Origin of the sequence: Modestobacter muralis (assembly GCF_010682105.1) — a bacterium.
In the GTDB taxonomy this organism is placed as follows: Bacteria; Actinomycetota; Actinomycetes; order Mycobacteriales; family Geodermatophilaceae; genus Modestobacter; species Modestobacter muralis.
In genome coordinates, this window is record NZ_JAAGWH010000016.1 from 1 (window position 1) to 51,911 (window position 51,911).

At 74.8% G+C, this 51,911-nt stretch carries 57 protein-coding genes and 1 other RNA gene; 17 read left to right on the forward strand and 41 right to left on the reverse strand.

The window, feature by feature from the left end; genetic code table 11:
- Nucleotides 1-63: 63 nt before the first annotated feature.
- Entirely contained in the window at nucleotides 64-246 is a 183-nt protein-coding gene (locus tag GCU67_RS07975; RefSeq protein WP_163610575.1) for a hypothetical protein, read from the reverse strand.
- A gap of 140 nt (nucleotides 247-386) precedes the next feature.
- Between GCU67_RS07975 and GCU67_RS07980 the strand changes: the two genes are divergently transcribed.
- Both GCU67_RS07980 and GCU67_RS07985 read left to right on the forward strand, forming a co-directional pair.
- On the forward strand, nucleotides 387-1,559 hold the full coding sequence (locus tag GCU67_RS07980) for a GGDEF domain-containing protein (protein WP_163610576.1): 1,173 nt from the start codon (nucleotides 387-389) through the stop codon (nucleotides 1,557-1,559).
- A 46-nt stretch (nucleotides 1,560-1,605) separates the two neighbouring features.
- Nucleotides 1,606-2,943 carry a M24 family metallopeptidase gene (locus tag GCU67_RS07985; protein WP_163610577.1) on the forward strand — a complete coding sequence of 446 codons (1,338 nt, stop codon included), beginning with the start codon at nucleotides 1,606-1,608 and terminating at the stop codon, nucleotides 2,941-2,943.
- On the opposite strand, the gene GCU67_RS07990 is transcribed toward GCU67_RS07985, so the two are convergent.
- The 3 genes from GCU67_RS07990 to GCU67_RS21290 form a co-directional block, all read right to left on the reverse strand.
- Nucleotides 2,927-3,718, reverse strand: coding sequence for an ion channel (locus GCU67_RS07990; RefSeq protein WP_163610578.1), 792 nt, complete (start codon nucleotides 3,716-3,718; stop codon nucleotides 2,927-2,929). The two genes, GCU67_RS07985 and GCU67_RS07990, sit on opposite strands and share 17 nt — an antisense overlap.
- An 18-nt stretch (nucleotides 3,719-3,736) precedes the next feature.
- On the reverse strand, nucleotides 3,737-4,168 hold the full coding sequence (locus GCU67_RS07995) for a ChaB family protein (protein ID WP_163610579.1): 432 nt from the start codon (nucleotides 4,166-4,168) through the stop codon (nucleotides 3,737-3,739).
- Between the two features lie 267 nt (nucleotides 4,169-4,435).
- The gene (locus GCU67_RS21290; RefSeq protein ID WP_211661008.1) at nucleotides 4,436-4,966 is read right to left on the reverse strand and encodes a polysaccharide deacetylase family protein; all 531 of its coding nucleotides are present in this window, start codon (nucleotides 4,964-4,966) and stop codon (nucleotides 4,436-4,438) included.
- Between the two features lie 253 nt (nucleotides 4,967-5,219).
- Between GCU67_RS21290 and GCU67_RS08005 the strand changes: the two genes are divergently transcribed.
- The gene (locus GCU67_RS08005) at nucleotides 5,220-6,239 is read left to right on the forward strand and encodes a substrate-binding domain-containing protein (protein ID WP_163610580.1); all 1,020 of its coding nucleotides are present in this window, start codon (nucleotides 5,220-5,222) and stop codon (nucleotides 6,237-6,239) included.
- A 10-nt stretch (nucleotides 6,240-6,249) separates the two neighbouring features.
- Here GCU67_RS08005 and GCU67_RS08010 read toward each other — a convergent pair whose 3' ends face one another.
- The 3 genes from GCU67_RS08010 to GCU67_RS08020 form a co-directional block, all read right to left on the reverse strand.
- Nucleotides 6,250-6,480: a hypothetical protein gene (locus tag GCU67_RS08010; RefSeq protein ID WP_163610581.1), complete on the reverse strand. Its 231-nt coding sequence runs from the start codon at nucleotides 6,478-6,480 to the stop codon at nucleotides 6,250-6,252.
- A 206-nt stretch (nucleotides 6,481-6,686) separates the two neighbouring features.
- Nucleotides 6,687-6,944, reverse strand: a complete 258-nt coding sequence (locus GCU67_RS08015; protein ID WP_163610582.1) for a DUF2795 domain-containing protein — start codon at nucleotides 6,942-6,944, stop codon at nucleotides 6,687-6,689.
- Nucleotides 6,945-7,002: 58 nt separating this feature from the next.
- Nucleotides 7,003-8,130 (reverse strand): baeRF2 domain-containing protein, encoded by a 1,128-nt coding sequence (locus tag GCU67_RS08020; protein WP_163610583.1) that lies wholly within the window; start codon nucleotides 8,128-8,130, stop codon nucleotides 7,003-7,005.
- Between the two features lie 207 nt (nucleotides 8,131-8,337).
- Between GCU67_RS08020 and GCU67_RS08025 the strand changes: the two genes are divergently transcribed.
- Nucleotides 8,338-8,673, forward strand: coding sequence for a DUF8129 domain-containing protein (locus GCU67_RS08025; RefSeq protein WP_163610584.1), 336 nt, complete (start codon nucleotides 8,338-8,340; stop codon nucleotides 8,671-8,673).
- Between the two features lie 36 nt (nucleotides 8,674-8,709).
- Here GCU67_RS08025 and GCU67_RS08030 read toward each other — a convergent pair whose 3' ends face one another.
- The 9 genes from GCU67_RS08030 to GCU67_RS08070 form a co-directional block, all read right to left on the reverse strand.
- Nucleotides 8,710-9,600 (reverse strand): type II secretion system F family protein, encoded by an 891-nt coding sequence (locus GCU67_RS08030; protein WP_163610585.1) that lies wholly within the window; start codon nucleotides 9,598-9,600, stop codon nucleotides 8,710-8,712.
- Nucleotides 9,600-10,538, reverse strand: coding sequence for a type II secretion system F family protein (locus GCU67_RS08035; RefSeq protein WP_163610586.1), 939 nt, complete (start codon nucleotides 10,536-10,538; stop codon nucleotides 9,600-9,602). The genes GCU67_RS08030 and GCU67_RS08035 overlap by 1 nt, the downstream gene beginning before the upstream one ends.
- The gene (locus GCU67_RS08040) at nucleotides 10,538-11,944 is read right to left on the reverse strand and encodes a TadA family conjugal transfer-associated ATPase (RefSeq protein ID WP_163610587.1); all 1,407 of its coding nucleotides are present in this window, start codon (nucleotides 11,942-11,944) and stop codon (nucleotides 10,538-10,540) included. Before GCU67_RS08040 ends, GCU67_RS08035 begins: the two co-directional genes overlap by 1 nt.
- Nucleotides 11,944-13,134 (reverse strand): CpaE/TadZ family protein, encoded by a 1,191-nt coding sequence (locus tag GCU67_RS08045; protein WP_163610588.1) that lies wholly within the window; start codon nucleotides 13,132-13,134, stop codon nucleotides 11,944-11,946. Before GCU67_RS08045 ends, GCU67_RS08040 begins: the two co-directional genes overlap by 1 nt.
- A complete protein-coding gene (gene cpaB, locus GCU67_RS08050; protein ID WP_163610589.1) occupies nucleotides 13,131-13,874 on the reverse strand; it encodes an RcpC/CpaB family pilus assembly protein in 744 nt (247 codons plus the stop codon). Before cpaB ends, GCU67_RS08045 begins: the two co-directional genes overlap by 4 nt.
- An 11-nt stretch (nucleotides 13,875-13,885) precedes the next feature.
- Nucleotides 13,886-14,851: a pilus assembly protein TadG-related protein gene (locus GCU67_RS08055; RefSeq protein WP_338104868.1), complete on the reverse strand. Its 966-nt coding sequence runs from the start codon at nucleotides 14,849-14,851 to the stop codon at nucleotides 13,886-13,888.
- Complete coding sequence (locus GCU67_RS08060) at nucleotides 14,839-15,234, reverse strand: TadE/TadG family type IV pilus assembly protein (protein ID WP_163610590.1); 396 nt, start codon at nucleotides 15,232-15,234, stop codon at nucleotides 14,839-14,841. The genes GCU67_RS08055 and GCU67_RS08060 overlap by 13 nt, the downstream gene beginning before the upstream one ends.
- 121 nt (nucleotides 15,235-15,355) lie before the next feature.
- Nucleotides 15,356-15,574 carry a Flp family type IVb pilin gene (locus GCU67_RS08065; RefSeq protein ID WP_338104869.1) on the reverse strand — a complete coding sequence of 73 codons (219 nt, stop codon included), beginning with the start codon at nucleotides 15,572-15,574 and terminating at the stop codon, nucleotides 15,356-15,358.
- Nucleotides 15,575-15,769: 195 nt separating this feature from the next.
- The gene (locus GCU67_RS08070) at nucleotides 15,770-16,435 is read right to left on the reverse strand and encodes a prepilin peptidase (RefSeq protein ID WP_338104870.1); all 666 of its coding nucleotides are present in this window, start codon (nucleotides 16,433-16,435) and stop codon (nucleotides 15,770-15,772) included.
- A 142-nt stretch (nucleotides 16,436-16,577) separates the two neighbouring features.
- Between GCU67_RS08070 and GCU67_RS08075 the strand changes: the two genes are divergently transcribed.
- The 4 genes from GCU67_RS08075 (at nucleotide 16,578) to GCU67_RS08090 (ending at nucleotide 20,647) form a co-directional block, all read left to right on the forward strand.
- Nucleotides 16,578-18,851, forward strand: a complete 2,274-nt coding sequence (locus GCU67_RS08075; protein ID WP_163610592.1) for a putative bifunctional diguanylate cyclase/phosphodiesterase — start codon at nucleotides 16,578-16,580, stop codon at nucleotides 18,849-18,851.
- A gap of 102 nt (nucleotides 18,852-18,953) precedes the next feature.
- A complete protein-coding gene (locus tag GCU67_RS08080) occupies nucleotides 18,954-19,172 on the forward strand; it encodes a hypothetical protein (RefSeq protein WP_163610593.1) in 219 nt (72 codons plus the stop codon).
- 178 nt (nucleotides 19,173-19,350) lie between these two features.
- The gene (locus GCU67_RS08085; RefSeq protein WP_163610594.1) at nucleotides 19,351-19,629 is read left to right on the forward strand and encodes a hypothetical protein; all 279 of its coding nucleotides are present in this window, start codon (nucleotides 19,351-19,353) and stop codon (nucleotides 19,627-19,629) included.
- 316 nt (nucleotides 19,630-19,945) lie between these two features.
- Complete coding sequence (locus GCU67_RS08090) at nucleotides 19,946-20,647, forward strand: TIGR02391 family protein (RefSeq protein ID WP_163610595.1); 702 nt, start codon at nucleotides 19,946-19,948, stop codon at nucleotides 20,645-20,647.
- Between the two features lie 129 nt (nucleotides 20,648-20,776).
- On the opposite strand, the gene GCU67_RS08095 is transcribed toward GCU67_RS08090, so the two are convergent.
- From GCU67_RS08095 to GCU67_RS08150, 12 genes are all read right to left on the reverse strand, one after another.
- Entirely contained in the window at nucleotides 20,777-21,481 is a 705-nt protein-coding gene (locus tag GCU67_RS08095) for a hypothetical protein (RefSeq protein ID WP_163610596.1), read from the reverse strand.
- A gap of 39 nt (nucleotides 21,482-21,520) precedes the next feature.
- Entirely contained in the window at nucleotides 21,521-21,697 is a 177-nt protein-coding gene (locus GCU67_RS08100; protein ID WP_163610597.1) for a hypothetical protein, read from the reverse strand.
- 211 nt (nucleotides 21,698-21,908) lie between these two features.
- Nucleotides 21,909-22,574: an E3 binding domain-containing protein gene (locus GCU67_RS08105; RefSeq protein WP_163610598.1), complete on the reverse strand. Its 666-nt coding sequence runs from the start codon at nucleotides 22,572-22,574 to the stop codon at nucleotides 21,909-21,911.
- Nucleotides 22,571-22,849, reverse strand: a complete 279-nt coding sequence (locus GCU67_RS08110; protein WP_163610599.1) for a hypothetical protein — start codon at nucleotides 22,847-22,849, stop codon at nucleotides 22,571-22,573. The genes GCU67_RS08105 and GCU67_RS08110 overlap by 4 nt, the downstream gene beginning before the upstream one ends.
- Nucleotides 22,846-23,337, reverse strand: a complete 492-nt coding sequence (locus tag GCU67_RS08115) for a MerR family transcriptional regulator (protein ID WP_163610600.1) — start codon at nucleotides 23,335-23,337, stop codon at nucleotides 22,846-22,848. The genes GCU67_RS08110 and GCU67_RS08115 overlap by 4 nt, the downstream gene beginning before the upstream one ends.
- Nucleotides 23,334-23,747 (reverse strand): WhiB family transcriptional regulator, encoded by a 414-nt coding sequence (locus GCU67_RS23000; protein ID WP_163610601.1) that lies wholly within the window; start codon nucleotides 23,745-23,747, stop codon nucleotides 23,334-23,336. The genes GCU67_RS08115 and GCU67_RS23000 overlap by 4 nt, the downstream gene beginning before the upstream one ends.
- Nucleotides 23,747-23,932, reverse strand: a complete 186-nt coding sequence (locus tag GCU67_RS08125; RefSeq protein ID WP_163610602.1) for a hypothetical protein — start codon at nucleotides 23,930-23,932, stop codon at nucleotides 23,747-23,749. Before GCU67_RS08125 ends, GCU67_RS23000 begins: the two co-directional genes overlap by 1 nt.
- A 1,965-nt stretch (nucleotides 23,933-25,897) precedes the next feature.
- Complete coding sequence (locus tag GCU67_RS08130) at nucleotides 25,898-26,707, reverse strand: hypothetical protein (protein WP_163610603.1); 810 nt, start codon at nucleotides 26,705-26,707, stop codon at nucleotides 25,898-25,900.
- Nucleotides 26,707-26,976, reverse strand: coding sequence for a hypothetical protein (locus GCU67_RS08135; protein ID WP_163610604.1), 270 nt, complete (start codon nucleotides 26,974-26,976; stop codon nucleotides 26,707-26,709). Before GCU67_RS08135 ends, GCU67_RS08130 begins: the two co-directional genes overlap by 1 nt.
- A 131-nt stretch (nucleotides 26,977-27,107) precedes the next feature.
- Nucleotides 27,108-27,311, reverse strand: a complete 204-nt coding sequence (locus GCU67_RS08140; RefSeq protein WP_163610605.1) for a hypothetical protein — start codon at nucleotides 27,309-27,311, stop codon at nucleotides 27,108-27,110.
- Between the two features lie 32 nt (nucleotides 27,312-27,343).
- On the reverse strand, nucleotides 27,344-27,574 hold the full coding sequence (locus GCU67_RS08145; RefSeq protein ID WP_163610606.1) for a hypothetical protein: 231 nt from the start codon (nucleotides 27,572-27,574) through the stop codon (nucleotides 27,344-27,346).
- Between the two features lie 359 nt (nucleotides 27,575-27,933).
- Nucleotides 27,934-28,215, reverse strand: a complete 282-nt coding sequence (locus GCU67_RS08150) for a helix-turn-helix transcriptional regulator (RefSeq protein WP_163610608.1) — start codon at nucleotides 28,213-28,215, stop codon at nucleotides 27,934-27,936.
- 186 nt (nucleotides 28,216-28,401) lie between these two features.
- Between GCU67_RS08150 and GCU67_RS08155 the strand changes: the two genes are divergently transcribed.
- Together GCU67_RS08155 and GCU67_RS08160 are read left to right on the forward strand one after the other, a co-directional pair.
- Nucleotides 28,402-28,887 (forward strand): helix-turn-helix domain-containing protein, encoded by a 486-nt coding sequence (locus GCU67_RS08155; RefSeq protein WP_163610609.1) that lies wholly within the window; start codon nucleotides 28,402-28,404, stop codon nucleotides 28,885-28,887.
- Between the two features lie 3 nt (nucleotides 28,888-28,890).
- Complete coding sequence (locus GCU67_RS08160) at nucleotides 28,891-30,048, forward strand: tyrosine-type recombinase/integrase (RefSeq protein WP_163610610.1); 1,158 nt, start codon at nucleotides 28,891-28,893, stop codon at nucleotides 30,046-30,048.
- 165 nt (nucleotides 30,049-30,213) lie between these two features.
- Here the strand turns inward: GCU67_RS08160 and rnpB are convergent.
- Nucleotides 30,214-30,613, reverse strand: an RNA gene (gene rnpB / locus GCU67_RS08165) — RNase P RNA component class A.
- Nucleotides 30,614-30,647: 34 nt separating this feature from the next.
- Nucleotides 30,648-31,370, reverse strand: a complete 723-nt coding sequence (locus GCU67_RS08170) for a PIG-L deacetylase family protein (RefSeq protein WP_163610611.1) — start codon at nucleotides 31,368-31,370, stop codon at nucleotides 30,648-30,650.
- Between the two features lie 132 nt (nucleotides 31,371-31,502).
- On the opposite strand from GCU67_RS08170, the gene GCU67_RS08175 reads away from it, so the two are divergent.
- Nucleotides 31,503-32,501 (forward strand): Lrp/AsnC family transcriptional regulator, encoded by a 999-nt coding sequence (locus GCU67_RS08175; protein ID WP_211661010.1) that lies wholly within the window; start codon nucleotides 31,503-31,505, stop codon nucleotides 32,499-32,501.
- A gap of 123 nt (nucleotides 32,502-32,624) precedes the next feature.
- Here GCU67_RS08175 and GCU67_RS08180 read toward each other — a convergent pair whose 3' ends face one another.
- Nucleotides 32,625-32,993, reverse strand: coding sequence for a DoxX family protein (locus tag GCU67_RS08180; RefSeq protein WP_246214803.1), 369 nt, complete (start codon nucleotides 32,991-32,993; stop codon nucleotides 32,625-32,627).
- Between the two features lie 26 nt (nucleotides 32,994-33,019).
- On the opposite strand from GCU67_RS08180, the gene GCU67_RS08185 reads away from it, so the two are divergent.
- Both GCU67_RS08185 and GCU67_RS08190 read left to right on the forward strand, forming a co-directional pair.
- On the forward strand, nucleotides 33,020-33,775 hold the full coding sequence (locus GCU67_RS08185) for a TSUP family transporter (protein ID WP_163610612.1): 756 nt from the start codon (nucleotides 33,020-33,022) through the stop codon (nucleotides 33,773-33,775).
- 8 nt (nucleotides 33,776-33,783) lie between these two features.
- Nucleotides 33,784-35,022: an SLC13 family permease gene (locus GCU67_RS08190; RefSeq protein WP_163610613.1), complete on the forward strand. Its 1,239-nt coding sequence runs from the start codon at nucleotides 33,784-33,786 to the stop codon at nucleotides 35,020-35,022.
- 88 nt (nucleotides 35,023-35,110) lie between these two features.
- On the opposite strand, the gene nadA is transcribed toward GCU67_RS08190, so the two are convergent.
- The 8 genes from nadA to GCU67_RS08230 all read right to left on the reverse strand — a co-directional run bounded on the left by nadA (nucleotide 35,111) and on the right by GCU67_RS08230 (nucleotide 46,469).
- Nucleotides 35,111-36,136 (reverse strand): quinolinate synthase NadA, encoded by a 1,026-nt coding sequence (gene nadA / locus GCU67_RS08195; protein WP_211661011.1) that lies wholly within the window; start codon nucleotides 36,134-36,136, stop codon nucleotides 35,111-35,113.
- A gap of 73 nt (nucleotides 36,137-36,209) precedes the next feature.
- A complete protein-coding gene (locus GCU67_RS08200; protein WP_163610614.1) occupies nucleotides 36,210-37,304 on the reverse strand; it encodes a bifunctional RNase H/acid phosphatase in 1,095 nt (364 codons plus the stop codon).
- On the reverse strand, nucleotides 37,301-38,041 hold the full coding sequence (locus GCU67_RS08205; protein ID WP_163610615.1) for a CT398-like coiled coil hairpin domain-containing protein: 741 nt from the start codon (nucleotides 38,039-38,041) through the stop codon (nucleotides 37,301-37,303). The genes GCU67_RS08200 and GCU67_RS08205 overlap by 4 nt, the downstream gene beginning before the upstream one ends.
- Nucleotides 38,042-38,240: 199 nt before the next feature.
- Nucleotides 38,241-39,872 carry a monocarboxylate uptake permease MctP gene (gene mctP, locus GCU67_RS08210; RefSeq protein WP_338104871.1) on the reverse strand — a complete coding sequence of 544 codons (1,632 nt, stop codon included), beginning with the start codon at nucleotides 39,870-39,872 and terminating at the stop codon, nucleotides 38,241-38,243.
- Nucleotides 39,873-39,883: 11 nt separating this feature from the next.
- Complete coding sequence (locus tag GCU67_RS08215) at nucleotides 39,884-40,171, reverse strand: DUF3311 domain-containing protein (RefSeq protein WP_211661012.1); 288 nt, start codon at nucleotides 40,169-40,171, stop codon at nucleotides 39,884-39,886.
- A gap of 402 nt (nucleotides 40,172-40,573) precedes the next feature.
- The gene (locus tag GCU67_RS08220) at nucleotides 40,574-41,692 is read right to left on the reverse strand and encodes an L-dopachrome tautomerase-related protein (protein WP_163610618.1); all 1,119 of its coding nucleotides are present in this window, start codon (nucleotides 41,690-41,692) and stop codon (nucleotides 40,574-40,576) included.
- Between the two features lie 24 nt (nucleotides 41,693-41,716).
- Nucleotides 41,717-42,211, reverse strand: coding sequence for a GNAT family N-acetyltransferase (locus tag GCU67_RS08225; RefSeq protein ID WP_163610619.1), 495 nt, complete (start codon nucleotides 42,209-42,211; stop codon nucleotides 41,717-41,719).
- 523 nt (nucleotides 42,212-42,734) lie between these two features.
- Nucleotides 42,735-46,469, reverse strand: coding sequence for an ABC transporter transmembrane domain-containing protein (locus tag GCU67_RS08230; protein ID WP_163610620.1), 3,735 nt, complete (start codon nucleotides 46,467-46,469; stop codon nucleotides 42,735-42,737).
- A gap of 83 nt (nucleotides 46,470-46,552) precedes the next feature.
- Between GCU67_RS08230 and GCU67_RS08235 the strand changes: the two genes are divergently transcribed.
- Complete coding sequence (locus GCU67_RS08235) at nucleotides 46,553-48,511, forward strand: FUSC family protein (protein ID WP_163610621.1); 1,959 nt, start codon at nucleotides 46,553-46,555, stop codon at nucleotides 48,509-48,511.
- A 4-nt stretch (nucleotides 48,512-48,515) separates the two neighbouring features.
- Here GCU67_RS08235 and GCU67_RS08240 read toward each other — a convergent pair whose 3' ends face one another.
- Entirely contained in the window at nucleotides 48,516-48,911 is a 396-nt protein-coding gene (locus GCU67_RS08240; RefSeq protein WP_163610622.1) for a rhodanese-like domain-containing protein, read from the reverse strand.
- Between the two features lie 70 nt (nucleotides 48,912-48,981).
- Between GCU67_RS08240 and GCU67_RS08245 the strand changes: the two genes are divergently transcribed.
- From GCU67_RS08245 to GCU67_RS08255, 3 genes are all read left to right on the forward strand, one after another.
- Nucleotides 48,982-50,025, forward strand: coding sequence for a DUF695 domain-containing protein (locus GCU67_RS08245; RefSeq protein WP_163610623.1), 1,044 nt, complete (start codon nucleotides 48,982-48,984; stop codon nucleotides 50,023-50,025).
- A 270-nt stretch (nucleotides 50,026-50,295) separates the two neighbouring features.
- Nucleotides 50,296-50,976, forward strand: a complete 681-nt coding sequence (locus GCU67_RS08250) for an SPFH domain-containing protein (RefSeq protein ID WP_163610624.1) — start codon at nucleotides 50,296-50,298, stop codon at nucleotides 50,974-50,976.
- A 205-nt stretch (nucleotides 50,977-51,181) separates the two neighbouring features.
- Entirely contained in the window at nucleotides 51,182-51,475 is a 294-nt protein-coding gene (locus GCU67_RS08255) for a hypothetical protein (RefSeq protein WP_211661013.1), read from the forward strand.
- A gap of 115 nt (nucleotides 51,476-51,590) precedes the next feature.
- Here GCU67_RS08255 and GCU67_RS08260 read toward each other — a convergent pair.
- The coding region (locus tag GCU67_RS08260; RefSeq protein ID WP_211661014.1) for a hypothetical protein at nucleotides 51,591-51,911 on the reverse strand (321 nt) is incomplete at its 5' end.

Sequence of the window (51,911 nt, forward strand, 5' to 3'; positions counted from 1 at the left end):
CGCCCCGGCCGGGCGCGCCCTGCGGTCGATCATGCCCCGCGGGGCGGTGCCGGGCGCGGTGGGTCAGTCCTCCCGCCAGGCGCGGTCGGCGGCGTCCTCCTGCTCGTTCCGCTCGGCGACCTTCTGCAGGGCGTGCTCGGCCTCGGCGCGGGTCTCGTAGGGGCCGAGGCGGTGCCGCTCGGCGCAGCCGTCCCGGGTCTCGACGGTGTGGTGCTTGAGGCAGAAGTACCAGGGCCCGGTGTCCATCGTCGTCCTCTCTCGGGGTGCGCTGTCTGCCCCAGCCTCGCACCGCGGCGACGGAGTCGCCCCAGGTCCGGTCCTGGTCCGCGGAGACGGCGCGCCCGCGGCGGTGTCCCGGACGGGGCTGCTGCGGCATGCTGCACGCCATGGCAGGGGCGCACACGCCCGGACGGGGGCACCGGCACGGGGCGTCGCCTGCCCCGGAGGCCGGCGTGCCGCCGGCCGGCCGGGGCCACGACCGGCGGCTGGTCGCCTGGTGCCTGGCTGCGCTGCTGGTGACGGGCTCAGCGCTGGGCTCGGTCAACCTGCTCATCGACGGCGCCCTGCGCGAGGGGGCCAGCCGGCCGGTGTACGTCGGCACCCTCTGCGTCGGTGTGCTGCTGGCCCTGGCCCTGGCGGTCCGGCAGCGGGTGGGCGAGCGGGCGACGGTGGCGCTGGTGCTGGTCGGCGACGTCTCCTACGTGGTGCTGGCCTGGGCGACCACCGACCCGCTGCGCTATGCCCCACCGCTAATGCTGCTGTCCACCTGCTTCGTGGCGGCCTGGTTCCTCGGCGCCCGGGGGCTCGCGGTGCACATGACGGCGGTGCTGGTCGCCTGCGCGTTCGTGCTCTGCGACAGCTACCCCTCACTGGGCGCGCTGGTGGTCCCGGTGCTCGCCAGCGCCGGCATGCTCGACGTGGTCACGTTCGGGGTCTTCGTGCTGCGGCGGCGGGTGCAGCGGCTGCTGGCCTCGACCCAGGAGCTGTCCTCGACCGATCCGCTGACCGGGTTGGCCAACCGCCGGTCACTGGTCGACCAGTCCCCCCGCGTGTGGCGGCAGGCCCGCCGCGACGGCCAGCGGGTCGCCGCGCTGGTGCTCGACCTGGACCACTTCAAACAGCTCAACGACGACTTCGGGCACGCCGTGGGCGACGAGGTGCTGCGCGGGGTGTCCTGCGCGCTGGCCGCCAGCGTGCGGCCCCCGGACGTGCTGGCCCGTACCGGCGGCGAGGAGCTCGTCGTGCTGGGGCTGGTCTCCGACCCCGATGAGGCGCGGCGGCTGGCCGAGCGGCTGCGCCGGGCGGTGGCCGGCACCGGGGCAGGCCAGGACTGGCGGGTCACGGCCTCGATCGGGGTGGCGCTGGCCCACCCGGCCGACGGGGAGGACCCCGTCGACGCGCTCTGGCGGCTGGTCGACCGCGCCGACGCGGCCATGTACGCCGCCAAGGACGGCGGCCGGGACCAGGTGCAGGTCGCCGGCGGCGACGTCCTGCCGCTGCCGCGGGCCACCGACGGCGGACGGCGCCGCCCCGACCCGGCCGCAGGAGGCACCGCCTGACCTGGCCCGCCCGGCGCCCCGACGTCCGCTCTGCTTTCCTGCCTGCATGACCGCGACCACCGGCCACCCCGTCCTGGGAGCCGTCAGCCCCGACCCGACGCGCACGGTGCCGCTCCCGCTGCGCGAGCAGGCCGACGTGCGCGACCGCTGGCTGACCCAGCGGCTCCTGGACCTGCTGCCCGGCCTCATGGACCACGCCGGCATCGACCTGTGGGTCGTGCTCGGCCGGGAGTACAACGAGGACCCGGTGCTCGCCACCCTGCTGCCGGCGACCTGGCTGTCGGCCCGGCGGCGGACGATCCTGCTGTTCCACCGCAGCGACGACGGGGTGACCGCGGCCGCCGTCTCCCGCTACCCGGTGGGGCAGTTCCAGCCCGCGTGGGAGGCCGACGAGCAGCCCGGGCTGTCCGCCGCGGAGTCGCAGTGGGCCGCCGTCCGCCGGTTCGTCGACCAGGCCTCCCCGGCCCGGATCGGCGTCGACGTCTCCGCCGACTTCGCGCACGCCGACGGCCTCTCCCACACCGAGCACGGGCTGCTCATGGCCGCGCTCGGCCCGCACGCCGACCGGGTGGTGTCGGCCGAGGCGCTGGCCGTCGGCTGGCTGGAGACCCGGCTGCCGGAGGAGATCGCCGCGCTGCACGCGATGAACCGGCTCGTGCACGAGGTGATCGACGAGGCCTTCTCCCCCGCGGTCGTCACCGTCGGGCAGACCACCGCGCTGGACGTCGCCTGGTGGATCCGGCAGCGCTTCGCCGACCTCGGGGTCGACCCGTGGTTCCAGCCGACCGTCGACCTGCAGCGGGCGGGCAGCCCGCTGGTCGACGCCCAGGGCACGGCCCTGCCGGGGGTGCCCTACGACGCCGTCATCTGCCCCGGCGACCTGGTCCACTGCGACGTCGGCCTGTCCAGCCTGGGGCTCATGACCGACACCCAGCGCAACGCCTACGTGCTGGCGCCCGGGGAGACCGCGCCGCCCGCCGGGCTGGTCGCCGCCCACGCCGTCGGCAACCGGATGCAGGACCTCACCACCGGGGTGCTGCGGCCGGGGCGCACCGGCGACGAGGTGCTCGCCGCCGCCCGGGCCGCCGCGGCCGAGGCCGGCATCGACGGCGACGTCTACTCCCACCCCGTCGGCGTGCACGGCCACGGCGCGGGCCCCGCGATCGGCATGTGGGACGCCCAGGACGGCGTCCCCGGTGCCGGCTCGGTGCCGGTGCACCCGGACACCGTCTGGGCCCTGGAGCTGTGCGTGCGGGTGCCGGTGCCGGAGTGGGGCGGCCAGCTGGTGCGGATGGGCCTGGAGCAGGGCATCGCGCTCACCGCCGACGGCGTGGGTTACCTCGACCGCCGGCAGACCGAGCTGATCGTCATCCCCGGTCGCTGAGCCCGGCCCGGCCCTCCCCTGCCAGCTCGGCCCGCAGCCGGCGGACCTCCTCGGTCAGCGTGCGCAGCTCGGCCCGCAGCGCCTCGTCGGCCGCGGCGTCGGCGGCGTCGTCCTCCGCCCGGGCGGCCATGTCCTCGGTCCTCGCGGCATCGGCCACCCGGCCGACGAACCAGGAGGCGACGGCTGCGGTGACGGTCCCGAGCAGGGCGATCCCGGCGACCATCAGCATCCCGGCGACCAGCCGCCCCTCCGCGGTGACCGGGTACCGGTCCCCGTAGCCGACGGTGGTGATGGTCGTGAACGCCCACCACAGCGCGTCGCCGAAGGTGGTGATCGTCGCGTCCGGGTCGCCCCGTTCGGCGTCCAGCTCGGCGAGGGAGGCCATGAAGACGACCAGCGACGCGGTGAGGGTGACGTAGGCGGCGACCCGGCCGTGCAGCGAGGTCGTCAGCCGCCGGTCGATCACCCGGGCGACCCGGACCAGGCTGAGGATGCGCAGGGGCCGCAGCAGTGGGAGGACGACGGCGAGCCCGTCGATCCAGTTGCGGCGGACGAACTGCCAGCGGTGCTCGGCCAACGCCAGCCGGAACACGTAGTCGGCGAGGAACACCGGCCAGGCGATGACCGTGACCACGTGCAGCGTCGTGAGCAGCCAGCCGGGCAGGTCCGGTCGCAGCACGCCCCAGGCGTAGGCGGCCACGAAGAGGACCGCCAGCCCGATCAGCGGCCACTGGCTGGCCTCTTCGTAGCGGCGGCGCAGGTCGTCCTTGGTCACCCCGTCAGTGTCGCGGGCCTACGGGCGGCGGGCCTCGGCGGTGGCCCTGTCGTTCGCCGCCTGCAGCGCGTCGGCCAGCTCGTCCTTGCTCATGGTCGACCGGCCATCGATGCCGGCGTCCTTGGCCAGGTCGTAGAGGTGGGCCTTGGAGGCGTTGGCGTCCACCCCGCCCTTGGTGTCGTAGGAGGTGTCGGCACCGCCCTTCGCCGACTGCTCGTCACTGGGCCCCCGGGCGCCGTCGGGCTTGGGCTGCCAGTGGTCGCCCACCTTCTCGTGGGTGTGCTTGACCGCGCCCCAGGCGACCCGGGCGGCCCGCTGCTCGTCGCCGTAGGACTCCAGCGCCGAGTCGTGCGCCTTGGCGAACGTGCGCTGAGCCAAGGCGTCAGAACGCTGCAGGGTGCTCGGCAGCTCCTCGGGCACCGCGTCTCCGTCCTTCGTCGTCTTCGGCACGACGGCTCCTCTCGGGTCGGCACCCGGGATACCCCGCAGCCGGAGGGGTCACTCCCCTGCGGCTGCGGGGTGCGCGGTCAGCCGCGCTCGGCGGCTGGCCGAGGCGCCAGCCCTGCGCGCGCAGTTCGGGGATCATCCGGTCGACGGCCTCGACGGTGCCCAGGCGGTCACCACCCCCGTCGTGCATCAGGGCCACCGACTCCGGGGTGATCCGCGCCCGGGTGCGCTCGGACAGCACGTCGGGGTCCTGGTCGGCCCAGTCCTCGGTCACCCAGGCCAGCCCAGCGGCTGCATGCCCAGCTCGGCGGCGACCGCGGCGCCCTGCCTCCAGGCACCGTAGGGCGCCCGGAAGTACGGGATCTGCTCCTTCGGCACGATCGAGTGGATGAGGTCGCTGGTGGCCTGCGGGTCGGCCCGGACCTGCTCCGGCGTCCACGTCGACAGGTCGGCGTGGGTCATCGTGTGGTTGCACAGGGTGTGGCCCTCGGCGGCGATCCGGCGCACCAGGTCCGGGTACTGGCGGACGTGGTCTGCCCACAGGCAGAAGGTCGCCTCCACGTGGTGCTCGCGCAGGACGTCGAGCAGCGCCGGGGTCTTCACCGGGTCCGGGCCGTCGTCGAAGGTGAGGGCCACGACCCGGCCCTGCTGCTGGGTCGTGGTGACGACCTGGTCGTCGACGGTGCCGGGACCCACCCCGCCGTTGCCGGCATGGGCGGGGCCGGCGGCCAGCAGGACGGCGAGGACGCCGACCGCGACGGGGGCGACCCGGCGGCGGATGCGTGCGCGGGGAGTGGTCATCGTCGACCTCAGGAGGGTGGGCGCCCGCGTGCGGGCGCCGGTTGACCGGGGCCTCTGACCGAGCACCCGGGAACCTGTCGAGCCGGCCGAGCACAGCCGGCCACGCGCCAAGAACTTCCGGAACGTGACCCGCAACATGTGAAGCGGACACAACGGACGTCGAGCCGACACCCAGCGGGGTGAGCAGGACGGCACGACCGGCTCCCCCGGACCACCCCGGCCCGTAGGGTTGGGGACCGGACCAGGAGGAACAGTGACCGAGACCCGAACGCAGAACGTGACCATCGCGGCGATCGCCGCGGAGGCGGGTGTCTCGGTGCCGACGGTCTCGCGCGTCCTCAACGGCCGGTCCGACGTCGCCCCGCACACCCGCGAGCGGGTGGAGCAGCTGCTGCGCCACCACGGCTACCGCCGCCGGGGCGGGCGACCCACCACGTCGGCCCGGCTGATCGACCTGGTCTTCAACGACCTGGACAGCCCCTGGGCGGTGGAGATCATCCGGGGCGTCGAGGGCGCCGCGCACGCCGAGGGCGTCGGCACGGTGGTCACCGCCATCCACCGCCGCGCCAGTGACACCCGCTCGTGGCTGGACAACCTGGCCGGCCGGGCCAGTGACGGCGCCATCCTGGTCAGCAGCCAGCTGGACCCCGCGCTGGGCGCGGAGCTGCAGCGGCTGCACGTGCCCGCGGTGATGATCGACCCCGCCGGGGTGCCGGCCCTCGACGTCCCGACCATCGGCGCCACCAACTGGTCCGGCGGCCTCAGCGCGACCGAGCACCTCATCGGCCTGGGCCACCGCCGGATCGGCGTCGTCGCCGGGACGCCGACCCTGCTGTGCAGCCGGCCCCGGCTCGACGGCCACCGCGCGGCGCTGGAGTCCGCGGGCCTGACGCTGGACCCGGAGCTGGTCGTCGTCGGCGACTTCAGCCACGAGTCCGGCTTCCAGGCGGCCACCACGATGCTGGCGCTGGAGGACCGCCCGACGGCGATCGTCGCGGCCAACGACCAGATGGCCTTCGGCGTCTACGAGGCGGCGCGGCGCCGCGGGCTGCGCGTGCCCGAGGAGCTCAGCGTGGTCGGCTTCGACGACCTGCCGGGTGCGGAGTGGTCGTCGCCGCCGCTGACTACGGTGCACCAGCCGCTGTCGGAGATGGGGGCGCTGGGCGCCCGCACGGTGCTGCGGCTGGTGCGCGGCGAGGCGCTGGACGTGCCGCGCCTGGAGCTGGCCACCCGGCTCGTGGTCCGGGAGAGCACGGCCCCGCCCTCGCGCTGAGCGACCCGGCTCAGGGCAGGTCGGCGGTCTCCGCGGACTGCCGGTGGCCCCCGTTGGCGTCGTCGGCGTCGGGGTGGATCGTGCGCTCCTCGGACTCGGCGAGGATCAGCTCGGCCTGCTTCTCCGGGTCGACGCTGCCACCGACCGACCGCTCCTCCGGGTAGAGCTCGGCCCGGGTCTCGATGTTGTGCTGGGTGACGTTGGCGTGCGCCTCGGGCGACGGTTCCTTCATGTCGGGCATGCCGACTCCCCTACCCACCTCCCCCGCCCCGACACCGGCTCCCGCAGCAACGCCCCTCGATGGGGCGCTGCTGCGGGCACGTGAGGCGCTGGAACGGCCCCCTCGCAGGGTCCCGCCGCGAGCTTGCTCGTGGTGGGGGCGAGGGTCAGGCCCCCCTTCAGGGCCCCGCCCCGAGCTTGCGAGGGGTGGGGGGAAGGGGGGTCCTTCTAGAAGCGGTGCGACTCCGTGCTGATGCCGAGGGCCTCGGCGACCTCCTGCACGTTGGTGAACTGCGAGTGCGCCGGCAGCCGGTTCAGGTCGGCCAGCACGCGGTCGGAGGCGTGGGACTCCTGCGCCTTGGCGACCAGGGCGTCCTTGTCGGCCGGCCACACCTCCTTGCCCAGTGCCTCGGCGATGGCGGCCCGGTGCTCGACGTCGGCCGGGGTGGTGCCGGGAGAGGTGGCGGCCTGGTGGGGGTCGGTCATGGTGGTGCTCCGTTCTCATCGTCCGGCCGCGGCGCGGCCGAGGGGTCTGTGGTGGGGGTCAGCTGGGGGTGGAGTCGTCCGTGTAGCGCAGGACGGCGGCCACCGGGATGTCACCGGGCATGGCCGACCGCGGGACGACGACGACCGCGGCGCTGCTGCCGACCGCGGCCCGCAGCATCCCGAGCTCGGCGGGCACGTGGTGGGCGTCGGTGACGCCGAGGGCGGCGACGTCCTCGGCGGAGACGCCCAGCTCCAGCGGTCCGGGGCCGGCGTGGAGCTGCCCGTCGTCGACCCGGTCGGCCAGCACGAGGGTCTCGACCTGGGCCTTGCGGAGCGCCTCGACGACCAGCGCGGTGCCGGTGACGGCGAGGCCGTGCGCGGAGGCCGCCTCGATCTGCTCCAGGACACGGGTGGCCTCGGCGGCCTCGTTCTCCGCGACGAGCTCGGTGGCCCGCCCGGTGATGACCTCGCGGTCGGCGCCGGCGGCACGGCCGCCCCCGTCCATGCTGACCAGGACCGCCGACACCTCCTGGCTGGCCTTGCCGGCGATCAGCTGGCGGGCGCGGACGTCACCGGCGAGCAGGACGAAGCGGGAGTGGTCGCGGGTGACGACGTCGTGCACGGCGGCGGCCACCTTGCCGGCGTTCTCCTCCCACTGGTTCTCCGCGGTGTGCATGTAGGTGTTGTGCGCCCACCCACCGACCTGGACCTTGCGCATGTGGAAGGTGTCGCCGTCGACCTGCTCGGTCTCCACGTGCTGCCCGGTGCCGCTGGCCACCAGGACGTCGGCACCCACGCGGTCGGCGATGACGATCACGTGCGGGACGCGGCCGGCGAGCTGGCGCAGCACCGGCAGCAGCGCGGGGTCGGGCGACCAGGTGGCGACCGGGTCGCGCGGGGAGTCGGCCAGGGCCTCGTCGAGGACCACCGAGCCGTCGGCGGCCACGATGAGGGCACGGCCCCGCAGGGTGGCGATCTGACCACCGTCGTTGGCCTGCAGGAGCTGGCTGCGCACGGCGTCGACCACCGGCCCGGGCGCGCCCTGGGTGGCGAGCTCCTCGGTGATCGCACGGACCTTGAGCTCGAGCTCGGTGTCGGCGGTCTCGGTGTTGTGGGTGACGTCGGCGCAGACCGTGGCGTAGGGGCCGGGTGCGCTGAAGACGGCGTCCAGGAAGGTCACGTCCATGGGACGGGGAGCTCCTCGGGTCGTTCGGCGGGGCCGGTTGCTGGGCCCCGACGGTGCTCCGGACGGCCTACCCACCACCCCTGTCCTCACACCCCGTGTGCCAGCACGCCGGTCCGGGTAGCGGGTGGGCCCCTGCCTCCCGTCGTGCACACCCAGGCGGACCGGGCGGGGGGCCGACACGTCCGCCGCGACCCCGAAGGAGCCCGGATGCCCGAGCACCACACGCTCCCGTTGCCCGACTACGACCACCTGCCCGTCGGGAGCCTCACCTCCCGCATCCGCACCCTGGACGCCGACGGTCTGCAGACCCTGCTGACCTACGAGCAGGCGCACGCCAACCGGGTGCAGGTCATCTCGGCGATGAACCACCGGCTGGCCGACCTGCGGGCCGGCTCGCAGCCCTCCGGTGGCGACCCGGCCGCCGCGCAGCCCGAGCACGCCCCCGCGCCGGCGGGTGGCTCCGGGGTTTCCGAGGCGACGTCCGGTCCGCCGGTCAACCCGCCCTCGCACGGCGACCCGACCAACCCCGCCCAGCCGCGCTGAGCCGGTGACCGGGCCGGCCGCCGCACGGCGGCCGGCTCAGTCGCTGAAGGCAGCCACGATCCCGAGCACGGCGGGGCCGAGGAGGACGATGAAGAGCGTGGGCAGGATGCACAGGATCAGCGGGAAGATCACCTTCACCGGGATCTGCATCGCCTTCTCCTCCGCACGCTGACGGCGCTTGAGCCGCATCTCCTGCGCCTGGGTGCGCAGCACGTCGGCGATCGAGACCCCGTAGGCGTCGGCCTGGACGACGGCGCGGATGAAGCGGGCCAGGTCCGGGGCGCCGGTCCGTCCGGCCAGCGCCAGGTAGGCGTCCCGGCGGGGCTGGCCGACGGCGATGTCCTGCAGCGTGCGCTGGAGCTCCTCGGCCAGCGGCCCCTTCCCGTTCCTGGCTGCCCGCGCCATCGCCGACTCGAAGCCCAGGCCGGCCTCCACGGCGATCGTCATCTGGTCGAGCGTGTCGGCCAGTTCGGCGTTGATCGCCTGCCTGCGCTCCTGGCCCCGGCTGTACAGCAGCAGCTCGGGGACCACGTGGGCCACGGCGGTGACCGCGACGACCATCAGCCAGGTCAGCAGGCTCGGGCGGGCGGTCGCCACGAGCAGCCCCAGCCCGCCGGCGATCGCGGGGAGCACGAGCTTGGCGACCACCAGCCGCGGCACGGGCCAGGCCGCCGGGCGGCCGGCGGTGCCGGCCAGCCGGTTGAGCCGGGCGACCGTCCCGGCGGGGGTGAGCGCCCGGACGAGGGCGCTGCCGGCACCGGACGGCCGGGGGGTGACGGACACCGCGAGGTCCAGGTCGCGGGTCAGGTTCCGGTGGGTCCGGACGGCTGCGCCGGACGGCCGGGCGACCAGCGCCCAGCCCAGCACCGGCAGGGCGGAGGCCGACGCCACGGCCGCGGCCAGCACGGGCAGGGGGAGGCTGGTCATCAGAACGTGATCGCCACGGTCTTGCGCAGCCACAGGCCGCCGACGGTCATCATCACCGCGGCCACCGCCAGCATCGCCCAGCCGGCCAGGCTGTCGCCGAAGCCCGCCAGGTAGTCGGGGTTGGTCAGCGAGATGAAGCCGATGACCCCGAACGGCAGCGCCATCAGCACGACCGCCGACAGCTTCCCCTCCGCCGAGAGCGCCTGCACCTGCCGGCGGATCGCGTTGCGCTCGCGGATGGTGTGCCCGACCGTGTCGAGCACCTCGGCGAGGTTCCCGCCGACCTCCCGGTGGATGGCGATGGCCTGGGCCACCCAGGTGAAGTCGTCGCTGGCCATCCGTGCCGCCACCTCCTCCAGGGCGTCGGAGAGGTCGCGCCCCACGCGGGTCTCGTTGACGATCCGGGCGAACTCCTCGGCCGTCGGGGACGCCGCCTCGTGCGACACCGAGTCCAGCGCGCGCAGCAGGCTGTGCCCGGCGCGCAGGCTGCTGGCCATCAGCTGCAGCGAGTCGTCGAGCTGGTCGGCGAAGGCCGCCTGGCGCCGGCGGCCGCGGACCCGGAGGAGCACCTTCGCGCCGACCGGGGCGCCGAGACCGAGCAGCACCGCCGGCACCAGCCCGCCGAGCAGCGACCCGAGTGCGACGAGGCCCAGCGTGGCGAGCCCGGTGACCAGCACGAAGTCCGACAGCGAGGTCGTCATCCCGGCCCGTTCGAGCGCGGCGGTGCCAGCGGCGACCTTGCCGCGCCGGGTCAGCAGCCGGTCGACCGCAGCGCCGGCGGCCGCGGCGGGGCCGGCCAGCGCGGACGTCGGGGGGCCGACCGAGGGGTCGAGCCGGCTCAGCGGCACACGCCCGGGACCGGCGGGGAGCACCGCGAGGGCGAGCAGCAGCAGCGCAGCCGTCGCGGCGGCCAGGCCGAGGACCAGCAGCGGCGACATCAGGACCAGCTCCGGGCCCGCGGGTCCTCGACGGCGCCGAACACCCGCGGCGACAGCGTGATGCCCAGCTCGGTGAACCGGTCGGTGAACCGCGGGCGGACCCCGGTCGGGACCGGCCGGCCCAGGAACCGGCCCGACGCGTCCACGCCGGCGGCGAAGTCGAAGAGGAAGGCGTCCTGCAGGGTGACCGTCTCTCCCTCCATCCCCTGGACCTCGGTGACGGCGGTGACCCGGCGGGTCCCGTCCCGCAACCGGCTCAGCTGGACGATGAGGTCGACGGCGGAGGCGATCTGCTCGCGGATGGCGCGCAGCGGCAGGTCCATGCCGGCCATCAGGACCAGCGTCTCCAGCCGGGCGATCGCGTCCCGCGGGGAGTTGGCGTGCACCGTGGACAGCGAGCCGTCGTGACCGGTGTTCATCGCCTGGAGCATGTCCAGGCTCTCCCCGCCACGGCACTCCCCCACGACGATGCGGTCCGGCCGCATGCGCAGCGAGTTGCGCACCAGGTCGCGGATGGTCACCGCGCCCTTGCCCTCGATGTTCGGGGGCCGGGACTCCAGCCGGACGACGTGGTCCTGCTGGAGCTGGAGCTCGACGGCGTCCTCGATGGTGACGATGCGCTCGCCGTCGGGGATGAAGGAGGAGAGCACGTTGAGCAGCGTGGTCTTCCCGGTGCCCGTACCGCCGGAGACGATGACGTTGAGCCGGGCCTCGACGCAGGCGTGCAGCAGCTCGGCCATCTCCGGCGACAGCGTCCCGAAGCCGATCAGGTCGTCTACGCCGAACGGGTCCTTGGCGAACTTGCGGATGGTCAGCGTGGAGCCGCTGAACGCCAGCGGCGGGATGATCGCGTTGACGCGGGACCCGTCGGCCAGCCGGGCGTCGACCAGCGGCGAGGACTCGTCGATGCGGCGGCCGACCCGGGAGACGATCCGGTCGATGACCCGGCGCAGGTGCTCCTCGGAGGTGAACCGGGAGTTCGTCCGGGTCAGCTTGCCGTTCTGCTCCACGTAGATGGAGTCCGGGCCGTTGGCCATGATCTCGGTGACCGTCGGGTCGTCGAGCAGCCGCTGCAGGGGGCCGAACCCGAGCACGTCGTCGGCCAGCTCGGCGGTGAGCCGCTGCCGCTCCTCGGTGCTCAGCGGCACCTTCTCGGCCTCGACCACCTCGTCGAGCTCGCCCAGCACGATCGCCCGCAGCGCCTCCTCGCTCAGGCTCGGGTCGTTCATCCGGCTGCCCATGCGCTCGAACAGCGCCTTGCCGACGCGGTCCTTCAGCCGGGTCAGGGCGTCGTTCGGCGGCGGTGCGACAGGGCCGGCCGGTGCAGGGGCGGTCGGGCCCGGGGTGCTCACGGGGGTCAGCGGGGGCAGGCCCCGAGCCACCTCGAGCCGGTGCGCGAGGTTCATCAGGACGCCGCCCGGTGCTTGGCCCGCTGGCCCTTGGGGCTGACCAGCGGGGTCGCCGCGAAGCGGGACACCAGCCGGCGCAGCTCCTTGGTCATCGGGTCCCGGCGCCCGCTCTCCAGCAGCGGCACACCCTGGTTCGTCGAGGCCGGCACGGCCGACGAGCGCGGCAGGACGACGTCCACCCCGGTGCCGATCGTGGTCTCGACGTCGCGCACCGACAGCCCGCCCTTCGGGTCGGCGAAGTTCATGACCACGTGCCGCCCGGCGGGGATCATGCACAGCTCGCGGAGCACGTCCAGCTCCTTGCGCAGCCCGCGGACGCCGGGGACGTCCATGCTGCTGAGCATCACGACGTCGCTGGACCGGTCGAGGGCGGCCAGCGTCTGCTCGGACAAGCCCGGTGCGGTGTCGACGACGACGTAGCGGAACTCCCGCGCGAGCTGGGCCAGCAACCGGCTGACGTCGGCGGCGGTGACGGTGTCCCCGGCGGCCGGTGACTCCGAACCGCAGACGGCGTACAGACCGCTGGGGTGCTGGGTCAGGAAGGTCTTGAGCACCATGGTGTCCTGGCCGGCCGGCCCCTGGACGGCGTCGGGGAGGCTGTACTCGGGGACGAGACCGAGTGCGGAGGCGACGTCGCCGAACTGGACGTCGAGGTCCACGAGCACCGTCGACTGCGGGGCCGAGGAGGTCAGCCCGATGGCCAGGTTGGTCGCGATCGTCGTCTTGCCCACCCCGCCCTTGGGCGAGGCGACGGTGATGACCCGGCCGGTGTAGCGGGCGGAGTCCTCGACCGGGCGCAGGACCCGGCGGCGGCCCGCCGCCGCCCGGGCGGCGCGCTCGATCGACGCCCCGATCTCGGCGGGGTCCGCGGCGGGGTCGAGCAGGTCACGGATGCCGGCGCGCATCGCCGCCTGCAGCAGCGCGGGGTCGGGCCGGGCGATGAGCAGCACGCTGATGCCGGGGCACTGCACGTCCAGCCGCGCGGCGAGGAGCAGCACCTGGTCGGCCGGGGCGTCGGGCCCGATGACGAGGACCTCGGGCAGCTCGCCGTCCACGAGCTGCTCGAACAGGCGGGCCGGGTCGCCGGGGAGCCGGCCCGCGGGGAGCACCTGCAGGTCCCCGTCGACGGCGGCGCCCACCCGCTGGGCGAGCTCCGCCCCTGCGGCGGCGAGCACGACTCGACTCATGAGAGGTCCTCTCGGTAGACGTTGGCCGGGGTGATGACCTCGGTTCCTCGTAGGTCGGCGTCCGCTGGCTCGAGCGCGAGCCAGAGGGTGCCGTGCTCGGCGCCGAAGACGACCTGCTCGGCCTCCCGCACAGGGAGCGCCAGGGTGACCATCAAGCTCGCGCTGGGCGCGGGGCTGCCGGCGGAGGCGGTCTCGGTGTCGGCCACGGCCGCGCTCTCGGCCGGCGCCGGAGCTCCCTGGACCTGGGTGACCAGCACCCTGTTCACGGTGGCGCGTGTCGTCGGCGTGTCGAACGAGATGAGGACGCCCACCTCGTCCCCGGCCACGAGCCGCCCACCGACCGCCCGCTGAGGCTCCAGCAGCACGCTGACCTCCGCGTAGCCGGCGGGTACGGGGACCGTCCCGGGTGCCTGCAGGCTCTTCGGCGCGGCGAAGCGCCCGGCCAGCAACTGCTCCCCGGGCTGGAGGTCGGTGGTGGCGACCTGACCGGCCAGGTCGGCCAGGTCGGTGACCCGGCCGGGCACGACCGCGACGGAGGGCAGCACGTCGGTGCGGACCAGCGGGGCCAGCTCCTCCGCCGGTGTGCCGGCGGCGACGGGCCCGGCGACCACGAGGACCCGGACGGTGGTCATGCCGGCCATGGCCCGCTGGTCCGCCCCGCGGGCGTAGCCCACCAGGACCACGGTGCCCACCAGGGCGAGGACGAGCGCCGCTGCGGCGGCGAGAAGACGACGTCTCACGGTCGGCGCTCCTATCGGATCAGTCGGAGGACGGAGGCCCCGAGGGCGGGGCCGTCGGGGGTGTACGTGAAGCGCTCAGAGAGGTCGACGTAGCGCACGAAGTAGCCGGCGACGCAGCGGTCGTTGCCCGAGCACGGCGCGGGGCTGGTGCGGAACTGGCTGCTGCCGAGGTGGTAGCCGGTCAGCTTGAACGCCGCGTAGCCGTGCACGCGGTACCAGGCGTTGCTGCCGGTGGCGCCGACCTGGTCGTACAGCGGGAGGAGCACGACCCGGCCGAGCTGGGCGGAGAAGTCGGCGCTGGTGCACACCGACGGGACCGAGTTGCCGGTGGAGGAGGTGAAGCGCTGGGTGCGCGCCGACGTGGCCTGGCACCTGCCCGGGTCGGTGTCGAGGTAGGCGAAGCCGCCGGGGACGGCGTTGCCGGACGGGCCGGTGCACCCGGTCCCGTCGGTCTTGGTGAACCGGATGGTGGTGGGCGTCGTGCTCGACAGCCCACCCACCTGCTGGGTGAAGGCGCAGACGGAGAAGGTGAGCGGCAGGACCGCCGTCCCTGATCCCGGGGCGCCCCAGGCCACGGTGGCCGAGGCGGACACCGCCGTGGAGTCCTGGCCCAGCACCGGTGCGAACCAGTGCTGCACCGGGGTGCGGCCAGTCACCGTGACGCTCATCGGGGCGCTGCGCAGGACCGGCGGTGCAGCGGCAGCGTCGTCGTCGTTGGCGGCGACCATGGCCCGCGCGGTCGCCGTCATGTCCCCGCAGGCACCGCGCGCACAGTCCTGGGCCACCGCGAGGGCGGCGGCGTCGGCGGCGACCTGCAGCCGGGCGCGCTCGGCGTACAGCGCGCCGACGTCCACGGCCACGGCGGCGAAGCCGAGCATCGGCACCATGAGCAGGGACAGGACGACGGCCGCAGCGCCGCGCTCCCCGGCGAGCCGGGAGCGCAGTCGGCGGGCCAGCCGACGGGTCAGCCGTTGCACCGCATGACCCCCGTCCCGCGCAGCTGGAGACCGGACCCGAAGAAGCCGGTGAGGTAGGGCATCCGGTAGGTGATCGTCACCCGGACGTTCGTGGGGCTCCCGGTCACCGGGCAGGCGGCCGGGGCGACGGCGATCTGCGCGTTGGTGAGCGAGGGGCTGAGCGAGTCGGTGGCGTTGCGCACGGTCGCGCGGGCCGCCGCCGGGTCGTTCTGCAGGGCCATGACCCGCACCCCCTCGCGGGCGGCGGCCGACAGGGTGCCCTGCACCTGGAAGGCGTGGCTGAACTCGACGATGCCGAGCACGAGCAGGACCAGCAGCGGCACGATGAGGGCGAACTCGACCGCGCTCGCGCCCCGCTCGTCGCGGAGTCGTCGTCGTGCCATGCCGTTCACCTCCCTGGATGTGCAGTGGTGCCTGGATGCGAGCAGCGGTGCCTGGATGCGCAGCGGCGCGGCGGTCCTCCGGAGAGGACCGCCGCGCGGGCAGCCGCGACGGACCGATCGGTCAGCCGGCGGCAGGCGTGGCGTCGTCGACCTCGCCGGCGATGCCGTTGAAGAGGTCGGTCAGGTTGTCGCCGAGGAGGGCGACCGCGGCGATGATGGCGACGGCGATGAGGCCGACCATCAGGCCGTACTCGACGGCGGTGGCGCCCTTCTCCTCGCGCTTGAGCCGGTCGGCGGCGGTGGAGACGAAGCTGGACAGGGTGGCGTAGAAGGCGATCACGACTGCTCCCGAGGGGTGTCTGCCGGCTGGAACGCGTCGGGTGAGGCGTCCTTGCGGCTGCTCCCAGACCATGCGGGACCTGTGACCGGGATGACCCCGGCGTGCGCCCGTCAGGGCACGCGGTCCATCCTCCCGGGGCGCAGAGTGCCCAATTCGTCACCCTGAGTAGCTGAACGTGTTACGGAGAGATGCCGATCAGGACAACGGCAGGGACATCGCCAGCGCCGCACCCACGATCATCGCGGGCCCGAAGGGCAGCGCGTCACCACGTCTCACCCGCCGGGCGGCCAGCAGGACGAGTGCGACGGCGGCCTGGACGACGAAGCCGGCCAGTGCACCGAAGAGCACCGCGTCCCAACCCAGCCACCCGAGGTGGAGGCCCAGCAGCGCCGCCAGCTTCACGTCGCCCATGCCCAGCCCGCCGGGTGAGGCCAGGGCCAGGGCCAGGAAGGCGACGAAGAGGACGGCGGCCGCCGCGACGGCGCGCAGCAGGGCGGACCAGTCCCCCGTCGCCCCGGCGGCTCCGGCCAGCAGGAGCACCCCCGCCCCCAGCGCCGGCAGCACCACTCGGTCGGGGAGCAACCGGTGCCGGGCGTCGACCAGGACGAGCAGGACACCGGCGGCCACCAGCACCAGGAAGGCGGGGACGGCCGCCGACACCCCGAGGCGGACGACCACCAGACCGCACAGGGTCGCGGTCACGAGCTCCAGCAGCGGGGGGCGCAGCGCGCGGCGTCCCGGCCGCAGCAGGTCGACCGCCCGGGCCCCGGACGGCCAGGGGAAGCGCCCCGCGGCCCGGTCCACGGCCGTGCCGGCCAGCAGGCCCAGCAGTGCAGCGGCCGTCGCGGCCAGCAGCGTCACCGCGTCGTGCCGGAGTCGCCGCCGCTGCCCACGACCGCGACCCTGACACGCGGCCCCGGCAGTCGCGTCGGTCCCCTGCCCGTACGGGTGATGTCCCGGTGCCCGCCTTCACCACACCGGCGCGGGACCCGATCACTGCTGCATGTCCCGCCGGCTCCGACTGCTGACCGAGGTCCCCCGCAGGATCCTGGTCCTCGTCACCCTGCTCGCCGGCCTCCTGGTGGTCCTCGCCCTGGGCCCGGTCGACGTCGGGCCCACCGTCCCGCTGGGCCTGACCCTCGCGCTGCAGCTGGCCGCCTGCCGGCTGCTGACCTGGCGGGCCCGGCTCACACCGGCGGAACGTGCCCTGTGGCAGCGGCTGGCCGGGGCCGCGGCCCTGCTGGCCGGCGGCTGCGCGGTGGCGGTCCTCGTGGTGTCCGTCCGCGCCGACTCCACCGGGGACGTCGTCCCGCTCGCCGTGGCCCACGTCGCGGCCTTCCCCCTGCTCTACGGCGGGATGGTGCTGTGGAACCGCGACGCCACCAACATCGCCGACCCCAGCGACACCCTGCTCGGCGTCGCCGCGGTCCTGGCGGTCGTCTCGGTCACCGACACCGTGCTGGCGCACACCGGCAACCCGTGGGCGTCGGCCCCGTGGTGGCAGGTCCAGCCGGTCCTGCTGGCCCTCGCCGCCGGGCTGGTCGTCATCGGCACCTCGGTGGCGGTGCCCCACATCTCCGGCATGACCCGCGACCCGCGGGCCTGGCTGATCAGCGGTGGCCTGACCGCCGACCTGCTGGCCGGGGTCTGCGCGGTGCTCGGCTACCGCCCCGGCTGGGCGCTGGCCGCTCTCGGGGTCCTGCTGCTGTGCCTGGCCGCCGTGGTCCGGCCCACGCCGGTGCCCCGCACCATGACCGACCCGGGGGCGACCACCATCGGCGCCTTCGTCGTCATCATCTCCTCGATCGCGGTGCTGGTGGCGACCGCGGTGGGCGCGGCCAGCCTGACGGCGGTCTGGTGCGCCGGCATCGCCGGGACGGCGTCGGGCGTCCGGCTGCTGCTCAACGTCCGGGACCTGTCGCAGCTGGCGGTGAGCCGCCGGGAGGCGTTGACCGACGAGCTCACCGGCATGGCCAACCGCCGCGCGGTGCTGCGCCGGGTGGAGGAGCTGTGCGCCGACCGCGCTCCCCTCGTGCTCGGCGTCCTGGACCTGGACAAGTTCAAGGAGGTCAACGACGGCCTCGGCCACGCCGCCGGCGACGACCTGCTCCGGCTGGTGGCCCAGCGCCTGGCGGCCGGTCTCGGCCACGGCGACGTCCTCGGCCGGCTCGGCGGCGACGAGTTCGCCCTCATCGCCCACGTCGCGCCCGGCGCCTGCCCGGAGGAGCGCGCCGCCCAGCTCGGGCGGGTCGTGCACGAGAGCCTCGCCGAGCCCTTCGCCGTCGGCGGACTGGCCGTGCACGTCGCGGTCAGCCTCGGGCTCACCTGCCACCCCGGCGGACCGGACGGCGACCCGGTCACCGCGGCCGCGCTCATGCGCCAGGCCGACGCCGCCATGTACGACGCCAAGCGGTCCGGTTCCCAGGTCGTGCGCTACGACGCCGACCGGCACGGGGACAGCAGCGGCCGACTGGCGCTGGTCGAGGAGCTGCGCGCGGGCATCGCCGGCGGCGAGCTGGTCCTGCACCACCAGCCGCAGGTCGACGTCGAGACCCGGCGGACCGTCGGCGTCGAGGCGCTGGTGCGCTGGCAGCACCCGACCCGCGGTCTCCTGGCGCCGGTGCACTTCCTGCCGCTGGCCGAGGTGCACGGGCTGATGGGCGTGCTCACCGACGCGGTCCTGGCCCAGTCGATCGCGCAGGCCGCAGCCTGGCACCGGACCGGCCGCGACCTGCGCATCTCGGTCAACCTCTCGGCCAGCAACCTGCTCGACACCGGGCTGCCCGGGCGGGTGGCCGAGCTGCTGGAGCTGCACGCCCTCCCGCCGTCCGCGCTGGTCCTGGAGGTCACCGAGACGGTGCTGCTCAGCGACCCCGACCGCAGCCTGGCCGTGGTCGGCGCGCTGACCGAGCTGGGCGCCGGCGTGAGCATCGACGACTTCGGCACCGGCTACGCCTCACTGACCTACCTGCACCAGCTGCCGGTCGGGGAGCTGAAGCTGGACCGGTCGTTCACCGCCGACCTGCTCACCGACTCCCGCGCGGCCGCGATCGTGGCCAGCACCATCCGGCTGGCCCACCAGCTCGGGCTGCGGGTGGTCGCCGAGGGCGTCGAGGACCCGGCCACCCTGCTCCACCTGCGTGCGCTGGACTGCGACGAGAGCCAGGGCTACCTGCACTCCCCGCCGCTGCCGGCCGCCGAGCTGGAGCAGTGGCTGGACTGCCAGGACGGTCGCCGCGAGCGCGACCTGGACGGAGCCCGGCCGGCGCTGCGCTGACCGGCGGGACGGGGGTGCCGGGTGGGACGGAGGAGGTGAACGCCCGGCGACACGGCGGCGGCGGAGCTGCCGAGCCGTGGACGATCGACCTACCGTTCGTCCATGCGCGAGAACCGTCTCCCCCCGGTCCCCGGCTCCACGGACTGCTCCCCCGCCCGCCTGCAGCAGCTCAAGCTGATCGCCGCGGCCCGGGTGAGCGCCTGCCGGTCGACGTCCCGGCAGCAGATCACCGACATCGTGCGGGTCACCGTGGACAACGAGGTGGACACGACCACGTTCCGGGCGATCGTCGACGACGTCGCCGGCGACGCCCTGCGCTGACCTCACGTGCGGCGCGCGAGGTCGCGTCGACGGCGCCCGTCACCCTCCGCGACCCGGTGCTCGAGTCGCCGAGACGGCACGCCGGAAGCGGTTTACTGCGTAAAGCGACGGGCTAGACCGTGATCATGCACCCGTGTGACCGGAAGCGGTCGTCGAGCGTCCTGGCACCGGGCGCCCGGTGAGCCACGAGGACCTGCAGCGGCTGATCTGGCGCCGGCTGTTCGAGCTCGGTCTGACCGCCGAGGAGGCATCGGCCCGCACCCTGGGGGTCGTGTCCAAGGAGGCCGTCCGCGGCCTGGTGGGCGGACGCACGTCCGTCTACGTCAACGACCGCGTCGCCCGCGCGCTGGCCCGTGCCCTCGACGTCCCGGAGAACCGGGTCCGCCGCACCGCCGGCCTGCCGGTGGAGGAAGCCGAGTCGGCCCGCACCGGGCCGCACCTGCGCATCGTCCGCTGAGCCGCATCGCCGGCCGAGCCGGTCGCCCTCCCGGGTGGGAGGGCGACGGACGAGTCGGCCTGTACGCCGGGTACAGGCGGCGCTCATTCGCGGGTACGCCATCAAGCTGGTTGAACCCCAGGCATGGCGCTCTGAGCTGCGGATTCCGGGTCATAAGGTGTCATGCCGTGTCACTGCGCATACCGGGCTGCTGTGGGCACGGTGTGGGCAGAGTGTGGGCGGCCTCCGGCGCAGCGCAGGGGCACGGGCGGACAGGCCACCACGCGGGGTGCCAGTTTGATCCGGGCATGTCGTTGGGTCGATTTAGCCTGCGGTGGTGCCCGTGGACTCTGCCTTTGCGCTAGACCGCTTCAGCCACTACCTCACGCTGCTGGATGACATTGACGCTGAGCAGCCGCCCAGGGACCCCACGCTTATCGCGGCCGACATCATGCGAGCTCAGCCCACGCTGCGGCGGTTGCTCAAGGACTGCGGCCAGTACGTGCGCAACAGCGGCAAGACAACCGGGGGACGCCGCGAGCACCGCGAAGCCATCCTGCGGGCAGAAGGTGTGCTTCTGGACCGCGAGGCGGTCGCGTTGGCCTTCGCTGCCCCTGGTCCCCAGGTGCAGGCAGAGGGCTTGCACCCGTGGGTCTGGGAGCGTGCCGCCGAACTGTGGCCCGGCCAGCACTACCGCCAGGCGGTGGCAGCGGCGGCTGGCAACGTGAGCTTGCAGGTGCAAGTGAAGTTGGACCGCTGGGACCTGGCCGACGACGCCCTGATGACGGCAGCCCTAAGCGAGAAGCCACCTACGCCTAGCCAGCCACGTCTTCGGGTCCCGGCCACCCCGGGGCGGCCCTTCGAGGAGGCCTTGCAGCAAGGAGCGCTGCTCTACGCCCGGGGCGTCTGGGCGCTGCTGCGGAACCCGGCCACCCACAACGTGGCCGAGGTGTGGGACCAGCAGCGCGCGTTTGAGGCGCTGGCATCGCTCAGCGTCCTCGCCAGGCTGCTGGATGCCGCCACGGTGGAGCGGGCGTGATCATCCGTCCGCCCTTGTGACTGCTGCGCCGCGCCAAGGGTGTCGGTGATGACACCAGTCCAGACGATGCCCCCGTCTATGCCGGCACCCTACGGACGCCGAGCTGCCCGGTGACCGCGCGTTCCCGCGTCACCGCTTGGGCGGTGCCAGTGCGCCGCTGTACCGCCGGGCTTCCGGTCCGCACGCGCCCTGCACCCACGCCCGGTAGTACGTCTCCCACCACAGCCACAGGCTGTCCGCCAGCCGCCCGGTGGTCCGCTGGACCAGCGCATCCCAGTCGGCCTGCGAGCGCCCGATGAGCTGGCTGTGCTGCGGGTCCGCCAGGGCGACACTGCTGTCCAGCTCGTCCCACAGCACCCGGGGGCTCGGCTGACGCTGCGCGGCGTCGGCCAGGTGGTCCAGGTTGTAGAACCGGCCGTTGGTGGCGTACCGCTGGAGGGCGGCCAGCCAGGGCACCACGTAGGGGTCAGCGTCCAGGGCGTCCAGCAGCCCGGTGACGTAGTGCGGGTACGTGGCGCGGTCAGCACCAGCCCGGACGAGGCTCCGGCACTCGGCGTCCAGGTCAGCCACCCGGTGCCCCCAGCCGCCCCGCGCGCCCATCGCGTCCTGCGGTGGCCAGGCATCAGTGTTGGCCTGGACGGTCAGCCCGTACGTGAGCTTGAGCAGCTTCTCAGTGCCGGTGGCGAGTAGGACGAACAGCGGCTCTGCCTCGGTGGCTGCGAACCGGTAGTCCGCCAGCACGTCCCAGCCGCGCCGCAGGCAGGACACGGCGGCGTCCTGCTCGTAGCTCAGCCAGACCCACTCGTTCCGCCGGTCAGCACCCGCAGCAGTCACTCCCGCAGCATCGCAGTCGGGTGCCGGTCCGGCAGCCCGCTAGCCGATCTCGTCGGCCGTGAACTGGCACCCCTTCGGGCACCACCGCTTGTCCACCACCCAGCTCACCGGCTCGGGGAACTCGGCCACCATGATGCCGACCTCGCGCTCCTGAAGCGGTGTACCGCAGCGGGGGCAGAGGGTGTCCGTGGAGTGAGTGCGGTACTGGTTGGCCACGCGGCCAAGGCTACTCAGCGCGGGTCGGTCCTCGCTGTGCTGCCGGGGCGTGCTGAAGAGCCAGCCAGGGGCGGGACAGGGAGGACCCGCCCCCGGCTAGCTCGCTGTCCTGGCCGTGCACGCGGTGGGAGATCAGCATCGCGCGGTGACGGCTAGGACCAGGGACGGCGCGCTCCGGCACCACACTGAGCGCGCCGTCCCGGTCTGTGGGTCAGGCGTCGGGCCACACACCGGCGGGCAGCTTCGCCCCGCCGTAGGTGGTCAGTACCGAGCGGTCGGCGCGCAGCAGGCGCTCGGCGTCAGCGGCGGCGAGCGCCCCGTACTTCTGCACCAGCGCGAACGCCGTGGCGTGGTCCGGCGCGGCGGCCAGCGCGCGGCGCACCGGGGCGGGCACCTCGTCCAGCACGCTGACCGGCAGCCCACTCGCGGTGAACGAGACCCTCGGCTCGGGTGCCGGGGCGGCCGGGGCCACCGCAGCCCAGGCAGCAGCGTGCTGCCGGTCCTGCGCGGCGGCGGCCGTGAGCACGTCGGACTGCTGCACCACGCCGTTGCTACCGGTGCCGGTCAGCCGGTCCAGCCGGACACCCCGCGCGTTGGCCAGCTGCCGGACTGCCGGGTCAGCCACGGCCACCCGGCTGTTGAACGAGGCGACGGCGGGGTCAGCGGCCACCCGGCCGCCGGTGGTCAGCGAGCGGGCGTCCGGCGCGGGCAAGGCGGCCAGGTGACGACCGATGGGGTCCCGGTACGCGGCCACGCGGCGCACGTCCTCGGCGGTGACCTCGCGGTTCGGCCCGAGGCCGTAGACGCGGGACGTGTCCACGCCCAGGGACGCAGCCAGCCGCGCCGCCTCGGCTGTGACCTGCTTCGGACGGGTCATCGGACGGCCCCCGCCCGGCTCAGGGCCACCGCGTACTCGGCCGCCATCTGCGCCCGACGTCCCAGGTCGCGGCGCTCAGCGGCAGCGGATTGCTGGCGAGCGGCGGCCACGTCAGCGGCCACGTCCTGCGCGGTCCGGCGGTGCAGCCCGGCCAGCCGGTAGGCGTCCGTCAGCAGCGGCTCGAAGGCGCGGGCGGCGCGCAGCTCGGGGCTGTCGGTGGCGGACTCGGCGGCAGCCTGCGCGGCTGCCTGGTCCACCGTGGGGATCGCGCTCACAGGTGGTGCTCCCTTCGGTTGTCGGCGGCGGCCAGGACAGCCGCCGCGTCCAGGTGCCAGGCCCCAGCCGCCTTGCGGGCGGTCAGGGCACCGGCCGAGGCCAGCGCGCGGACCTGCCGCGCGGTGACCCCCAGCACGGCCGCCGCGTCCGCGACGGTCATGTGCTGTGGTGCTGAGGTCCACGATGCCGAGGCGGCCGGCTCAGGAAGTGCCGCCTGCCGCAGACGGAAGTCCTCGGCGGCCCGCCGCCGGTCCTGCGCCACCAGCGCGGCAAGGTCGGCGGCCAGGTCCAGCACCTCCCGCCGGACCGGCAGACCGTCCGCCTGCTGCGCCCGGATGGAGCCGTCCAGAGCGGCGAGCACGTCCTGGCGGGCCAGCGGCGAGGACAGCAGCAGCCCGGCCGCACCCATCGAGACGCAGTAGGCCCCGGCCAGGTCCTCCACGGGCACCACGCGGCGGCCCACCGGCTGACGGGCTGCGGTACTCACCTCGTCACCGCCTGCTGCTCGCGGTCACGGCCAGCGCGCACGGCCGCGCGCCGCTCGCGGGTCACCCGGGCGCGGGCCTCGCGCCGCATCGCGTCCCGGTCCGCCGCCGTAGTCGCACCCCACACCCCGGACTCGTGGCCCGCCAGCCCAGCCGCCAGGCACTCGGCAACGACCGGGCACGTCCGGCACCGCGCAGCCGCCACCGCCCCAGCGGCCCGACCGTCGGAGGACGGGTGCCACAGTGCCGTCTCACCCACCTGGCACGGCGTCGGCCCGCCCAGGCCGCGCAGTGCCGTCGCCAGCGCGGCGAAGGCTGCACGGGCCTCTGGCGGGACAGCCAGCACCGGCGAGGGCGTCCGGCGGCGGCGGTCCCACGCCTCCGGCCACCGCGAGCCCGACCGCGCAGGCATCAGGACCACCCCGCCCGGGCGGCGGCCGGGTGCAGCACGAGGGCGGCTAGCGCCTCCCGGTCCTCGGAGGACGTGCCCGGCGGCAGCAGCGCGGCAGCCTGGCCGACCAGTCGGGCGGCCTGCCCCACGAGCATGCGGCTGCGGCAGGCGGCCACCTCGTCGGCGGGGGCGTGGTCACGGGTCAACGCGCCTAGGCGAGCTCGCTCAGTCAGTGAGTTCGGGAGCATGGCGGTAGCTCTCTGCCGGGGGGCTTCGTGTGCCGGTGCGGTGCGCCAGCGCCTCCGCTGGCCGGTGGTCCCGCGTCCGGTGGTCCGCCCCGTGGCGACCTGGCATCAGCTTGCGTCTCCAAGACGGGCGCTGACCATCGAGCACTCACCTGGCGTCAGTCCGGCCGGGGCGCGCCGAGCCAGAACAGGACACGCCGACCGGAGCGTCACCCATGCCGCGAGTCGGCCTGCTGCGAGGTCCGCCAGGTGACCGGCCACAGGCCGGGGGGCTGGCCGACTCAGGCCACGACAGCAGGCTGAGCGGGGAACGCCCAGCTCGGGCGGCTCAGGGCCAGCGCCTCCTCCCCCGCGCTCGACGCGGCTGGGTGTCAGCGGCTCCCGACCACGGCCGCACTCCGGCGGTGCGGCGTCCGGCGGCGGCAGGCCCGGCAGTCGACGTAGCCGTTCGGCCGGACGTAGACGTTCGGGTGCCCCTCGGTCAGCGGGTGACCCCGGCCGCAGGCGGTCCGTGGCTCGGGCGGACCCGCAGCGGCCCGCGCCGCGCGCCTTCGCTCCGCGTCCCGCTCGGCCCACCGGGCGACGGCCGCCTCAGCGCAGGTCCGGCACCGGCGCTCAGGGTGACCCCCACGGCGCGCGTCGTGGCGCACCAGCACGTTGTCGCCAGCGACGAGGTGACCCCGCTGGCAATAGCCGGTCCGCAGCACCACAGCCGCCGCGCTGCGGCCCCGCCGGGTGTTCTCCTCGGGCGTCACCGGCTCCAGGTGCGATGGCCGGATGCACCGGCGGTGACGGCACGACGGGCCACCAGGACACGACCGGTCTGCGGTGTGGCAGGCGTGATCGGTCAGCAGGCCCGGCAGGATCGGCCCCTCCGACAGCTCGTAGGCCAGCCGGTGCGCCCGGACGTACCGGCCGCCCAGGCGGAGGATCGCGTAACCCTGATCGTTCACCCGGCCCGTCCACAGCAGGCAGCCGGACGGGTCCTCGACAGCGTGCGCGGCCAGCAGCGCGGCCTCAGGACTTGTCACTTCTTCGCCTCCTTCGGCTCGCCGGCCTGGCGAGGGGTGGTCAACGGAAGGGCTGAGTCGGTGCTTGGCATGTGTCGGGGTCCTCTCGGCTGGCCATCGGTGCATGTCGTGGCTCGAATCGTGGTTTCGGCCCAGGGGGGGCGAGCTGACGGAGCGGCGTCGGGGTCAGGGGGCCGGGGGGTCTGGATTTTCGAGGCCCCCCTCCCCCTCGCCGGAGCTTGCGCCGGGTGGGTGACGGTCCGGCGCAGCCGCGTGTCCTGCTGCGCGCCCCCGGTTGGCCCGTCGTCGGCGCTGCGCGGTCCGCCGGTCCACTGGTCTGCTGGTCTGCTGCAAGGCCGACTCGCAGGCTGTCGCGCCGCCGTTGGCGTACTGCGCGGCTGGCATGTGGCGTCCACCAAGGTGCCGCGCCAGGCCGAGCCCGCGCTGCCGTGCTGCTGCTGCGCGCGTTGCACTTCGCAGACGATGTCGATGCGCCGACTGCGCTTCGGTTGCGTCGCGTCGTCGTGCGCTGCGCCGTCGCCTTCGGCTGGCCCGTCGTCTGACCTGCCGCCGCCTGCTGCTGCGCTGTCCACGTCGGCCACGGTCTGCCGCTGCTGTGCACCGCGCTGACCGCGTGCGCTGCGCTGCCCCTGCTGCCTGCGCTGCTGGCCCGGCTGCCCGGCCGCGTCGGCTGGGCTGGTGATGGTGTCCACGCGCTGACGTGCTGGCCGTGCGCTGACCTGCTGCCCCTGCTGGCCTGACTGCGGGGAGCGGCGGCCTGCCCCTGCCCCTGCCCTTGGTTGGTGGGTGGTGCTGCCGGTGGCGGGGGTGGTCACAGGGTCCTCCGATGGCTGCTGACGGGCGGCGGCCCGCGGTCGGGCGCACCGTGCGACGGGGTGGTCGGGCAGCCCGGCCATCAGTCGCCCCAGGCGGCCGCGTCGCGGCGGGCGCGTTCGTTGTCATGCCGGTCCCGCTCGCACCCGAGGCAGATGAGCCGCTTGGGGGTGGGGATGGTCCGGTCGTTGGGGTGCAGCGCGCAGCCTCCCCGGGTGGCCCTGGGGCCAGTGCCGGGTTCGGGGCTGGCCTGCTGCGGCTGCGGACCCGTCCCGCCGGTCACGTTGTGGTCAGCCTGCCCAACACCGTCCTGTCGGACGGCGCGCGGAAGAGCATTTGGATCTTCATCGGCGGTGGCCGCGTCAGGCTGCTGCGCGGCGGACCGGCGGGCTGTCGCAGTGCCCGCGTCTTGGTTGTTCAGTACTGCGCGCGCGTCGTATGGCGGACACCCTCTGTCCGCCTGGACGGTGGGTGAACCCGCAGGTTCAGGCGGACAGGGGGTGTCCGCCTTAGGCGGCTGGAAAGTGTCCGCCTGAACCTTGGGTTCAGGCGGACACCCCTTGTCCGCCTGGTCTGCCACGACCTGCGCCCGGTACTGCGTCACCTGACCGTTGATGCCGCCCCCGGTGCGGGCCAGCCACCCTCGGTCCACCGCGTCCTGGATGCGCCTGCGGAGCGCCCGGTCACTGACCGCGAAGGCTGCGGCGGTCTCGGCCTGCGGCTGCCGCCAGTAGCCCCGCTCGTCCATCAGGTGACGACCCTGACCATCGGTGGCCGTGGCCATGTACAGCAGCAGTACGCGCACGCTGTCCGAGATGGTCTTGGTGCGGGTGACCCGCACGCGCCAGGCGTCGCGGACGGACTGCTTTCTGCGCGGCTGCGGCCCGGCCACTACCCGCCATCCTGGTCCAGTGCGCCGACCACGACCCGCTCAGCGGCTCCGGTGGCGATGCCGGCCACGGCAGCAGCGGCGGACAGGGCGGTGACCACATGCCTGCGAGGCAGCCGCCCGGCGGACACGTGACCGGCCAGCGCGGCGGCCTGATCGGACAGGTCAGCCAGCGCCAGCAGCCGCCGGGCGGGGGCGCGTTCGGCAGCCACGGCGGACACGGCGGCCATCAGGTCGAGAGCGGCATCGGTCTCGTCCTGCGGGTTGCGCATGACGGGGCACCCGCCCGGTGCGCCGGTACGATGGACGCCACGGACCCCCCGTGACTTCCTGGCGGTGGTGGCGGCGGTCTCGGTGTTGGTGGTGGCGGCTCGGCCCTTGGCGGGTGCCGGGCCGCTCCCGTTCACGGGGTCCTGCCCGGCAGGACCACGACGCGGCCGTCGGCGTGCTGTCGCAGCATCTGGCGAGCCAGCAGCGCCTCGACGGACGCGGCCACCACCTCGGGCGGCAGGCAGGTGCAGGCGGCCACGCGCGGCAGGTCCAGCCGGGCACCGCTGCGGGCACGCAGCACGGTCCGCAGGTGGCCCAGGACCAGCCGCTCGCTCACACTCAGCCCCGTTGGCACCGGGCGGGGGCGGATCACCGCTGGCCGCCGGTCAGCCTGGCGGCCAGGTCCCGTCGCTGCTCCTCGGACAGCAGGCCCGCATCAAGGGCGTCCTGCACGTCGTAGGTCAGCAGGGCGTGACGAAGCGCCTGCCTGGCCGCGTGGGCAGCTTCAGGCCCCCGGTAGCGCGCCGCCACTGCGACGGCGGAGTGCAGCCGCCGGACCTCGTGGTCACGGCTGGCCTGGTCGATGATGCTGCTGGTCACAGGGACCCTCTCTCGAACAACAGCGGTGGTCGCCCACCTGTGCGGCGCGCGCTGCCGGGGTGGCTGCGCGCTGCCGGGTCCGTGGTGGGGGCCGTTGCTGAGGTCCGGGGGTGTCCCCGTCCAACACCTAGGACGCTACCCGCGCGCCGGGCGCGGGTCCCCCGACCACTGACGACACGTGAGTGCAGTTAGCAGAGGTCAGGAAGTCGCCGGCTCGGTCTTAGGCCACCAGTCCGCCGGGGCAGACGCGGGCACCAGCACCACCACCGGGGGCGGCGGGGCCGACTCGACCCACGAGACGGCACCGAGGACGGGCACCGGCAGCCCGCTGGCCAGCCCCGGCGGCACGGACACGGCCGTCACCGCTGGACCCGCTTCCGGGGCATAGGCCGGGAGCCGATCTCGGCGGCGCGCTGGCGGCGCTGGTCTACCGGGTCCGCCTCGGTCTGCGCGGCGATCCAGGCGTCCACGTCGGCGCGCCGGTAGCGGACCTGCGCGCCCACCTTCAAGGCCCTAGGGCCACGCCCGGCGGTGCGCCAGTTGCGCAGGGTGCCGGGCGACATGACGAGGATCAAAGCGACGTCCTCGGTGGTCAGCAGCCGGTCGGGCTGCGGCGCGCTGGTGCTGCTGCTGTTCGTCATCGCGGGGTCCTCCGCGCGGCTCGGGCCGCGCCGTGAGTCCAGCAGCGGCGTGGCCCCCGGAACGGGTGGCGACGGCTGCCGCTGCACGGTCCACCGTACGTCAGCCATGAGCTAACGTTATGAATCGTGACACGCCCGGCGTATGGTCGGTGGCGGCATGACCCACCACCACACAGGGAGCCAGCGATGGCGCTGCGGCACCAGGAAGACCCCGGCACCGCGCCGGACCGCATGGCGGACAACTTCGAGCGGCTGATCGTGGAGCGCTGCCGCGAGGTCCGTACCGCCCGGCGGCTGTCCCAGGTCGCCCTCGCGACCGAGATGGCTCGGCGCGGCTTCCCCGCCTGGTCACAGGCCACGGTCAGCAACACCGAGGCCGGGACCCGGCCCCTGCGGCTGGCAGAGCTGGCCGGGCTGGCGGACGTGCTGGACGTACCGCTGGCGTCCCTGCTGGACGGGCCGGCGACCGGCGACCCGGCGGCGGCCCAGGCGGCGGCCGAGGGCGCACTGGCGGACGCCGCAGCAGCGGACCAGGCGGCGCGGGACGCGCTGCGGGCGGCCGAGGTGGCTGCGGCGGACGCGGCCCGGCGGCTGGCGCTGGCGCGGGCGAACCTCACCAGGCTGCGGGCGCGGCAGCAGACCAGCACCACAAGCACCGGCCGGGAGGGCTGAGCGATGGCAGACGCCAGTCTCAAACGGCAGCCGAACGGCCGGTACCGGGCGCGGTACCGGGACGCGGACGGACAGCAGCACGAGCGCCGCTTCGCAGTGAAGGCCGAAGGCCAGTTGTGGCTCGACGAGCAGGCGGCGGCCGTGGTGACCGGCACCCATGTGGACCCACGCGCCGGGCGCGTCACCTTCCGCGAGCACGCTGAGGACTGGCGGCTGCGGCAGCACCACCGGCCCGCGACGCAGGCCCGGGTGGAGACGATGCTGCGGCTGCACGTCTACCCGACCTTCGGTGACCGGCCGCTGTCCGCGATCCGGCCCAGCCACATCGAGGCGTGGTCGAAGCGACTCGCGGACAGCCTGGCCCCGGCCACAGTGCGCGGGCTGCACCGCTACCTCAGCGGCATCCTCCAGGCGGCGGTGCGGGACCGGCTGCTGGCGTCCAGCCCGATGGACGGGGTGCGGCAGCCGAAGCGCGAGACGAAGCGCGGGGTGGTGCCGCTGTCCGTAGAGGAGGTGCTGCGGCTGGCTGACGCCGTACCGGACCGGTGGCGCGCGGCGGTCCTGCTGGCCGCCGGGACGGGGATGCGACAGGGCGAGGTCTTCGGGCTGACCGTGGACCGCGTCGACTGGCTGCGCAGGACGGTCCGCGTGGACCGGCAGCTCGTCCTCGTGCCCGGTGCGCCCCCGACCCTGGCCGAGCCGAAGACCGAGGCCAGCGTGCGAACGATCCCGCTGCCGCAGGTGGTGGTGGACGCGCTGGCCGCCCACCTGGCGGCGCACCCGGCGGGGCCAGACGGCTTCGTCTTCACCAGTCCCGAGGGACAGCCGCAGCGCCGCACGGCCTTCAGCGCGCGGGTGTGGCGGCCCGCTGTGCGGACGGCCGGGCTGGACCAGTACGACGACGGCCAGGGCGCGACCTTCCACGACCTGCGGCACCACTACGCCAGCCTGCTGATCCGCTTCGGGGAGTCCGTGAAGACGGTGCAGGCCCGCCTCGGTCACGCCAGCGCGGCCGAGACGCTGGACACCTACAGCCACCTGTGGCCGGACAGCGATGACCGGACGCGGGACGCGGTGGACAGCGCCCTCGGGGCGGCCGTCCAGGGCAGCGGCCAGAGCACCACCGGCCCAGCGGCGGGCGGGCTGTCCGTAGCCCGCTGACCCTGGCCTGACACCGGCCCCGGCACCCCTCCCCAGGGGGGCCGGGGCCGCCTGCTGTCCGGGGTCCGACGCCTGCTGCGCCCGTGGGCAGTCGGGGGCGCGAGTGGGCAGCTTGTGGGCAGCACCGCACCCCGCCAGGCGAACGTGCTGCTCAGCGGGGGGCGACGGACGAGTCGGCCTGTACGCCGGGTTCTGTCCCCGGGCGCCTCACGGCGTCCCGATGGGCGGCCATCCATCTACGCCTGCCGTTGCCGACAGGCTCAAGCGGTCTACCCGCAGGCTCGGGCGGGCAGCCCTCGAACGCCTGCGCAGGACGGCGGCGGACCGTCGTCCCTCTCGACCTTGCTCCGGGTGGGGTTTACCGAGCCACACCGGTCACCCGGTGTGCGGTGGTCTCTTACACCGCCGTTTCACCCTTACCAGTGCGAGCACTGGCGGTCTGTTCTCTGTGGCACTGTCCCGCGGGTCACCCCGGGTCGCTGTTAACGACCACCCTGCCCTGTGGAGCCCGGACGTTCCTCGGTGCCGGGGTCTCCCCCGCCAACGCGACCGCCCAGCCGACTCGTCCGTCGTGCGGGAGACCCTACGCGACTCCCGGCTCAGCCCCAGAAGAGATGGAAGCCGACCTGCCGGTCGCCGTCCTCGGTGAGGGTCGACATGTCGACCTGTCGACGTGCCTGCTCCTCGACCGGGTCGTCGGACAGCGCCTGCAGGTAGCAGCGGTGCTCGATCAGCGAGGCGACCGCGGCCTCGACCCCGGCGCTGACGTCCACCACGTGCGGCGGCGGGTACCCGACGGCGTGGACGGCGACGTACCGCACGCCCGACCACGGCTCCTCGGTCAGCTCCGGGAAGATCCACTCGTTGGCCGCGTCGGCGACCGCGTCGAGCACCGAGCGGGTCAGCGCCCGGTGGTCGGGTGAGTTGAGCGCGCCGGGGGTGACCTCGGGGGCGGTCCAGGTGTCCCCGCCGTGCATGGTGACCACCAGATCGGGCCGGTGCCTCCGGACGGCGCCGGCGAGGTCACGCCGCAGCTGCAGGTCGGCGACCAGGACCCCGTCACGGTGGTCCAGGAACTCGACCTCGCCCACCCCGACGACGGCGGCCGACCGGCGCTCCTCGTCCTCCCGCAGCGGCCCGGCCTCCGCGGGGGTCAGCCCGGCGATCCCGGCCTCCCCGCGGGTGGCGAGCAGGTAGTGCACCTCCTTGCCCGCCGCGGTCCAGACGGCGACCGCGGCGGCCGGGCCGTACTCGATGTCGTCGGGGTGGGCGGCGACGACCAGCGCGCGCTGCCAGTCGTCCGGGAACGGGGCGGGGGTCATGTCCGGAGTCTGCTCCGCTCCCGGAGGGCGGTCCGTGCACACCGGCCGGTGACCGACGACGGCGCCGGACGTGGGTCCGCGGACCGCGACGCGATCCTCCACGTGGGACCGGCGTGGTGGAGGATCGTGTCCGTGATCGACAGCATCGACCGGCAGATCGTGCACGCGATGCAGGTCGACGGACGCGCCCCGTTCAGCCGGGTGGCCACGGTGCTCGGGGTGTCGGAGCAGACGGTGGCCCGCCGGTGGCGACGGCTGCGCGCCGACGGCGTCGTCCGGGTCCTGGGGCTGGCCACCCCGGACGCCACCGAGCCCAGCTGGCACATCCGGGTGCGGGTCCAGCCCGCCGCCGCGGGCGCGGTCGCGGACGCGCTGGCCCGCCGTCCCGACGTGTCCTGGGTGAGCCTCACCTCCGGTGGCGCGGAGATCACCTGCTCGACCCGGCCGCGCACGCCGCGGCAGCGGGACGCGCTGCTGCTGGACCGGCTCCCCCGCACCGTGCAGGTCATCGACCTCAACGCCTTCTCGGTCCTGCACGCCTACGTGGGCGGCGACTACGAGTGGACCGCCTTCGAGGACCCGCTGACCGACGCGCAGATCGCCGCGCTCGACCAGGGCCCGGCCCGGACGGCGACCACCCCGCTGGCCCTGGACCCGGAGGACGAGGTGCTGTTCGCGGCCCTGGCCACCGACGGGCGGCTGAGCTACGCCGAGCTGGCCGGGGTCACCGGCTGGTCGGAGAGCCGGGTGGCCCGCCGGGTCGAGGCCCTCCGCGCGGCCGGGGCGCTGTACTTCGACCTGGAGATCGCCAACGAGCTGCTCGGCTACCCGGTCAGCGCGAACCTCTGGTTGGGCGTGGCCCCGGCCGACATCGCGCACGTCGGGGAGTCCCTGGCCCGGGAGCCGGAGACCGCGTTCGCCGCGGTGGTCACCGGGCCGGCGAACCTGATGGTGTCGGTGACCTGCCGGGACACCGCGCACCTGTACCGCTTCCTCACCGAGCGGGTGGGGGCGCTGCCGGTGCGCACGCTGGAGACCTCGACGGTGCTGCGCCGGGTCAAGCAGGCCGGCAGCCTGATGGACGGTCCGCGGCTGACCGACCCCGAGCCCCCACCGGTCCGCGGCCGCTGAACCCCGCCGTCCGCCGTCCGCCGTCCGCCGTCGGCTGTCCGCCGTCCGCCGTCCGCCGTCCGGGCTCACCGTGCGTGCTCCTGGCTCACCTCCTGCGCTGAGCCAGGAGCAAGGACGATCAGGTCACCTGATCCCGGACGGACGGGCGACCCGCAGCGCGGCGGCGACCATCGGGACCTGGAACGGGATGCGGGCGAGCGCGACCGCCAACTTGCCTGGCCGGTGGCGGGTGGCCCGCACCGTCTGCGCGTGCGCCGGCAGGACGCCGACCAGCAACGCGACGGCGGCCCACCCCCCGGCTCGGCGCGTGGCCGGGACGGCGAGCAGCGCGGCGGTGCCCAGCTCGACGACGCCGCTGCCGAGCACCCACGGGCGAGCCGGGCCCAGCTCGGGCGGGATCATCCAGTCGTAGGTCTGCGGCCGCACCAGGTGGAACACCCCGGTCGCGGTCAGCGCCGCGGCCATGGTCAGCGCACGCACGTCGTCCCTCATGCCCGGCGACAGTAGGCTCGCCCGTTGTGTCAGCCACCGACCTCCTCATCGCCGCCGGGGTCGCCCTGCTCGCCGGCGGCATCAACTCCATCGCCGGAGGCGGCTCGCTGATCCTCTTCCCGGTGCTGGTCAGCCTGGGCCTGGGCACGGTCGCGGCGAACGTCACCAACTCCATCGCGCAGTGGCCCGGGTACATCGGCGGGGTCCTGGGCTTCCGCGCCGAGTACGGCGGCCAGCGCGCCCGGCTGATCCGCTTCGGGGTCACCGCGGTGCTCGGCGGCACGGTCGGCTCGGTGCTGCTGCTGACGACACCGTCGGAGGCCTTCGACGCGGTCGTGCCGGTGCTGGTGTTCCTGGCCAGCGTCCTGCTGGCCTTCCAGCCGATGATCACCAAGCGGCTCAAGCGGCGGGACGGCGAGGGCCGCACCGGCGACCCGGCCTGGCTGTACGTCGCGCTGTTCCTGGCCACCGTCTACGGCGGCTACTTCGGCGGCGCGCTGGGCGTGATCCTGGTCGGGGTGCTCGGCCTGGGACTGGGCCGGCTGAAGCTGGCCAATGCGATGAAGAGCGCGATCTCGCTGGTCACCGCGTCGGTCACCGTGGTCGTGTTCGGCATCTGGGGCCCGGTCGAGTGGGCCTACGTCGCGGTCTGCGCGCCGGCCGCCCTGATCGGCGGGTTCCTCGGCGCCAAGGTCGCCACCCGCATCCCGAGCACCCCGCTGCGGGTGCTCATCGTGGTCTTCGGCATCTCGGTCTCCGTCTACCTGTTCCTCCGCGGCTGACCGCGCCGGTGCCCGACGCACTCGCGCTGGTCCTCGCGGGCCTCCTGCTCGCCGCCACGCTCGCCGCGGCCGCCACCGACTCCCCGCGGCTGCCGCCCGCGCTGATCGCCGTCCCCGGTGCGCTGCTGCTCACCGCGCTGGGCGCCGTCGGCCGGGACGACGCCGGCGCGACCCTGCGGGAGGTCGGCCCGACCGTCGCCTTCCTGGTGGTCGTCCTGCTGCTGGCCGACCTCGCCGACCGGGAGGGGCTGTTCACCTGGTCGGCGGCGGTGACGGCGCGGCGGGCCGGGCGCTCGGCGCAGGGGCTGCTGGGCCGGGTGTTCCTGCTGGCGGCCGTGGTGACCGCGGTGCTGAGCCTGGACGCCACCGTCGTGCTGCTCACCCCGGTCGTGGTCGCGCTGGCCCGGCACATGCGGGTCCCCGTCGCGCCGCACGGCTACGCGGTCGGCCACCTGGCGAACTCGGCGTCCCTGCTGCTGCCGGTGTCGAACCTGACCAACCTGCTGGCGGTCGCGGCCACCGGGTTGTCGTTCCTGCACTTCGCCGGGTTGATGGTGCTGCCGCAGCTCGTCGTGCTGGCTCTGGAGTACCTGGTGCTGCGCCGGCTCTTCCGCGGCCAGCTGCGCCACGCCATCGACGCGCCCGCGGCCGAGGTGCCGCGCACGCCGGTGCTGGCGCTGGTCGTCGTGGGTGCCACGGTCGCGGGCTTCGCGCTGGTCTCCCTGATCGGGGTCGGACCGGTGTGGCCGGCGACCGTGGGCGTCGTCGTCCTCGCCGGCCGCCAACTGGCCACCCGGCAGGTCGGCGTCCGGGGGCTGGTTCGAGCAGCCAACCTGCCCTTCGGGCTGTTCGTGCTCGGGCTGGCCGTGCTCGTGCTCGTGCTGCAGCAGCACGGCCTGGAGGCGCTGCTGGCCGACCTGCTGCCGGAGGGCCACGGGCTGCTGGCGCTGCTGGCCGTCGCCGGGATCGCCGCGGTGCTGGCCAACCTGGTCAACAACCTGCCCGCGACCCTGGCGCTGCTGCCGATCGCCGCGGCCGGGGGCGTGCCGACGGTGCTGGCCGTGCTGATCGGGGTGAACGTCGGCCCGAACCTGACCTACGCCGGCTCGTTGGCCAACCTGCTGTGGCGCCGGGTCCTGGACGCGGACGCCCCCGGCGCCGCCCGGTTCAGCCTGGTCGGGTTGGCGACCGTGCCGCTGACCCTCGTCGGCGCCACCGCCGCGCTCTGGGTGGCCCTCCAGCTCTGACGAAGGACCCGACTGCCCCCCACGACACGCGGCCCCCGCGCAGGGTCCCGCCGCGAGCTTGCGAGCGGTGGGGGGCGCGGGGGTCCTTTCACTCTCCGCCGCGGCCGGGGTCGCCGATGCTGATCATGGCCTCGACCGCGCGGCGGGCCCGGGCGGCGACGTCGGGGGCCACGTCGATCGCCCCCTCGCCGGTGCGCAGGGTGTTCAGCAGCTTGGCCGGGGTGATCATCTTCATGTAGCGGCAGGCGGCCCGGGCGTTCATCGGGATGAAGTCGGTGGTGCCGTTGAGCGCGCGGAGCTGGTGCAGGATGCCGATCTCGGTGGCCACCAGCACCTGCGGCGCCCGGGTCGCCGACGCGGCCTCGGCCATGCCCCCGGTGGAGAGCACACGGGTGCGGTCGGCGGGCAGGTCACCGTGGCTGACCAGGTCCAGCACCGAGGTGGTGCACCCGCACTCGGGGTGCACCAGGATCTCCGCGTCGGGGTGCGCGGCGATCTGCGAGCGGACGTCGGCGGGGCTGATGCCGGCGTGCACGTGGCACTCCCCCGCCCAGATCGACATGTTCGCGCGGCCGGTGACCCGCTTGACGTGCGCGCCGAGGAACTGGTCGGGCAGGAACAGGATCTCGCGGTCCTCGGGGATGGACCGGACGACGTCGGCGGCGTTGGAGCTGGTGCAGCAGATGTCGGTCTCGGCCTTCACCGCGGCGGTGGTGTTGACGTAGCTGACGACGACGGCGCCGGGGTGCTCGGCCTTCCACTCGCGCAGCTGCTCGGCGGTGATGCTGTCGGCCAGCGAGCAGCCGGCGGCGTGGTCGGGCAGCAGCACCGTCTTGTCCGGGGACAGGATCTTGGCGGTCTCCGCCATGAAGTGGACGCCGCAGAAGACGATCTCGCGGGCGTCGGTCTCCGCCGCGATCCGGGACAGGTGGAGGGAGTCCCCGGTGAAGTGGGCGACGTCCTGGATCTCGCGCACCTGGTAGTTGTGCGCCAGGACGACGGCGCCGCGGGCGTCGGCGAGCCGGCGGACCTCGGCGGCCCACACCTCGTACTCGGCGGCGCTCATGGAGCGCTCGTCCCCGACGAGGGACGGGGTGGGGACAGTGGCGGTCATGGGTGGCTCTCCAGCTGCTGGCAGGACACCGGTCGGTGCCAGTGTCCTCCGGGTGGACGGGGAGGCGGCGGGCTCAGCCCAGGTGTGAGGTGTCGTTGACCAGCCGGACGCTGGTGCGGCCGTCGGAGGACCAGGTGACCGTGGACAGCGACGCCGCCTCCAGGAACACCCGGTGCACCACGTCGTCGCCGACCCCGAGCCCGGCGGCCAGCAGCAGTTTGATCGGCATCATGTGGCTGACCAGGAGCACGGTCTTGCCGGCGTGCCGCTCGAGCACCCGGGCGCGGGCCCGGGCCACCCGGGTGGACACGTCGGTGACGGACTCGCCGCTGGGCGGGCGGACGTCGAGCGCGCCGGACCAGCGGCGGAAGGCCAGCGGGCTCTGCTGCTGCGCCTCGTCGGCGGTCAGCCCCTCCCACGCACCGAAGTCCAGCTCGCGCAGGTCGCCGTCCACCTCCACCGGGACGCCGAGCACCTCCGCGGCGGCCTCGGCGGTCTGCCGGGTGCGTTGCAGCGGCGAGCAGACGATCACGTCGATGCCGCGGCCGGCCAGGTGCCGGGCGGCCGCCGCGGCGTCGGCGCGGCCGAGGTCGGACAGCGGCAGGTCGCTGCTGCCGGAGAACCGGCGCTCGGGGGTGTGCTCGGTGCGCCCGTGCCGCAGCAGGTGGGTGACCGTGGTGACCACCGGGGCCGGCTCGGTGACCGGCTGCAGGTCGTCCTCGACCACGACCGGCTCGGTGGCCAGGTCGCGGCGCACCGGGCGGCCGTCCATGGCGCTGTTGGCCAGGGCGTCGGCGGCACCGTTCTGCGCGCGCGGCACCCAGGTGTAGCGCACCGACCCGAGCTGGCGGGCGATGTCGCGGGCGGTGACCGCGAGCTTCTTCATGTCCGGGTGCTTGATCTGCCAGCGGCCCGACATCTGCTCGACGACCAGCTTGGAGTCCATCCGCACCTCGACGTCGGCGGTCGGGTCGAGGTCCAGCACCGCCTGCAGGCCGGCGACCAGCCCGCCGTACTCGGCGACGTTGTTGGTCGCCCGGCCGACGGACTCCGCCCGCTCGGCCAGCAGCCGCCCGGTCTCGGCGTCCCGCACGAGCGCGCCGTAACCGGCCGGCCCGGGGTTGCCGCGCGACCCGCCGTCGGCCTCGACGATGACCCGGCGGCTCACAGCCCGGACTCGGCCGTGCGCACCAGGACCCGGTTGCAGTTCTCGCAGCGGAGCACGGTGTGCGGGTCGGCGTTGCGGTAGGAGGCCAGCTCGGTGCCGTAGAACTCGATCCGGCAGCCCTGGCAGCGGCGGGCCTTGAGCTCGGCGGCGCCGGTGCTGCCGGTCTGCGCGGCGACCCGGTCGTAGACCTTGAGCAGGTCGGCCGGGACGGTGCCGGCGACCTGGTCGCGCTTCGCCTGGTGCTGCTCGATGCCCTCGGCGATGACGGCGAGTGCTGCGTCGCGGGCCTGCTCGGCGCGCTCCTGGTCGCCCTGGGCCCCGGCGAGCCCGGCCTGCGCCTCGGCGAGCGTGCTGTCGGCGGCCTCGCGGCGCTCCATCAGCTCCAGCACCTGGTCCTCCAGGTCGCCCTGCCGCCGGGCGAGTGACTCCAGCTCGTGCTGCAGGCCGGTGATCTCCTTCGGGGTCGCCCCGCCGGAGTCGATCCGCTGCTGGTCGCGGGCCGCGCGCTGCCGCACCGTGTCGACGTCGCCCTCCAGCCGCTTCTGCTCGCGGTCGAGGTCGCGGACGACGGTCTCGGCCCGGACGACGTCGTCGGACAGCGTCCGCTGCGCCTGGACGGCGGCCTCGACGGCGGCGAGCTCGGGAAGGGTGCGCTTGCGGTGGGTGAGCTGCGAGAGCGCGACGTCCTCCGCAGCGAGAGCCAGCAGCTTCTGCTGGTCGAAGTGGTCAGCCTGCACGCGGTCAACCTACCCGCGGCCGGCCGGTCCCCGGACCACGCCGGCCCGTCGTCCCGCCCGGGTGCGGCCACGCCGTCCCGTCGTCCGGCCCGAGGTGAGGCCACCCCGCCGACGGTCTGGCCGCGTCGCACCCCGGCCGGACCGTCGGCGGGGTGGCTGGACCCCGCCCGGTCCGCGGTGGGACCGGGCGGGGCGCAGCTCAGTGCCGGGGCGTGGTGGCCGGGCCGGTCAGCGGCTCGTCCGACAGCGGGTCGGGCAGGTCACGGACGCTGGGGTCCTCCCGCTCGGCGGTGTAGTCGCTGGGCGAGGTGCCGTCGACGCCGTCGTCCACGTGCATCGCCCGCAGCACGACCGTCACCACGACCGTGACCAGCAGGTTCACCAGCAGCGCGAGGAAACCGGCGTAGACCGTGTAGGTCGTGTCCAGGCCGAGCTTGCCCAGGCTGAACGCCGACCCGCCCCAGTGCTCCCGCAGGACGACGCCGCCGGGGCCGACCCGCGGGACGTTGTAGAGCATGAGCATGCCGGCGCCCATCCCCGCGACCCAACCGGCGATGAGCGCGCCGCGGTGCAGCCAGCGGGTGTAGAGCCCGATCGCCACCGACGGCAGCGTCTGCAGGATGATCACGCCGCCGATCAGCTGCAGGTCGATGGAGAACTGCGGGTCGATGAGCAGGATCGCCGCGACCGCACCGAGCTTCACCACCAGCGAGGCGATCTTGGCGACCTTGGCCTCCTGCGCCGGGCTGGCGTCCCTCCTCAGGTACTCCTTGTAGATGTTGCGGGTGAACAGGTTGGCCGCGGCGATCGACATGATCGCCGCCGGCACCAGCGCGCCGATGCCAACCGCAGCGAAGGCGATCCCGGCGAACCAACTGGGGAACATGTCCTGGAACAGCCGGGGCACGATCGTGTTGGCGTCGGTGCCCACCGGCGTCGTCCCGGCGGCGATGGCCATGAAGCCCAGCAGCGCGATGAAGCCCAGCGCCAGGCTGTAGATCGGCAGCGCGCTCATGTTCCGCTTGAGGACGTCGCGGTTCTTGGCCGCCAGCGTCCCGGTGATCGAGTGTGGGTAGAGGAACAGCGCCAGCGCCGAGCCCAGGGCCAGCGTCGCGTACTGCAGCTGACCGGCCTGCCCGAGCAGCACTCCCCCGCTCTTCGCGGCGGTGAACTTGGCGTCCGCGGCGCCGAAGATCGCCTCCCACCCGCCGAGCTTGGAGGGGATGACGATGACGGCGACGATGATCGTCAGGTAGATCAGGATGTCCTTGACGAACGCGATCAGCGCCGGGGCGCGCAGCCCGGAGTTGTACGTGTAGACGGCGAGGATCACGAACGCCGCGATGATCGGCCACTCACCGGTCACGCCCATGGTCTTGAGCACGGCCTCGATGCCCACCAGCTGCAGGGCGATGTAGGGCATCGTGGCGACGATCCCGGTGATCGCGACCAGCAGGGCCATCGTCGGGGAGTCGAACCGGGACCGGACGAAGTCCGCCGGGGTGACGAACCCGCGCACGTGGCTGACCGACCACAGGCGGATGACCACCAGGAAGATCAGCGGGTAGACCACGACGGTGTACGGGACGGCGAAGAACCCGGCCGCGCCCGCCCCGAACACCAGCGCGGGCACGGCGACGAACGTGTAGGCGGTGTAGATGTCCCCGCCGATGAGGAACCAGGTGATCCAGGAGCCGAAGCTCCGCCCACCCAGGCCCCACTCGTCCAGGTGCATGAGGGTGTCACCGCGGCGCCAGCGCGAGGCGAGGAAGCCCAGCACGGTGACCAGCAGGAAGAACAGGACGAAGATCGTCACCTCGACGGTGTTCACGCGCGGCATTCTCAGCGCCCCCCGTCCCGGGTCGGGCGGTCCGCCGCGCGGGCGGACACGGCCTGGTCGGCCTTGCTGCGGCGGGTCATCCGGTAGACGAGGCCGGTGGTGAGCACGCCGAGGGCGACGAACACCAGCTGCACCCAGTAGAAGAACGGCCAGCCGAACAACTCGGGGTCGCGCTGGTTGTAGAGCGGCACCAGCAGCGGCACCACGATCGGCACGATCAGCAGCCAGTTCCACGGGCTGCGGTCGCTGCGCCGCGGCGGCGTGGCCGCCGGCGGCTGTGGGGGGGACACGGTGTCCTCCTCCCCGGAGGTGACCTCCGGGCTCGGTCGGCCGAGAGGGCTCGGCCTGCGGGTCGACTGGCGCCGGGCCGGTGCGCGGTCGACGGGGACGGGAGGGTGCCCCGTCACGGTCGGCATCGCGGGTGTCCACGTCCGCGGGCAGGTCGTGTCCGGACCGGTGGGCAGGACGCGCCGGCGGGGTCACGGGGCTGCGCGCGCACCGGTGGCAGCCGGCGGGCGACGAGGTCGAACGGGCTGCTCGGGGTCTCCGGCGCTCGGTGCGGCCTCGCGTGCGGGCGGCGTCGTGGCCGCCTGCGGAACCGATTCTGACAGCTTGCCCTGACCAACCGGTGCACCGGCCCCGGACACGACGACGGCCCCGGACCGTGAGGTCCGGGGCCGTCGTCGGCGAGGTCAGCGGGTCAGGCGCACCGGGCCGGCCTCGATCGGCGTCCGCAGCAGCAGGTAGGGGTACACCCGCTCGTCGACGCCGCCGGCGTAGCGGGCCTGCCGGTGCAGCTGGTTGGCGGTCACGTAGAGGTGCCCGTCGGTGGCGACCGACATGGTGTCGGGCCACAGCAGCCGCTCGTCGTGCACGACGGTGGAGATGCTGCCGTCGGGACGGCGGACGACGATCGCGTTCTGCTCGCCGGCGGTGGCGTAGAGGTTGCCGGCGTCGTCGGTCTCCAGGCCGTCGCCGGCGCTGCCCTTGTCGCCCTCGTCGACGACGGTGGCCGCGACCGCGTCGTCGTCCAGGCTGCGGTCGACCAGGGCGTCGGTGGAGACGCTGTACCAGTGCCGGGCGGCCAGCGGGCAGTACCAGAGGCGGGCCCCGTCGGCGGAGATGGCGATGCCGTCGGAGCCCATGGCCACCGGCTGCGGCTCGGCGTCCGGGCTCTCCTTGGTCAGGAAGGGCCGGCCCTCGACCATCAGCAGCAGGTCCGGCGGGACGACGGCCTTGGTGGAGGCGTGGTCGCGGAGCCGGCGCCAGGAGTCCCCGGTGGCCAGGTCGACGACGATGATCCCGTTCTCCCCGGCGTCCGCGGAGTCGGTGATGTAGGCGACGCCGGCCTCGCCGCGGGAGAGGTCGAACCGGACGTCGTTGAGGTAGGTGGTCTCCAGCGCGACCTCGCGCGGGAAGACGATGGTCTGCACGACCGTGTCGGTGGTCAGGTCGATGCAGACCAGCTTCGGGCCACCGACCTGCGTGGGCTGGAACAGCGGCGAGCCGGTGTCGAGCACCCACAGCCGGTCGGCGGGGTCGACGACGATGCTCTGCACGCTGACGAACGCACTCCTGTCGTCGTCGCTCCTCGGCGAGTTCGTCGCCTGGTCGGGGAAGGCGACGACCTGCCCGTCCCGGATCTCGGCGACGGTGAACCGGACGTCGTCGCCCCACTTCGGGAAGTTCACGAAGATGCGCCCGGTGGAGGAGACCGAGACCCCGGTCGGCATCGGACCGGAGGTGAAGGCGTGCACCACCTCCAGCTCGCCGTAGGGGCGGTCGGTCTGCACGTCAGCTGACTGCGTCATGCCCGCGCCCGTACCCGCACGGGCTCAGGTGACCCGTCGGGTCATCGCCACCCGCCGGCCGTGCCGGTCCAGGCCGAGCTGGCCCTCGTGGTGGCGGAGCTCCTGCAGGGCCGGCGTCGGCTCGGTGACCTCCCAGCCGTGCCGGGCGTAGAACGGCGCGTTCCACGGGACGTCGGCGTAGGTCAGCAGCGTGATGCGGTCGGCGCCGTGCTCCCGGGCAACCTCGACGCTCGCGGCCAGCAGCGCGCCGCCGATGCCCTGCCGGCTGTGCGCCGGGTGCACCGACAGCTGCTCCAGGTGGACGGCGCCGTCGAACAGATCGAGGACGGCGAACCCCCGCACCGGCTCGCCGACCACCAGCACCCGCCACGACCGCGCCCGCCCCTCGGCGCTCGCCGGGGCCGGCAGGTCGGTGATGCCCAGCGGCACGAACAACTCGTCGGCCGCCGCCTCGACCTCCGGCAGCTGCGCCAGGTCGGCGTCCCCGGCGTCCCGCACCTCACTACGACCTGTCGACATGTCGGCACCCTGACACGTCCCGCCGACGACGTGCTGGTTGCAGCCGCCGGTGGCCGTGGGCCGTAGCCCCCCTCAGCGCAGGTGCGGGCGCACGCCGACCTCGCAGTGGTAGCAGCGGTCCTCGACGTCCGTCGCCCGGTACCACTCGTGACTGCCGCAGTCCCGCCGTCCCTTAAGGGCGACGCCCCGGTCGATCAGCAACCACGGAAGTCGCGCACGGACTGCCGTCCGCCAGCGGTAGCGCGCCATGCCGGCAGTCTGCGCTCCCCCCGGCCAGCGCAGGCCCCTGAGGCGAGCGAGCGCCCCGGACGATGTGCGCCTGGTGCCCAGACCCGGCCTGGAGTCGGTCCTCAGCGCACAGTGCCTGTCCGCCGGCCCGCCGCGTCGGCCGCCGGGGCCATGTTGGCCAACATGGCCCCGGCAGGACGCCGAGTGGGCAGTCGCGGTCAGTGACACGGGTGGGCGCGACCCTCCGGAGGGCAGCAACTGCCCACTCGACCCGGCTGCCGGAGGAGGTCCTCCGTCAGTCCATCAGCGGGTCGGCGTCCTCGTCGTCGGTGTAGGCGGCCCACAGTGCGGCGTAGGCGCCGCCGCGGGCGAGCAGCTCGTCGTGCGTGCCGACCTCGACCACCCGGCCGCCGTCCATCACCGCGACCCGGTCGGCGCGGGCGGCGGTGGTGAGCCGGTGCGCGACGACCAGCGTCGTGCGGCGACGGGCGACCGCGTCGGCGGCGCGGGTGACCGCGGCCTCGGTGGCCAGGTCCAGCGACGCGGTGGCCTCGTCGAACAGCAGCACGTCGGGGTCGACCAGCTCGGCACGGGCCAGCGCGAGCAGCTGACGCTGACCGGCCGACAGCGACCGGCCGCGCTCTCCCACCCGGGTCCGGTAGCCCTGCGGCAGCGCGGCGACCATCTCGTGCGCCCCGACGGCACGGGCCGCGGCCTCCACCTCGGCGTCGGTCGCCGAGGGCCGGCCGTAGGCGATCGCGTCACGCACCGAACCCGAGAACAGGAACGCCTCCTGCGGGACGACGCCGAGCCGGCCGCGGTAGGCCAGCAGGTCCAGCGAGCGCAGGTCCGCGCCGTCCACGCACACCGCGCCCGACGTCGGGTCGTAGAAGCGGGCGACCAGCTTGACCACGGTCGACTTGCCCGCGCCGGTCTCCCCCACCAGCGCCAGCGTCTCCCCCGGCGCGACCCGCAACGAGACGCCGCGCAGCGCGGGAGCGGGCGCCCCGGCGTAGGCGAACGTGACGTCGGAGAGCTGCACCTCCCCGCGCAGCCGGCCCACCGGGCGCGGGTCGACGGCGGCGGGGGTGGACGTCGGCAGCCGCAGCAGGTCACGCAGCCGCCGCAGCCCGACCGCGGCCTGCTGGTAGCTGTCGAACACCTGCGACAGCTGCTGGACCGGGGAGAAGAACGTGTCGACGTAGAGCACGAAGGCGATCAGGACACCGGCGGTGATCGCCCCGTCGGACAGCCGGGCCGCGCCGACCGCGAGCACCGCGGCGGCCGCGACCTCGGAGAGGAACTCGACGAACGGGAAGTAGATCGAGATGTAGCGCTGCGCCCGCAGCCGCACGTCCCGGTAGGCCTTGGCGTAGCCGCGGAAGACGCCGGTGGAGTGCTCGGTGCGGTCGAACGCCTGGGTGACCCGTACCCCGGCGACGTCCTCCTGCAGCCGGGCGTTGACCGCGCTGACCCGTTCGCGGGCCTCCGTGTAGGCCGGCACCGACCGCGACCGGAACCAGATCGTGGTCACCACCAGCACCGGGAGCGTGGCCAGCAGCACCAGCGCCAGCTCGGCGTCGAAGAGGAACAGCGCGACCAGCACCCCGACCAGGGTGAGCACGCTGATCACCGCGGTGGTCAGCCCGGTCTGCAGGAACGCCGACAGCGCGTCGACGTCCGTGGTCATCCGGGTCATGATCCGGCCGCCGAGCTCGCGCTCGTAGTAGTCCAGCCCCAGCCGCTGGAGCTGGGCGAAGGTCTTGACCCGCAGCGTGTAGAGCAGCCGCTCGCCGGTGCGCCCGGTCAGCCAGGCCGCCCCGCGGGCGACGAGGAGGTCGACCACCACGACGGTGAAGGCGATCGCGGCGACGGTCAGCAGCAGGGACGTCGACCGGGCGGCGATGCCGTTGTCCACGCCCGCGCGCACCAGCGCGGGGATGGCCAGCTGCGCGGCGGTGTCGACGGCCACCAGCACGAGCGCGGCGGCCAGCGCCCAGCGGAACGGGCGGATCAGCCGCCACAGCGTGAAGTCGGTGTCGGCGGCCCGGGCGCGCTCGGCGGGCACGTCGGGCCGGTCGTCGGCGGGCGGCAGCCGGTCGACCAGCGCCGTCAGCGACGCGGTCGGCGCCGCGGCCGCCATCGCCGCGCCGCGACCACCGATCGAGGCGGCCGGCTCCCGCACCGGCGCGGCCTCGACCGGGGCGGGGTCCGGCCAGGCGGCGGGGGTGACCCCGTCGGCCGGGGCGGCGTCGAGCTCGGGCACGTCGCCGGTGCCCGACAGCAGCAGCCGGAACAGCGGCGAGCGGGCCTCCAGCTCGGCCGCCGTCCCGACGTCGACGACCCGGCCGGCGTCGAGGACGGCGACCCGGTCGGCCAGCGCCAGCGTCGACCGGCGGTGTGCCACCAGCAACGTCGTCCGGCCCTGGACGGCGGTGCGCAGCGCGGTGTGGATGCGGGCCTCGACCGCGGCGTCGACGGCGGAGGTCGCGTCGTCGAGGACCAGCACCCGGGGGTCGGTGAGCAGCGCCCGGGCCAGCGCGACCCGCTGCCGCTGCCCGCCGGACAGCGTCAGGCCCTGCTCGCCGACGACGGTGTCGTAGCCGTCGGGCAGCTCGGAGATGAAGCCGTCGGCCTGCGCGGCCCGGGCGGCGGCGCGCACCTCGGCGTCGGAGGCGTCGGGCCGGCCGAAGGCGATGTTGGACCGCACCGTGTCGGAGAACAGGAAGCTGTCCTCGAACACCACGCCGAGCGCCGAGCGCAGCGACCCGGTGTCCAGGTCGCGGACGTCGACCCCGCCGACCCGCAGCGCGCCGGCCGAGACGTCGTAGAAGCGCGGCAGCAGCGACACGACGGTGGACTTGCCCGACCCCGAGGAGCCGACCAGGGCGAGGGTCTCCCCCGGCTCGACCCGCAGCGAGACGCCGGACAGCACCGGCCGGTCGGGCGTGTGGCCGAAGGTGACGTCGTCCAGCTCCACGGTCAGCGGGCCGGCCGGCAGCTGCTGGTCACCGGAGACCAGGGTGGGCCGGGCGTCGATGACCTCCAGCACCCGCTCGACCCCGGCGCGGGCCTGCTGGCCGATGGTGAGCACGGCGGCGAGCTGGCGCACCGGCGACACCAGCGCGGCCAGGTAGGTGGCGAAGGCCAGGAAGGTGCCCAGCGAGATCGACCCGCGCAGCGCCAGCCACCCGCCCAGGGCCAGCACGCCCACCTGCCCGAGCGCCGGGACGGCCTGCAGCAGCGGGTTGTAGCGGGCGGTGAACCGGACGACGCGCATCCGGGCGCCGAAGAGCGTGCGGGCGCCGTCGTCGATCCGGTCGAGCTCGCGGCCCTCCTGGCCGAAGCCCTTCACCACCCGGACGCCGGTGACCGCGGCCTCCACGTCGCCGGCCACCTCACCGGCCTGCTGCTGGGCGGCCCAGTTGGCCGGGAACAGGTCCCGCCGGCTGCGCAGCGCGAGCCACCACAGCGCCGGGCCGACCGCGAGCGCGACGACGGTCAGCAGCGGGGACAGCCACGCCATCACCCCGAGGGAGACGACGAACAGCAGCGCGTTGCCGGTCAGGTTGGGCAGGAACGCCAGCAGCCCCTGGACCAGGGTGATGTCGCTGATGGAGCGGCTGACCGCCTGCCCGGTCTGCAGCCGGTCCTGGCCCGGGCCGTCGAGCCGGGACAGTGCGGCGTGGACGTCGTTGCGCAGGTCGTACTGCACGTCCAGCGACAGCCGCCCGGCCAGGTACCGGCGGACGAACCCGGCACCGAAGCGCAGCAGCCCGGCGAGCACCAGCGCGACGACGAAAGGTGTGACGTCGGCGTTGCCGGCGACCACCCGGTCGACGACGGCGCGGGTGAGCAGCGGGGCGACCGCGGCGATCACCGAGCCGACCAGCGCGGCGGTGAACGCACCGACCAGGTCGCCCCGGTGCCGCAGGCAGTAGCCGATCAGTCGCTTGAGCCAGCCGCCCTCGGGCACCGGCGCCTGGTCTCGGGAGCGGGTGCTGGGGGCGCGCTGGGCAGTGGCCGTCACGAAGCGGCAGGGGTGAGCGGCACGACGTCCAGTGTGCGACTCCCCTGGCGGCCGCGCCGCCGACGGGGTGGGAGGGTGACCCGGTGGCGGACAGGGGGTTGCACGCACCGGCCTGGCTGGAGGAGCTGGTGCGCACCAGCCGGCCCCCGGTGCCCTGGCGCGACGTCGTCCGGTTCGCCGTCGTCGTCCCCGCGCCGCTGGCCGTGGCGCTGGCCGTCGGCGGGGTCGAGGGCTCGGCGCTGGGCGCCGGCGTCTTCGCCACGATGGGCTCGCTGGCCGCGACGCTCGCGCCCCAGTCCGGGCCGCTGCGCGTGCGGCTGCGCCGGGTCGCGGCGGCGTCGCTGATGGGCGGGACCGGTCTGGTGGTCGGCCAGGCGCTCACCGGCGGCGGCTGGGTGCCGGTGGTGCTGATGGCCCTGGTCTCCGCGGTCGCGGCGCTGCTCAGCTCGATCAGCGCCGCGTGGTCCCTGGGCGCGCTGCAGCTGCTGGTCTACGCCGCGGTCTCCTCCGGGCTGTCCACGCCGCTGCCGGCCGTCGCCGAGGTCGGGTACTTCCTGGCCGGCGCCGCGCTGGCCACCCTGGCGGTGGTGCTGCAGGCCCGGGTCGAACCGGTCGACCCCGACCGGGAGGCCGTCGGCACGGTGTTCCGCCGGGTCGCCGAGCTGCTGGAGTCCATCGGCACCGACGCCACCGAGGACGCCCGCCGGGCACTGACCCTGGCGCTCAACGACGGCTACGACCGGGTGATCCACGCCCGCAGCCGCTCGGCCGGGCGCAACCGTGAGCTGGCCGGGCTGGCCGGGGTGCTCAACGCCGCCGCGCCGCTGGTCGAGGGCGCGGTGGCCAGCGCCCGGGCCGGGGTCCCCGCCGACTCCCGCGACGTCGGCGCCGCGCACGCCCTGGCCACCGCCGTCACCGACCGCCGGCCGCTGCTGGGCGAGCGACCGCCCCGGGTCGAGGACGCCCCGGCCCAGCAGCGCGCGGTGCGGCACGGCCTGCGGCTGGTCTGGAACGTCGTCGGCGACCCGGAGGAGCGGGCCTCGGCCGCCGTCGTGCGCCCGCAGTCCGGGTGGCAGGTGCGGCTGCACGACCTCGCCGACCGCACCGTGGGCAACGCCGACTCCCGCGCCTTCGTCGTCCGGCTGACGCTGTGCATGACGGTGGCCGAGGTGGCCCGCCAGCTGCTGCCGATCGACCGGCCGTACTGGGTCCTGCTCACCGTGGCCATCGTGCTCAAGCCCGACTTCGGCTCGGTGTTCACCCGGGCGGTGCAGCGCGGCGCCGGCACGCTGCTGGGGGTGCTGCTCGGCTCGCTGCTGCTGACGTTCCTCTCCCGCGACGCCTGGGTGCTCCTCCCCTTGGCGCTGGCCGCCGCCGCGCTGCCGTGGGCCCGCAACGGCAACTTCGGGCTGTTCTCGGTGTTCCAGACGCCGCTGATCATCCTGCTCATCGACCTGGCCACGCCCAGCGGCGACGGCGTGGTCGGCGCCCGGCTGGTCGACACCCTCATCGGCTGCGGGATCGTGCTGCTGTTCGGCTACCTGCTGTGGCCGCAGACCTGGCGCGCCCCGCTGGACGACGCCCTGTCGGCCGCGGCCCTGGCGCTGGACCGCTTCGTCGACGCCGCCTTCACCCGCAGCCCCGAGGACACCCGCCGGGCCCGCCGGGCCAGCTACCGGGCGCTGACGGAGCTGCAGACCCAGCTGCAGCGCCGGCTGGCCGAGCCGCCGCCGATCAGCACCCGGGCCGCGGCGTGGTGGCCGGTGATCGTGCAGCTGGAGCGGACGTCGGACGCGGTCACCGAGGCGGTCATCGCGATGCGCACCGGGGCGCCGGCGCCCGAGCCCGGCCAGGTCGCGGTGCTCCGCAAGGCGGTGCGGGAGCTGGAGGCCGACCTGCGCGACCACCGGGTGCCCGACGACGCCGAGATCGACGCGTCCGGGGTGCTCGCCCCGGTCGCCCGCGAGGTCGACGCCGCCCGGCGGCTGGTCCGGGAGACCACGCCGGGACGGCGGGCGGGCGTCCGCGGCGCCGACGACTGAGCGCTCACTCCCGGACGTCGGCCGGGCCGGACCCCATCGGCAGGCCCGCGGCGGTCCACGCCTCGACGCCGCCGGCCAGATCGGTCGCGCGCGGCAGGCCCACGGCCCGCAGAGAGGCGGCGGCCAGGCTGGAGCTGTAGCCGTGCCGGCAGACCACGACCACCTCCAGGTCCGGACCGGTGGCCTCCGGGATGCGCCACGGCGAGGTCGGGTCCAGCCGCCACTCCAGCACCGTGCGGTCGATGACCAGCGCGCCGGGGAACTCGCCCTGGACCCGGCGGTGGGACTCCGTGCGGGTGTCGACGACCAGCGCCCCCCGGGCCACCGCGGCCAGCAGCTCCTGCGGCGTCAGCCGGTGCACCCCGGCCCGACTGGCGGCCAGCACGTCGTCGATGCCCATGCCCGGCAGCCTGCCCGACGGCCCCGGCGCGGCGGCCCACCGCGTCCGGTCGCCCCGGCAGGATGGGGTCATGGCCCTCTTCCGCCGCCGGCCCGCCGACCCCACCAGCGGCATCGCCGGCTTCTGGGCCTGGTGGGCCGCCGGGGGTGCGGCCCACTGCGCCGGGGCGATCGCCGCCGGCCGGGCCGAGTCGCTGGCCGACGTGCTCGGGCCGGCCGTCGAGGCCGTCCACCGGGAGCTGTCCTGGGAGCTGGGTCCCGGCGGGGTCGGTGAGCACGTCCTCGTCGTCACCGCGGCCGGCGACCCCGCGCTGCGCTCGGTGGCCCGCCGGTGGCTGCTCGCCGCACCGGCTCCCGACGCCGTCTGGGAGTACGCCGACTCGCGGCCCGTCGAGCAGCAGCTGGACTGGGGGCTGTCCGTGGGCGGCCGGACGGTCGACGCCGCGGACGTCGTCGCCACCTGGGCCCGCACCGGCCGGCAGCCCGAGCTGGACGTCGCCCTGCACCACCCCGCCCTGGCCGCGCTGCCGGAGGGGACCCGCGGCGAGCTGACCTTCCTGCTGCTGGACCACGCGCTCGGCGAGACCGCCGTCGAGACCTGGGTGGGTGCCATCGACACCCTGGTGCGCCCGCCCTCGGACCGGGACGACGCGGCGGTCGGCGACCTCGCCGCGCTGCGGGCCGCCGTCCAGGAGCTGGCCGCGGAGGTCGGCGAGGACGCCTGGGCGCTGCTGGAGGCCACCACCGCGGGCGGGCAGCCGGTGCTGGCCGCCGCCCGGCAGCCGCTGCGCGCCGCGACCGCCCCGCACCTGGACCGGCACGTGCGGGTGGAGCTGCCCTACACCGACCTCACCGACGGCGGGCTCCCCGGACCGGCCTCGCTCGAGCCGCTCCGCGAGCACCAGGACGACCTCGGCGCCCGGCTCGGGGCGGACGGCCGGGTGGTCGCCCACGAGACCAGCGGCGGGGTGCGCACGCTGCACGTCTACGTCGACGCCACGACCGGTGCCGCCGACCGGGTGCAGGAGGTGGTCGCGGGCTGGCCGCAGGGCCGGCCCCGGACCACGGTCCAGGCGGACCCGGGCTGGCAGGCGGTCCGGCACCTGCGCGGCTGAAAACCGCTGGCCACCGGTGGGGCAGGCCGCCTACCGTCCCTCCTCGCCCGGGGTCAGCAGCCGGACGGCATCGCCGTCGCAGGTCCTGCGTGTCGGCTCCGGGCGTGCCATTGGGCAAGCGTCTCTGGAACGCGCGGGTTCGACTCCCGTCGCCGTCCGGCGCGCGGTCACGAGGGTGCCGACGGTCTGCAGCGCCCTGCGCGCTCCCCGGTGGTGCCCGACCGCGCGCCGGCCGGTCCCGCGTGCCCGGACCGATCAGGGAGGACCGTCGTGCACGTCGTCGTCGAGGAGTGGGAGCGGGTCCTGGCCTACCGGGACGGCCGCTTCGTCGAGGTGCTCGGCCCCGGGCGGCACCGCCGGCCCCGGTGGCGGCGGCGGACGGTGCGGGTCGTCGTCCGGCCGCGGCTGCTCGTCGTCCCGGCCCAGGAGGTGCTCACCGGCGACGGTCTGACGGTCAAGGTGAGCCTGCTGGCCACCTGCCGGACCACCGACCCGCGGCGCTGGCACGAGGCGGTCGAGGGCGCCGACGGGTTCGTCTACGCCGCGCTCCAGGTCGCCCTGCGCGAGGCGGTCGCCGGCCGGACCCTCGACGAGCTGCTCACCGCGCGCGAGGACCCGCCCGAGGCGCTGCGGGCGTCGGTCGCCCCCCGCGCGGAGGCGGTCGGCGTCACCGTCGAGGACGTCGCGGTGCGGGACGTGATGGTCCCGGCCGAGCTGCGGCGGGCCGCGGCCGGTGTCGCGACCGCGCGGGCCGAGGGGCTGGCGGCGCTCGAGCGGGCGCGCGCAGAGGTCGCCGCGACCCGGGCCCTGGCCAACGCGGCGCGGATGGTCGCCGAGCAGCCGGGGCTCCTGCAGCTGCGGACCCTCCAGGCGGTCGAGACCGGCGGCGCGACCGTCGTCCTCACCACCGGGCCCGTCGGCACCGACGTCGGCGTCCGTCCGGTCCCGTGAGCCGGGCGGCCGTCTCGGTCCTCCGAGTTGCGCACGATCCGGCCATGCCAACCACGACCTTCCGCACTCGACCACTCACACATGAGCTCGAACGCGCAGGAGGAGCGGAAGAGCAGCCAGGTCGGATCGACGACCGTTCACACCCCGACAGCCGGGCCACTTGGCTGGCGACGCCCCACCAGCCCCCCGAGAGGATCTGTTCTCCATGATGAAGAAGATCGCTGTCGCTTGTCTGGGCTCGGCCGCCGTCATCGTCGCCAGTGCTGGCGCAGCCTCGGCGGGCGAGGTCACCGGCAACGGGAAGGACACCCCGATCCGAGGTGGCGCGGCCAACTCGGTCTGCGCGTTCTCGGGTCTCAACAACGACGTCGTCGTGCCCGGTGAGCCTGTCGAGCTGGGCCGCACGCAGTCCTACGGCCAGATCGTCCGCTCGGGTGGCAAGGCCTTCGCGCCGAGTCCGGGCGTCACCTGCAACCACACCAGGGGATTCGTGGAGTAGTCGGTCGCGACCGTCGTCCTCACCACCGGCCCCCTCGGCACCGACGTCGGCGTCCGCTCGGCCGCGTGACACGCGACGGCCGGTCATCCCCCACCGGGCGTGACCGGCCGTCGGCTCACCTCGTCGCCGTGCGCACGAGGTGGACGGCGGTGCCCAACACGTGCCGCAGGACGGTCAGCTGACGTGCGCTCCACCGCGGCCGGAACTCGTCCAGCTCGAACAGCCAGGGCACGTTCGCGGCGACGAGCTTGCGGTAGCAGACCGCTGCCTGACCGCCGTGCGGCAGGAGCGGCTGTCCCGTGCTCCGCGCCACGTCCTCGGCCCAGTTCCACAGGTTCAACCCGGCCACCGGGTCCAGGGTCCCCGCGCGGCCCCGCAGCCACCGCAGAGCCGGATCGAGGTCGGTCGTGGACCTGTACGACGCCTCGTCAGCTGT

What these genes read in the sequence shown, in the direction of transcription:
- GCU67_RS08035 (WP_163610586.1), bottom strand. Translation starts at nt 10,538, where the DNA reads ATGTCGCCGCTGCTGGTCCTCGGCCTGGCCGCCGCGACGGCTGCGCTG.
- GCU67_RS23000 (WP_163610601.1), bottom strand. Translation starts at nt 23,747, where the DNA reads ATGCCTGCGCGGTCGGGCTCGCGGTGGCCGGAGGCGTGGGACCGCCGC.
- GCU67_RS08075 (WP_163610592.1), top strand. Translation starts at nt 16,578, where the DNA reads ATGTCCCGCCGGCTCCGACTGCTGACCGAGGTCCCCCGCAGGATCCTG.
- GCU67_RS08240 (WP_163610622.1), bottom strand. Translation starts at nt 48,911, where the DNA reads ATGGGCATCGACGACGTGCTGGCCGCCAGTCGGGCCGGGGTGCACCGG.
- GCU67_RS08040 (WP_163610587.1), bottom strand. Translation starts at nt 11,944, where the DNA reads ATGAACCTCGCGCACCGGCTCGAGGTGGCTCGGGGCCTGCCCCCGCTG.
- GCU67_RS08180 (WP_246214803.1), bottom strand. Translation starts at nt 32,993, where the DNA reads ATGAGGGACGACGTGCGTGCGCTGACCATGGCCGCGGCGCTGACCGCG.
- GCU67_RS08020 (WP_163610583.1), bottom strand. Translation starts at nt 8,130, where the DNA reads ATGGACGTGACCTTCCTGGACGCCGTCTTCAGCGCACCCGGCCCCTAC.
- GCU67_RS08080 (WP_163610593.1), top strand. Translation starts at nt 18,954, where the DNA reads ATGCGCGAGAACCGTCTCCCCCCGGTCCCCGGCTCCACGGACTGCTCC.
- GCU67_RS08220 (WP_163610618.1), bottom strand. Translation starts at nt 41,692, where the DNA reads ATGACGCAGTCAGCTGACGTGCAGACCGACCGCCCCTACGGCGAGCTG.
- GCU67_RS08150 (WP_163610608.1), bottom strand. Translation starts at nt 28,215, where the DNA reads ATGACGAACAGCAGCAGCACCAGCGCGCCGCAGCCCGACCGGCTGCTG.
- GCU67_RS08045 (WP_163610588.1), bottom strand. Translation starts at nt 13,134, where the DNA reads ATGAGTCGAGTCGTGCTCGCCGCCGCAGGGGCGGAGCTCGCCCAGCGG.
- GCU67_RS07985 (WP_163610577.1), top strand. Translation starts at nt 1,606, where the DNA reads ATGACCGCGACCACCGGCCACCCCGTCCTGGGAGCCGTCAGCCCCGAC.
- GCU67_RS07980 (WP_163610576.1), top strand. Translation starts at nt 387, where the DNA reads ATGGCAGGGGCGCACACGCCCGGACGGGGGCACCGGCACGGGGCGTCG.
- GCU67_RS08255 (WP_211661013.1), top strand. Translation starts at nt 51,182, where the DNA reads ATGATGAAGAAGATCGCTGTCGCTTGTCTGGGCTCGGCCGCCGTCATC.
- GCU67_RS08135 (WP_163610604.1), bottom strand. Translation starts at nt 26,976, where the DNA reads ATGCGCAACCCGCAGGACGAGACCGATGCCGCTCTCGACCTGATGGCC.
- GCU67_RS08010 (WP_163610581.1), bottom strand. Translation starts at nt 6,480, where the DNA reads ATGCCCGACATGAAGGAACCGTCGCCCGAGGCGCACGCCAACGTCACC.
- GCU67_RS08025 (WP_163610584.1), top strand. Translation starts at nt 8,338, where the DNA reads ATGCCCGAGCACCACACGCTCCCGTTGCCCGACTACGACCACCTGCCC.
- GCU67_RS08245 (WP_163610623.1), top strand. Translation starts at nt 48,982, where the DNA reads ATGGCCCTCTTCCGCCGCCGGCCCGCCGACCCCACCAGCGGCATCGCC.
- GCU67_RS08160 (WP_163610610.1), top strand. Translation starts at nt 28,891, where the DNA reads ATGGCAGACGCCAGTCTCAAACGGCAGCCGAACGGCCGGTACCGGGCG.
- GCU67_RS08015 (WP_163610582.1), bottom strand. Translation starts at nt 6,944, where the DNA reads ATGACCGACCCCCACCAGGCCGCCACCTCTCCCGGCACCACCCCGGCC.
- GCU67_RS08105 (WP_163610598.1), bottom strand. Translation starts at nt 22,574, where the DNA reads ATGACCCGTCCGAAGCAGGTCACAGCCGAGGCGGCGCGGCTGGCTGCG.
- GCU67_RS07975 (WP_163610575.1), bottom strand. Translation starts at nt 246, where the DNA reads ATGGACACCGGGCCCTGGTACTTCTGCCTCAAGCACCACACCGTCGAG.
- GCU67_RS21290 (WP_211661008.1), bottom strand. Translation starts at nt 4,966, where the DNA reads ATGACCACTCCCCGCGCACGCATCCGCCGCCGGGTCGCCCCCGTCGCG.
- nadA (WP_211661011.1), bottom strand. Translation starts at nt 36,136, where the DNA reads ATGACCGCCACTGTCCCCACCCCGTCCCTCGTCGGGGACGAGCGCTCC.
- GCU67_RS08225 (WP_163610619.1), bottom strand. Translation starts at nt 42,211, where the DNA reads ATGTCGACAGGTCGTAGTGAGGTGCGGGACGCCGGGGACGCCGACCTG.
- GCU67_RS08060 (WP_163610590.1), bottom strand. Translation starts at nt 15,234, where the DNA reads ATGGCACGACGACGACTCCGCGACGAGCGGGGCGCGAGCGCGGTCGAG.
- GCU67_RS08155 (WP_163610609.1), top strand. Translation starts at nt 28,402, where the DNA reads ATGGCGCTGCGGCACCAGGAAGACCCCGGCACCGCGCCGGACCGCATG.
- GCU67_RS08170 (WP_163610611.1), bottom strand. Translation starts at nt 31,370, where the DNA reads ATGACCCCCGCCCCGTTCCCGGACGACTGGCAGCGCGCGCTGGTCGTC.
- GCU67_RS08030 (WP_163610585.1), bottom strand. Translation starts at nt 9,600, where the DNA reads ATGACCAGCCTCCCCCTGCCCGTGCTGGCCGCGGCCGTGGCGTCGGCC.